Annotated in this window: 49 protein-coding genes, 1 tRNA gene and 2 pseudogenes (1 of these 52 cut by a window edge); 17 read left to right on the top strand and 35 right to left on the bottom strand. The window is 70.3% G+C overall.

Annotation, left to right across the window (positions count from 1 at the left end; genetic code table 11):
• The first annotated feature begins 277 nt into the window (after positions 1-277).
• Entirely contained in the window at positions 278-1,192 is a 915-nt protein-coding gene (locus tag GA0070619_RS34210; RefSeq protein WP_462686454.1) for a competence protein CoiA family protein, read from the top strand.
• A 186-nt stretch (positions 1,193-1,378) separates the two neighbouring features.
• On the opposite strand, the gene GA0070619_RS08475 is transcribed toward GA0070619_RS34210, so the two are convergent.
• The 4 genes from GA0070619_RS08475 to GA0070619_RS08460 form a co-directional block, all read right to left on the bottom strand.
• Complete coding sequence (locus GA0070619_RS08475) at positions 1,379-5,059, bottom strand: NB-ARC domain-containing protein (RefSeq protein ID WP_088947553.1); 3,681 nt, start codon at positions 5,057-5,059, stop codon at positions 1,379-1,381.
• Positions 5,056-5,358, bottom strand: a complete 303-nt coding sequence (locus GA0070619_RS08470; RefSeq protein ID WP_088947552.1) for a hypothetical protein — start codon at positions 5,356-5,358, stop codon at positions 5,056-5,058. The genes GA0070619_RS08475 and GA0070619_RS08470 overlap by 4 nt, the downstream gene beginning before the upstream one ends.
• A gap of 594 nt (positions 5,359-5,952) precedes the next feature.
• Positions 5,953-7,092, bottom strand: a complete 1,140-nt coding sequence (locus GA0070619_RS08465; RefSeq protein WP_088947551.1) for a 5-methylcytosine restriction system specificity protein McrC — start codon at positions 7,090-7,092, stop codon at positions 5,953-5,955.
• Position 7,093: 1 nt separating this feature from the next.
• Positions 7,094-8,644 carry an McrB family protein gene (locus GA0070619_RS08460; RefSeq protein ID WP_088947550.1) on the bottom strand — a complete coding sequence of 517 codons (1,551 nt, stop codon included), beginning with the start codon at positions 8,642-8,644 and terminating at the stop codon, positions 7,094-7,096.
• 128 nt (positions 8,645-8,772) lie between these two features.
• On the opposite strand from GA0070619_RS08460, the gene GA0070619_RS32995 reads away from it, so the two are divergent.
• On the top strand, positions 8,773-9,105 hold the full coding sequence (locus GA0070619_RS32995) for a transposase (RefSeq protein ID WP_197699610.1): 333 nt from the start codon (positions 8,773-8,775) through the stop codon (positions 9,103-9,105).
• Positions 9,102-9,221 (top strand): annotated as a pseudogene (locus tag GA0070619_RS33930) (IS5-like element ISFal3A family transposase); the annotation flags it as partial. The gene GA0070619_RS32995 and the pseudogene GA0070619_RS33930, both read left to right, overlap by 4 nt.
• A 116-nt stretch (positions 9,222-9,337) precedes the next feature.
• Here GA0070619_RS33930 and GA0070619_RS33325 read toward each other — a convergent pair.
• Entirely contained in the window at positions 9,338-10,195 is an 858-nt protein-coding gene (locus tag GA0070619_RS33325; RefSeq protein WP_231927327.1) for a hypothetical protein, read from the bottom strand.
• Between the two features lie 462 nt (positions 10,196-10,657).
• On the opposite strand from GA0070619_RS33325, the gene GA0070619_RS32195 reads away from it, so the two are divergent.
• On the top strand, positions 10,658-11,515 hold the full coding sequence (locus GA0070619_RS32195) for a hypothetical protein (protein ID WP_157743938.1): 858 nt from the start codon (positions 10,658-10,660) through the stop codon (positions 11,513-11,515).
• 1,388 nt (positions 11,516-12,903) lie between these two features.
• Here the strand turns inward: GA0070619_RS32195 and GA0070619_RS08445 are convergent.
• Positions 12,904-13,320, bottom strand: coding sequence for a DUF1778 domain-containing protein (locus GA0070619_RS08445; protein WP_157743937.1), 417 nt, complete (start codon positions 13,318-13,320; stop codon positions 12,904-12,906).
• Between the two features lie 454 nt (positions 13,321-13,774).
• Between GA0070619_RS08445 and GA0070619_RS08440 the strand changes: the two genes are divergently transcribed.
• The 7 genes from GA0070619_RS08440 to GA0070619_RS08410 all read left to right on the top strand — a co-directional run bounded on the left by GA0070619_RS08440 (position 13,775) and on the right by GA0070619_RS08410 (position 21,396).
• Positions 13,775-14,809, top strand: a complete 1,035-nt coding sequence (locus GA0070619_RS08440) for a tyrosine-type recombinase/integrase (protein ID WP_406085352.1) — start codon at positions 13,775-13,777, stop codon at positions 14,807-14,809.
• On the top strand, positions 14,806-15,138 hold the full coding sequence (locus tag GA0070619_RS08435; RefSeq protein WP_088947546.1) for a helix-turn-helix domain-containing protein: 333 nt from the start codon (positions 14,806-14,808) through the stop codon (positions 15,136-15,138). The genes GA0070619_RS08440 and GA0070619_RS08435 overlap by 4 nt, the downstream gene beginning before the upstream one ends.
• Entirely contained in the window at positions 15,135-16,376 is a 1,242-nt protein-coding gene (locus tag GA0070619_RS33320; protein WP_088947545.1) for a hypothetical protein, read from the top strand. The genes GA0070619_RS08435 and GA0070619_RS33320 overlap by 4 nt, the downstream gene beginning before the upstream one ends.
• Before the next feature lie 302 nt (positions 16,377-16,678).
• A complete protein-coding gene (locus GA0070619_RS08425) occupies positions 16,679-17,200 on the top strand; it encodes a GNAT family N-acetyltransferase (RefSeq protein WP_088951644.1) in 522 nt (173 codons plus the stop codon).
• Between the two features lie 97 nt (positions 17,201-17,297).
• Positions 17,298-18,605, top strand: a complete 1,308-nt coding sequence (locus GA0070619_RS08420) for an MFS transporter (RefSeq protein ID WP_167493757.1) — start codon at positions 17,298-17,300, stop codon at positions 18,603-18,605.
• Positions 18,606-18,772: 167 nt separating this feature from the next.
• Positions 18,773-19,138, top strand: a complete 366-nt coding sequence (locus GA0070619_RS08415; RefSeq protein ID WP_088947544.1) for a hypothetical protein — start codon at positions 18,773-18,775, stop codon at positions 19,136-19,138.
• On the top strand, positions 19,135-21,396 hold the full coding sequence (locus GA0070619_RS08410; RefSeq protein ID WP_157743936.1) for an NACHT domain-containing protein: 2,262 nt from the start codon (positions 19,135-19,137) through the stop codon (positions 21,394-21,396). The genes GA0070619_RS08415 and GA0070619_RS08410 overlap by 4 nt, the downstream gene beginning before the upstream one ends.
• Here the strand turns inward: GA0070619_RS08410 and GA0070619_RS08405 are convergent.
• The gene (locus GA0070619_RS08405; RefSeq protein ID WP_157743935.1) at positions 21,360-21,605 is read right to left on the bottom strand and encodes a hypothetical protein; all 246 of its coding nucleotides are present in this window, start codon (positions 21,603-21,605) and stop codon (positions 21,360-21,362) included. The genes GA0070619_RS08410 and GA0070619_RS08405 overlap by 37 nt on opposite strands.
• A 142-nt stretch (positions 21,606-21,747) precedes the next feature.
• Positions 21,748-22,527, bottom strand: coding sequence for a transposase family protein (locus tag GA0070619_RS08400; RefSeq protein WP_088947541.1), 780 nt, complete (start codon positions 22,525-22,527; stop codon positions 21,748-21,750).
• 127 nt (positions 22,528-22,654) lie between these two features.
• On the opposite strand from GA0070619_RS08400, the pseudogene GA0070619_RS34050 reads away from it, so the two are divergent.
• Together GA0070619_RS34050 and GA0070619_RS34045 are read left to right on the top strand one after the other, a co-directional pair.
• A pseudogene (locus GA0070619_RS34050) lies at positions 22,655-22,813 on the top strand (hypothetical protein); the annotation flags it as partial.
• Positions 22,814-22,829: 16 nt separating this feature from the next.
• A complete protein-coding gene (locus GA0070619_RS34045) occupies positions 22,830-23,204 on the top strand; it encodes an AAA family ATPase (RefSeq protein WP_462686455.1) in 375 nt (124 codons plus the stop codon).
• Here GA0070619_RS34045 and GA0070619_RS08390 read toward each other — a convergent pair.
• The 3 genes from GA0070619_RS08390 to GA0070619_RS08380 form a co-directional block, all read right to left on the bottom strand.
• Positions 23,187-23,492, bottom strand: coding sequence for a hypothetical protein (locus GA0070619_RS08390; RefSeq protein WP_088947540.1), 306 nt, complete (start codon positions 23,490-23,492; stop codon positions 23,187-23,189). The two genes, GA0070619_RS34045 and GA0070619_RS08390, sit on opposite strands and share 18 nt — an antisense overlap.
• Positions 23,489-24,862, bottom strand: coding sequence for a glycosyltransferase family 39 protein (locus tag GA0070619_RS08385; protein ID WP_157743934.1), 1,374 nt, complete (start codon positions 24,860-24,862; stop codon positions 23,489-23,491). Before GA0070619_RS08385 ends, GA0070619_RS08390 begins: the two co-directional genes overlap by 4 nt.
• Before the next feature lie 503 nt (positions 24,863-25,365).
• Positions 25,366-25,779, bottom strand: a complete 414-nt coding sequence (locus tag GA0070619_RS08380; RefSeq protein WP_197699608.1) for a DUF6924 domain-containing protein — start codon at positions 25,777-25,779, stop codon at positions 25,366-25,368.
• Positions 25,780-25,981: 202 nt separating this feature from the next.
• On the opposite strand from GA0070619_RS08380, the gene GA0070619_RS08375 reads away from it, so the two are divergent.
• The gene (locus GA0070619_RS08375) at positions 25,982-26,233 is read left to right on the top strand and encodes a helix-turn-helix domain-containing protein (RefSeq protein WP_088947537.1); all 252 of its coding nucleotides are present in this window, start codon (positions 25,982-25,984) and stop codon (positions 26,231-26,233) included.
• A gap of 9 nt (positions 26,234-26,242) precedes the next feature.
• Here GA0070619_RS08375 and GA0070619_RS08370 read toward each other — a convergent pair whose 3' ends face one another.
• Complete coding sequence (locus GA0070619_RS08370) at positions 26,243-26,467, bottom strand: hypothetical protein (protein ID WP_088947536.1); 225 nt, start codon at positions 26,465-26,467, stop codon at positions 26,243-26,245.
• A gap of 207 nt (positions 26,468-26,674) precedes the next feature.
• Here GA0070619_RS08370 and GA0070619_RS08365 point away from each other — a divergent pair, with 207 nt between their 5' ends.
• Positions 26,675-27,856, top strand: a complete 1,182-nt coding sequence (locus tag GA0070619_RS08365) for a tyrosine-type recombinase/integrase (protein WP_088947535.1) — start codon at positions 26,675-26,677, stop codon at positions 27,854-27,856.
• 112 nt (positions 27,857-27,968) lie between these two features.
• On the opposite strand, the gene GA0070619_RS08360 is transcribed toward GA0070619_RS08365, so the two are convergent.
• From GA0070619_RS08360 to recN, 18 genes are all read right to left on the bottom strand, one after another.
• A tRNA-Pro gene (locus GA0070619_RS08360) sits at positions 27,969-28,042 on the bottom strand.
• A gap of 193 nt (positions 28,043-28,235) precedes the next feature.
• Positions 28,236-29,642 (bottom strand): ribosome biogenesis GTPase Der, encoded by a 1,407-nt coding sequence (der, locus tag GA0070619_RS08355; protein WP_088947534.1) that lies wholly within the window; start codon positions 29,640-29,642, stop codon positions 28,236-28,238.
• Complete coding sequence (gene cmk / locus GA0070619_RS08350; RefSeq protein ID WP_088951642.1) at positions 29,639-30,319, bottom strand: (d)CMP kinase; 681 nt, start codon at positions 30,317-30,319, stop codon at positions 29,639-29,641. Before cmk ends, der begins: the two co-directional genes overlap by 4 nt.
• 195 nt (positions 30,320-30,514) lie before the next feature.
• On the bottom strand, positions 30,515-31,285 hold the full coding sequence (locus tag GA0070619_RS08345; RefSeq protein ID WP_088947533.1) for a pseudouridine synthase: 771 nt from the start codon (positions 31,283-31,285) through the stop codon (positions 30,515-30,517).
• Positions 31,272-32,222, bottom strand: a complete 951-nt coding sequence (gene scpB, locus GA0070619_RS08340) for an SMC-Scp complex subunit ScpB (protein WP_088951641.1) — start codon at positions 32,220-32,222, stop codon at positions 31,272-31,274. Before scpB ends, GA0070619_RS08345 begins: the two co-directional genes overlap by 14 nt.
• Positions 32,215-33,207 carry a segregation and condensation protein A gene (locus GA0070619_RS08335; RefSeq protein ID WP_407667286.1) on the bottom strand — a complete coding sequence of 331 codons (993 nt, stop codon included), beginning with the start codon at positions 33,205-33,207 and terminating at the stop codon, positions 32,215-32,217. The genes scpB and GA0070619_RS08335 overlap by 8 nt, the downstream gene beginning before the upstream one ends.
• A 41-nt stretch (positions 33,208-33,248) precedes the next feature.
• The gene (locus tag GA0070619_RS08330) at positions 33,249-34,172 is read right to left on the bottom strand and encodes a ParA family protein (RefSeq protein WP_030487987.1); all 924 of its coding nucleotides are present in this window, start codon (positions 34,170-34,172) and stop codon (positions 33,249-33,251) included.
• A gap of 180 nt (positions 34,173-34,352) precedes the next feature.
• Positions 34,353-35,318, bottom strand: a complete 966-nt coding sequence (locus GA0070619_RS08325) for a site-specific tyrosine recombinase XerD (RefSeq protein WP_088947531.1) — start codon at positions 35,316-35,318, stop codon at positions 34,353-34,355.
• 67 nt (positions 35,319-35,385) lie between these two features.
• Complete coding sequence (gene ald, locus GA0070619_RS08320) at positions 35,386-36,501, bottom strand: alanine dehydrogenase (protein WP_088947530.1); 1,116 nt, start codon at positions 36,499-36,501, stop codon at positions 35,386-35,388.
• A 339-nt stretch (positions 36,502-36,840) separates the two neighbouring features.
• Entirely contained in the window at positions 36,841-37,446 is a 606-nt protein-coding gene (locus GA0070619_RS08315) for an NUDIX domain-containing protein (protein ID WP_088947529.1), read from the bottom strand.
• Positions 37,443-39,194 (bottom strand): CTP synthase, encoded by a 1,752-nt coding sequence (locus tag GA0070619_RS08310; protein ID WP_088947528.1) that lies wholly within the window; start codon positions 39,192-39,194, stop codon positions 37,443-37,445. Before GA0070619_RS08310 ends, GA0070619_RS08315 begins: the two co-directional genes overlap by 4 nt.
• A 163-nt stretch (positions 39,195-39,357) precedes the next feature.
• Positions 39,358-41,868 carry a hypothetical protein gene (locus GA0070619_RS08305; protein WP_231927324.1) on the bottom strand — a complete coding sequence of 837 codons (2,511 nt, stop codon included), beginning with the start codon at positions 41,866-41,868 and terminating at the stop codon, positions 39,358-39,360.
• Positions 41,868-43,037 (bottom strand): glycosyltransferase family 4 protein, encoded by a 1,170-nt coding sequence (locus tag GA0070619_RS08300; RefSeq protein ID WP_088947527.1) that lies wholly within the window; start codon positions 43,035-43,037, stop codon positions 41,868-41,870. Before GA0070619_RS08300 ends, GA0070619_RS08305 begins: the two co-directional genes overlap by 1 nt.
• The gene (murJ, locus tag GA0070619_RS08295) at positions 43,034-44,725 is read right to left on the bottom strand and encodes a murein biosynthesis integral membrane protein MurJ (RefSeq protein WP_088947526.1); all 1,692 of its coding nucleotides are present in this window, start codon (positions 44,723-44,725) and stop codon (positions 43,034-43,036) included. The genes GA0070619_RS08300 and murJ overlap by 4 nt, the downstream gene beginning before the upstream one ends.
• A 1-nt stretch (position 44,726) precedes the next feature.
• Complete coding sequence (locus GA0070619_RS08290) at positions 44,727-45,593, bottom strand: hypothetical protein (protein WP_088947525.1); 867 nt, start codon at positions 45,591-45,593, stop codon at positions 44,727-44,729.
• A gap of 61 nt (positions 45,594-45,654) precedes the next feature.
• Positions 45,655-46,596: a copper transporter gene (locus GA0070619_RS08285; RefSeq protein WP_088947524.1), complete on the bottom strand. Its 942-nt coding sequence runs from the start codon at positions 46,594-46,596 to the stop codon at positions 45,655-45,657.
• A 27-nt stretch (positions 46,597-46,623) separates the two neighbouring features.
• Positions 46,624-47,802, bottom strand: a complete 1,179-nt coding sequence (gene steA, locus GA0070619_RS08280) for a putative cytokinetic ring protein SteA (RefSeq protein ID WP_088951640.1) — start codon at positions 47,800-47,802, stop codon at positions 46,624-46,626.
• 119 nt (positions 47,803-47,921) lie between these two features.
• Entirely contained in the window at positions 47,922-49,679 is a 1,758-nt protein-coding gene (gene recN / locus GA0070619_RS08275) for a DNA repair protein RecN (protein ID WP_088947523.1), read from the bottom strand.
• Between the two features lie 89 nt (positions 49,680-49,768).
• Between recN and GA0070619_RS08270 the strand changes: the two genes are divergently transcribed.
• On the top strand, positions 49,769-50,788 hold the full coding sequence (locus GA0070619_RS08270) for a helix-turn-helix domain-containing protein (RefSeq protein ID WP_088947522.1): 1,020 nt from the start codon (positions 49,769-49,771) through the stop codon (positions 50,786-50,788).
• An 80-nt stretch (positions 50,789-50,868) separates the two neighbouring features.
• On the opposite strand, the gene GA0070619_RS08265 is transcribed toward GA0070619_RS08270, so the two are convergent.
• The 5 genes from GA0070619_RS08265 to GA0070619_RS08250 all read right to left on the bottom strand — a co-directional run bounded on the left by GA0070619_RS08265 (position 50,869) and on the right by GA0070619_RS08250 (position 57,526).
• Entirely contained in the window at positions 50,869-54,585 is a 3,717-nt protein-coding gene (locus tag GA0070619_RS08265; RefSeq protein ID WP_088947521.1) for a S8 family serine peptidase, read from the bottom strand.
• A gap of 158 nt (positions 54,586-54,743) precedes the next feature.
• Positions 54,744-55,628, bottom strand: coding sequence for an NAD kinase (locus tag GA0070619_RS08260; RefSeq protein ID WP_088947520.1), 885 nt, complete (start codon positions 55,626-55,628; stop codon positions 54,744-54,746).
• Between the two features lie 85 nt (positions 55,629-55,713).
• Complete coding sequence (locus GA0070619_RS08255) at positions 55,714-56,577, bottom strand: TlyA family RNA methyltransferase (protein WP_088947519.1); 864 nt, start codon at positions 56,575-56,577, stop codon at positions 55,714-55,716.
• Positions 56,578-56,615: 38 nt separating this feature from the next.
• Positions 56,616-56,915 carry a hypothetical protein gene (locus GA0070619_RS32190; RefSeq protein WP_157743933.1) on the bottom strand — a complete coding sequence of 100 codons (300 nt, stop codon included), beginning with the start codon at positions 56,913-56,915 and terminating at the stop codon, positions 56,616-56,618.
• The gene (locus GA0070619_RS08250) at positions 56,912-57,526 is read right to left on the bottom strand and encodes a phasin family protein (protein ID WP_088947518.1); all 615 of its coding nucleotides are present in this window, start codon (positions 57,524-57,526) and stop codon (positions 56,912-56,914) included. The genes GA0070619_RS32190 and GA0070619_RS08250 overlap by 4 nt, the downstream gene beginning before the upstream one ends.
• Before the next feature lie 111 nt (positions 57,527-57,637).
• Between GA0070619_RS08250 and GA0070619_RS08245 the strand changes: the two genes are divergently transcribed.
• On the top strand, positions 57,638-57,671 hold the 5' end (the start) of the coding sequence (locus tag GA0070619_RS08245) for an SCP2 sterol-binding domain-containing protein (protein WP_088947517.1). 305 nt of this gene lie beyond the right edge of the window; the window shows 34 of its 339 coding nt (coding positions 1-34); its start codon is at positions 57,638-57,640; its stop codon lies beyond the right edge, outside the window.

Genomic DNA, 57,671 nt, shown 5'->3' with positions numbered 1-57,671 from the left:
TTGCGATGACCGATACCCTGAGTAGGCGGCACATAACTCGTCGAGTCCGCCGGCTACACGCCAGGACCACCGCCAGGGGGACCCGTGAACCGACCAGTCTGGGAGCACCTCGACCCGCTCGCCTTTAACGGCGGCGTGTTCTACGTGCCGGCCGCGATCGAGTTGCAGCCGCGAATCGCGCTCTGGGGCCATCCTGACCAACCCGATCTGCGCGAGCGGATCGCCAACGACCGCCCCCACGGCATCGGCGGGCAAAAAACTGCTCTGCCTGCACTGCATGCGCTACCAGGCCCGAAGAGGACTCCCCCGCGCACCGGTCTGGCTGACCTTCGTCGAAGGGCGGCACGGTCCACTGTTCCGACACGAAGATGGCCGCTCCCCGCACCCGGAACACCAGCCCGAGACCGACACCCACGAGGCGCTCAAAGAGCGCAAGGCCCGCACGTGGGAATCTGTCGGCGGCACCGTAGAGGTCGAGGTGTGGCGGCCACGCGCCCGCCGCCGACCGGACGTCCTGGCCATCGGTCCGGTTCTGACGGTGGCCGGGGAGGTCCAGCATTCTAGGGAGACCCCTCGGACCATCCGGGCCCGGCAACGAGCGCTCCGCAAAGCCGGGGACCGGGTGGTGTGGACCACCGACCGCGGCGCCGACGACATCGCGTTCCTTCACTCGGTGCCACATCTGTCCGTGCCGGCCCTTGACGATCACCGCATATACCTATCCGAGGCCCGGCTGGAAATCGGCGCGGGTGCCATTACGTTTGAGACGCAACGGTGCGGTTGGGCGGACCTCTGGACCGGCACCACCCGGTGCCCGGTCACCCGCAAGACCATGCCGTGCGGCCGCCTACACCTGTACCCGACGTTGAATCCGCACAGCTACAGCCGGCAGAAGGCCGCCACAACCGCCATGTTCCCCTGCGGTCCACGCCCTCACCTGGACCACCTATTGGAAGGCATTCTGCATGGGACGGGCTGCCCTTCCGGCACCGCGACCGTGTTAGCTGGATCCCCGCCGAGGCGCACACCACGGTCACCGCCGAACGGGGCGGGACCATCGAGCTGGCCGAGACCGCAAGCGACTCCCGCCGCGAAGAGACGGCCGAACGTGCCTGCGAGCGGCGATACGGTCCGGGCGTCGCGCAGGCTGAAGCGCCCGAGGTGGAAAGCCTGCCCTTGTGCTGCGGTATGAAGCCGCCTGGACGGGCCGGTCAGCCGCTGGTTCTTGCCTGCCAGCTCTGCAGTAGCTCCCCTACCTACTGGCACCGAGACGAGATCGACGGGACGCGGTCCAGCGCTCACCTGTGAGTGGGGCCGCCCGGACCCGGAAGGGCCGGGAAGAGTGGCCTGAGCTGCGAGCCCGCACCCATGCAGACCTTCAATCGCTGGCTTGATTAGCGCCATGTCCTTGAGTGAGAAGTAAGTCAAACCCGTACACGGCGTGCGCGCCGGCGCAGTAGACGACACGGCTGTCTGTCGTTAGGGGGAAGACCGGAGGCGTTCCCCCTATTCGGGTTGTCGCGAGATGTCCGCCATCTCGTGGGTCGCAGATCCGGATCGTTCCGTCGCGTGCGGCGCTGGCGAGCCAGGATCCGTCCGGTGCCTTTATCAGGGCCGTCACGGGGGACCTGTGGCCTTTGAGGGTCTGCCGGAGGGTACCGGTGATCGGATCCCAGATCCGCACGGTCGTGTCGTATGAGCTGCTGGCCAGCCAGGAACCGTCCGGTGCCGTCGCCAAGGCCGAGACGCCGTCGGTGTGTTCGGTGAGGACGTGGCGAACAGTGCCGGTGCTCGGGTCCCAGATCCGCAACGTGCCGTCGTCAGCGCCGCTGGCCAGCCACGACCCGTCCGGCGCTGCCACCAACGCCCCTACCTGGCTGGGACCGTCCGTGAGAGTTCGTCGAAGGGTCCCGGTGACGGGATCCCAGATCCGCACCGTGTCGTCAAATCCGTCGCTGGCCAGCCAAGATCCGTCCGGTGCTGTCACCAGCGCCAACACGGCGTTGGTGTGACCGGCGAGGGTGTGGCGGAGGGCGCCCGTGATGGGGTCCCAGATCCGCACCGTGCCATCGTGTGCGCCGCTGGCCAGCCACGACCCGTCCGGCGCTGCCACCAACGCCCCTACCTGGCTGGGACCGTCCGTGAGAGTTCGTCGAAGGACCCCGCTAACTGGATCCCAGATCCGCACCGTGCCATCGTGTGCGCCGCTGGCCAGCCACGACCCGTCCGCCGCCGCCGCCAACGCCCCCACCCAGCCGGTGTGGTCGGTGAAGGTGTGCCGTACAGCGCCGACGATGGGGTCCCAGATCCGCACGGTCCGGTCGTACGAGCTGCTCGCCAGCCAGGAGCAGTCCGGCGCCAACACCAACGCCATCACCGATCTGGTATGGCCGTCCGGGAGTCGTCCGAGGGCACCAGTAATCCTTGGGTTCCATACGCGCACCGTCGCATCGAAACCGTTGCTGGCCAGCCAGGATCCGTCTGGTGCCGCGGTCAGCGCTGATACGCGTCCGGTGTGACCGGTGAGGTTATGCCTGAGGCCACCGGTGACCAGGTCCCAGATCCGCACCGAGTGACCGCGCCCCGCGCTGGCCAACCAAGAGCCATCCGGTGCCACCGCCAATACCAGCACTGCGCTGCTGTGGCCGGCAAGGGCATGGCGCAGAGTGCCGGTAGGCAGATCCCAGACCCGTACCGAGCCATCCTGGCCGCCACTCGCGAGCCATGAGCCGTCTCGCGCAACTGCCAACGCCAACACCGGACTGTCTTGGCCGGCGAAAGTATGGAGGAGAGTGCCGCTGGTGGGGTCCCAGACCCGTACCGAGCCATCGAGTCCGCCGCTGGCCAGCCAGGACCCGTCCGGCGCCACCGCCAATGCCAGCAGCCAGCCGGCGTGGCCGGTGAGAATGTTTCGACGGGTGCCGGTCGTCGGGTCCCAGATCTGCACCGTGCCATCGGGTCCGCCACTGGCCAGCCAGGACCCATCCGGCGCCGTTGCAAGCGCCAGCACCGAGCCGCTATGACCGACGAGGTTGTACCGGAGGGCGCCGGTGGTCAGGTCCCAGACCTTCACCGAGCCATCGGGGCCGCCGCTGGCCACCCAGGACGCATCTGGCGCTGCCACCAAAGCCTCGACCCGACCAGTGTGGTCGGTGAAGATACTGCGCAGGGCGCCGGTGGTGGGATCCCAGACCCGGACAGCGCCGTCGTGGCCGCCGCTGGCCACCCAGGCCCCGTCCGGCACGGACACCAGCGACGACACCGGACCGTGGTGGTCGGGGAAGGTATGGCGCAAGGCGCCCGTGGTGGGACCCCAAACCCGGACAGTGCCGTCGTAGCCGCCGCTGGCCACCCAGGCCCCGTCCGGCGCGGATACCAGCGACGACAGTGAACCGGTGTGACCGGTGAGAGTGCGTAGTAGGGCAGGGTGAGCACCGTCTGGGGGTGGCCACCGGTTTGCTAGTCGCGGCAGCGGAAGGACAGACGTGTAGGCGGCCACCAGTGGTGCCAGGTCGGGTTCGTTGTCGAGGCGGCTGACCAGCACGTCACCGAGAGCGTCGGGCGGGTCGGTAGGGGTAAGCAGGTGGCTGTTCTGCCTGATGGTCCTGGCCAGCGTGGTGGCGGTGGAAGTGGTCACGTGGGCGAGGTCTGCCTCGACCGCGGCGGGCCCGTGGCGCTGCAGGCGTCTGGTGATCCATCGCAAGTCGGTGACGGTGACGGCGAGTTCGTCGTGTCGGTCGGCACCGTGTAGGTGTTCGGCGAGGTGTGCTGCGAGGTACTCCTCGGCGGCGGGAAGCGTCCACCAGGCCACAGTCGGCGAGGCTGCGGATGTCGCCGCTGAGGCTGCCGGCATGGTCAGTGCGACAGCAGCGTCCAGGAGCAGAGCGTGCAGTCGGGTGCGTTGACTGCTGTCGGTGGCGTTGCGGATTAGATAGGAGCGGATGATGTCGTGGAGCCGGATGGTGCCTGCTTCGGATTGGTACTGCAGCAGCAGCGACATCCCGGCCAGGATCGCGCAAACTCGCCGGGTGCCGCGTGGTGTCAGACCGCCGGTCTTTGCCCACAGAAGCGTGAGTACTGAAAGCGGTATGTCAACGTCCTCGCCGAAGATCGCTAGTTCGGTGAACCGGTCGCTGATCGCCGGGTCGAGGAGGTCCAGGCCGGCGCGGACGGTGGCGTCAATCGCACGGCCACTTCGGGCGGGGTCTTCGAAGTCGAAGCTGGTGGGGCCTTCTTCGGCGAGTCGGTCCGCGATGTCCCGCAACGCCCACGCCGCGGTGGCGCCGTAGTTCTCGACGTGGCGGACCACGGTCCGGTTCGCGATGCTGAGCAGCACCGGCCAACGTCCGGTCGCCGACAGGATCCGGGCGACCAGGTCGGTCGGCGGATCGGCTAGGTCGCGGGTCAACAGCGCCGCCGCCTGCCTTGTGGACATCTGGTCGACCCACACGCTGGAACTCGCCGGCACCAAGCCGCGGTGACGGGTCGTGACCAGCCGCCGGCACCGTGCCCCGCCTTGGCAAAACGGGTCCAACTGGTCGGCCCGCCAGACATCGTCGACCACCAGCAATACCGGTTCAGGTTGGCTGTCCAGTAACGCGCCCAGGCGATGTCCCGCCTGAATCGGGTCAGTGAACCCGCTGCGGGCGCCGGTGAGATGCTCGATCAGGTTGTTGATCCGTCCAGCCAGCTCCGCGCCGGCGGCGTGCTCACCGACGGTCACCCACAGAAGACCACCCGAAAATCTGTCGCGCACCTGCGGCTGATGACATATCCAGGCAGCCAAGGTGGTCTTACCGAATCCGCCGGTGCCGTGGACACCGCTCACCGCTACCTGCTCGCCGGCCTCCGCAGTCACCAGCTCCAACAGCGGTTCCGCCAGCTCTGGCCGCGCCACCATGCCCGCCGCGTGCGGCGGCGCCATCCACAGCCGCTGTATCGGTCGGGGACCGTGGCCGTCCTGGTAGACGTTGATCGTCCCGTCCGGCGCATTGAACATGGTCGAGCGGTCGCGTGCCTCGAACCGATCGCCACCGGCACGCCCCACAGTCGTGCTCATGACCCGAATCGCTCGCCCAGATGATTTGTCACGGTTATCGAGCCGCCGGGCGCGTTGTACTGCGTCGCGTTACCGCCCGCGATGAACGTGTTCACCCAGTCCTTTTCTGTCGCCGGCAGCTGCTGCCGGAGATCGGCGGCCCACATCCGCACCTCATCACCGAGTTCCGGGTGCTCCTCCACCAAATCAGCCAACCGCTGCTGCCACAACAGCGCCAACCGCCGCCGAACCTCAATCTGCTGCTCCGTGGGTGCGCCAGTGATCTCCGCAGCGGTCTGATCCGCCCACCCCTGCGCCACGTCACCCCGCCGCTGTCCCGCTCGGCCAAACAAGCGGCATACCCCAGCTCGCGCTGACTGCCACACATCTGTGGCGACAGCACCGATCAGTGCCGACCCGCCCACTGTCGCCGCCGACAGCAACCAGCCCTCAATCACAGCCTGACCTCCAACGCACACGGCAGATCCTTGACACACCGTAGTCTCCCCGGACACGCACCGAAATTACCGAACGCGTTGCCAGAGGTGCGGTGGCGTAGCAGGCCCCAACTGATGACCGACTCTGACTTGGTGCGTCTGGCCGTGGCACCCGGGCTCGTGCAATGCCCGATCGTGGATGTAGAAGTCGGCGAGAGCACACCTCGACCACGTGAGTGCGGGCGGCTCATGAGCCATGGACGCATCGAGTCTCATTGACCTAATCGCTATGGATTCCGCTTGTGCCCGTCGACCCGGGTCGTCGACGACCGGGACAGCTTTGTACGCGAAGGGTGGCCCTATGGCCGACTTCCTGAGCGGAACGAACGAGGCGAGGTACACCCTGGCGAACACCGGTTGCCCGAACCCCAGAGAGAAGGCCGATGGATGTCCGTTGGTATCGGCTGCTTCAGATGGTCATGTCTCCCTGGAGGTGACCGGAATGGCGATCGATTCGAGCGTGATATCGCCGACGGTGACCCTGGTGGTCGCCGACCTGGATCCTGGATACACGAGACCGGCATGCCGGAGCCGCAACCGGTGCGCGTACGTCACGAGTTGGTAGAGTTCGTCGGTGCTGGGCCGGTCTTTCCACTTTCGGTACTTCGCGTCATAAACACTAACCGGCCTATTTCCCTCTAATAGGACGAAGTCGGCGACACCCATTATCTCGGCTCCACTGTCGGTCAGTGGGATCGGATACCGAGGAGCCACTGCCTGCCCCGCCGGCAACTGCCGGGTAAGCCAATTGCCCACGTACAACTCCCAAATCCTCGTCATGTTGAACAGGACGCTGACGCCTGCGACCGCGCCATCGACGGGTAGGGCAGTCCTGTCGTCGAGGACGAGATAGCTCAGCTCGGAGACGTTCCGATACTGGGACGGGACGGTCGTGGCCGGTAGACGTGGCCTGCCCTCGGTCCAACCACTGATCTGAGCGAAGATGGGAGCCAGGGAGCGCAGGCGGGCAGATAGCTGCGGGTTCTGGTAGGTCATCCGGCTCAGCTTGGTGTGCGCTGCGGCGACGAGACGGTTGATCGGGATGTCCATTGTCAGTCGGTTGGCCCTTGTCACCAGTCGGGTGGGCAGACCCGCTCCGGCACCCAGGTGTGCGGCGACGTCAGGGGCTCCCGCATAGGGCGGTCGGACGAAGGTGCGCGAGGCGTAGCCCTTCGCGAGTCCTGCCCCGACGAGACGCTCAGCCTCCCGGACGAACGCCAGTCCGATGAGATCGACCAGGCCGTGCCCGCCGACCGCATCCACGCCAGCCTCCTCCAGCAGGGTGGTCCTCTCGGCGAGCCCGAGTAGCTGTGCCACATTCTCGAAGGGGAACCGGCTGGTGATATCGATGACGCGGCCCGACCGGAGAGCGAAACGACCGACGTACGGTCCCGGTTGGATTCGATACCAGCCCTGGGTTTCGCCGACGGTCACCCGCTCGATGACCCGTGGCCTGCCAGCAGTGCCCCCCGAACCCTTGGCGAGTGCGGTCAGCTCGGATGCCTCGTCGTGCGTCAGCTCGACGAGGTCGGGTTGATAGTCACGGAGCTGGATCACCTTATGCCCGTTCCGCGATCAGGGTCCGGACGTCAGCGTCCAGCTGCCGCAGTTCGCTCGGCCGTTCGAACCAGTATTCGGCGAGGTACGGATGCAGTTGGTACGCCCAGATGTGTTCGGCCACAGTGGCGTCGAGATTCTCGACCATCCAGTAGGAGTGTCCTGGACTTACCACGGCGTCGCGCCCGACCCGATCCCTGATCAGGCGGAAGACGTCGAGCGCCAGGTCGGCGTTCACGGCCGGACGCGCTGCGGCCCAACTCGCGAGCACGAGGTCATTGGGTTCCAGCGCGAACGCGTTGAACCGCCGCCGCAACGCGAAATCCAGTAGTGCCAGGCTGCGGTCTGCTGTGTTCATCGTGCCCAGCAGCACGACGTTGCTCGGCACTGAGAAGCGCCGCTGCGAGTAGGGCAACGTCACCTCTGCGGTGTCACGGTATTCGAGCAGGAACAGTAACTCCCCGAAGACCGCCGCCAGGTCGGCACGATTCATCTCGTCGATCACGAGTACGAAGCTCTCGTCGGTTGCCTTTCTCGCCCGTTCACAGAGCCTCGAGAGAATCCCCTCTCGGACTGTGTACCGGAACCCGCCCTTGTCATCGTCCGTCGCCGGTCGCAGGCCCTCGACGAAGTCTTCGTAGGAGTATGCGGGGTGGAATTGTAGTAGTTCGATGTTGGCCGGTGCTGTCGCTAGGTGCCGGGCAAGTAGGAGCGCGAGATGTGTCTTGCCTGTGCCGGGCGGACCGTGGAACACCCCTTGCCTCATGGGGCCTCGCAGCGCCTCGACCCACGCCTCGACTCGTTCCACCGGTAGGTGACTTCCTGCCGCCACCTGCTCGATCGTCAGGCGGAGTGGCGCGTGAGCGGACTCTGCCGGCGTCACGTCACCGACCAGTTCACCGACTGTTGGGGCGCTGTCGTCGGACGTCTTCGGCAGGTTCCGCATGACGGCGGTCAGGATCGCATCCGCCTCCTGTGCCGCCACCCCGTGCCGCTCACGCCAACGGAGCAGGGCGGCACAGAAACGTTCGTAGCTCGCCTTGCTGTCGGAGCGGAACACGTCACCGACCTCGGCACCCAGGCCCTTCCTTGTGGCGTTGATGAACACACCGAAACGGTCGGGCTCGCGCAGGTACAGCAGGTAGCTGGGAAGAGACGTACCGGCGCCCGGAAGGATCGACCGGTCCGCGTACATCTGGCCCAGGAGGTCCACGGCAGCCTCCAGAGGCTGCGTCCAGAGTCGCGAGACGACCCTGTTGAATCGCACAACGTCCTGGCCCAGCTTGGCCATGATGGCGCCAGCGAAACCTGGCGAGAAGCGGTCGTACCGCACTCGGCCCGCCGCTTCGTGCTGGTTGAACAACCGACCGAGTTTGACGATTTCCTCGACGTCCATCTCGCCATGGCGCTCGTCGAGCATCTGACGCGCCTTCTCCTCGGCATCCACGCGCGCCAGCGCGAACCTTGGCCCGAACCTCGCCCGCGTCTCTTCGATGACCTCCGCGATCGGTCGTGGCCCCTCCCCCATCGGCTCCTCCAGCCTCGGCTTCATGCGCCCCTTATCTGAGCTCTACGAACCATACGGGCCAATCGATGTTTCGTGGGTGCGTTGCTGCCTGTCGGGTTTGGCTCTGCGAAAGCTCCATCACGATTCGGCCTGCAGGACGCCGAGTAATTCGGATGGAGCGCCTCACGCGGTACCCCTCTAATTTGACCGACGCCGAGTGGGAGATCATCGAGCCGATGCTGCCGTCTCCACAGTGGATGGGCAGACCAGAGAAGCATCCCCGGCGGGCCGTCATCGACGCCGTCTTGTACGTGGTGCGCACCGGTTGCGCGCGGTGGTACCTGCCGGTCGACTTCCCGCCGTGGCAGACCGTGTACGCGCACTTCACTCGGCTGAACAGTCGGGGCGTGACCGAGCGGATCCTGACCGAGCTACGTGAGCAAATCCCGGTGGCTCACGGTCGCGAGCCGAGCCGACGGCGGGGATCATCGCCTCGCAGAGCGTGAAGGGCGCTGACACCGTGCCGCGGCACTCCCGCGGTTACGACGCCGGGAAGAAGATCAACGGCCGGAAACGATTCATCGTCACCGACACCCTTGGCCTGCTGGTCACCGTCTGGGTCCTCGCCGCGTCCTGGCAGGACCGCGACGGCGCCAAAGGCGCCCTGCTCGCCACCTACGCAGCCACTCCCACCGGCACGTCTTCGCCGGGCGCCTCGTCGACTGGGCCCGCGACCTGCTACGCACCACCGTCGAGATCGTCCGCAAACCCGCCGACCAACGAGGGTTCGTCGTGCACCCGCGCCGCTGGGTCGTGGAGCGGACCCTGTCCTGGATCACCGCCCACCGCCGCCTGGCACGCGACTACGAAACCCACCGCGCAACGTCGGAGGCCATGACCCGATGGGCCGCCCTCGGTGGCATGCTCCGCCGCCTTGCCCGAGGCGAAGCCGCCACCCACCAACAACGCCTCACCTTCAACACACCCGACTGACAGCAATGTGAAACACGCTCTCAGGGAGGCGGTGACGGGTCCGTAGCCACGCAGCGCACTGTGGAAGCCGCTCATGTAGCTGGCCCAAAAAGCGGCAAAGGCAGGACGGGCAGCGCTCGCGGCGGTCGCGTAGGCGGTGATGGCCCGCCGGTCGCGCAGCATTGCCTGGATCGCCTCCCGCACCTCGTCCGGGTTCGCCGAACGGAGCTCGTGCGCTGCCCTGTCAAGGTAGGGCAGCAGGCTGCCCACCGTGAACAGTCGAGCGCCGGGGATATGGTTGCTGGTCTTGCCCCACGGCCCGTCGGCGGTGTCGGCGATCGGCGCGTATCCGGCGGTGGTGAGCAGACGCCGCATCCCGGCCGCCGGCAGCTGTTTGATCAGCTGCAGGTATGGCGGTGTGTCGCACAGGTCAAGGGCGAGTGTCCGTTCCATCGCCTGGCCGAATCGGTCCGGCTCAGGTGCGCAGGCGCGGATGGCTGCAGGGGCGCGACTGATACGACCCTGCAGGTCGGCGATGAGCCGGGCCCGGTGCGGAAACTGCTGGGCGAGCCAGCGCATTGACGCTGGCGGTTCACTGCAGCTGCGGATTGCGTACGAGGTCATGAGGGCACTCCTTCGCAGGTCAGGGCACACCGGCACGTCGTGGCACCTAACCGGTGTGGGGCGGCAGCGGCATGTCAGGCGACGCCCGATGGGGAGGGACACGCAGCGGGTTGTCGACGACTGCAACCGGAGGGATCCAAAGGCGCGCCGCAGGCGGGGTCTTAGCCCCTCGGCATCGATGGCCGACTCATCGGGCTCCGCATAACTGGGCGGCACAGCAGCAGGTTCAACAGCTGGACGACGCCAGCTCTACGATCGACCGTACGCGCCGATGTGACCACGGACAAGCCATCCGGCGAGACCGGTCCGATGGCGACCGGTGATGTTCTGCCCGCAATCCGACAGGCTCGACCGACCGGCATTGGCATAGATCAGTCGGTGACGTAGGGTATCGACAGGATTCCATTTAGTCAGCTATCGCTACCACAACCGGGTCAACCGGATGAGCGAGGTGGCCGCGACATGGACACCGGCAGACACAATCCTAGTTGCGAGACAGCCCGAGGACACCGCTGCCTCTGCACCCAGTGCGGCGGCAGCCAGCATGGCGTACAGGGCTGGCTCGACCTCGTCGACCAGGACTATCTGATCCGTCACGGGGGACGGGAGCGCTTCGAGAGCAAACTGGCCTGGACAGAGCATCGTCCGCGGCGCCTGGAGCAGACGCGCGGCAACCAGGAAATTACCACCGACCTCGCCCGCGTCGACATCGCGGACTGGCTTGCCGCCCCGTCGCCGCCTGCGGGGCCCGAAGACGGCGAGCCCTACCCGACGCCAGCCGAGCAGGTGACAGCGCTTGCCGAGGAAATGACGCGCGGGGCCTGGCGGGAGATCGTCACGGAACTCGACCGTGCCACGCAGGACACCACCAGCGTGAAGCGCGACCTCACCAACCACTTCTGGTGCGACCTCTTCATCGGTCTGGTCCAGGCGATCGAGATGACCCGACGAGGCTTCGACAGCATCCCCAACAAGGCCAAAGCCCTGATCCTGGGTTCGGCACTGCAGACCGACCGGCCGCACGTCACCGAAGCCGTCATCAGCTTGATCGTCGACAAGGCGTGGCATGGCATCCAGGCCGCAGCGTTCGCGGGCGCACCGCTGCTCGACCTCATCTCAAACGAAGAAGCCCTGCGCGCACTACGGATCCTCGCCGTATTCATCTGCCCCGCACCAGCACAACACCCCGCAATACGCCGACACGCCCTGAAGCCACTCGGAGACGACATCACCAAGATCCTCACCGACCAGACCAAGAGCAGACTTGCCGAGCTGTTCACCGACTGGCGATCCGACAGCGGCATACCGCCAGGCGGATAGCTGCGCAAGGCTGTGCTCCCCGTTCCCGATGGCGCACTCGTTGAAGGCAGGTGCCCCACTCCCTCACGACCATCGGCAGACGCCGGGGCAGCATCAGAGTGAGCGGGCCGATCTGAATATGAGGTGGAGCCTGTAGTCGCAACTCGGGCACGGTGCCCGGATGATGCTGCTTGTACCCGCGAACTCCTACGGCCCCGGCGGCCCGATGACCACTTCGTGCCCGAAGCCGACGCGGCCGCCCGCCGCCGGGATCGACGTCGCGGTGGTCGACCACGACACGCTGACCCTCGGCGACCCGCAGCGCGGCCATGGCCACACCGCTGCACAGCCCGCCGATCCTCGCCCAAGCCGACACCGCGCTCATCGACCTGCTCAGCAGGTAATCGCCCGAGCCAGCCCGACGTCGACCTCTCCGCCGATTGTCGACGCGATGACAGTCGCTCCACTGTCGACCGGTCAATTCGGGAAGACCAGGACCAGGGAGCGCCGACGATCCTGCCTGGCCTCCGGGCTGGTCGAAACACCTGATCGAGCGACAGCTGGCATCATCTGGAGCGCTTGACGCGGAATCAAGAGACCAAATGCCGCTTCATCCAGAACGTAGATGAAGCGGCAGGTCATAGCGGTTGACAGCGAACAGATCAGCAGCCAACCGTCCACGCGGTTACCGCCAACAAAGATCATCCGTTACCGGATGTTACCGCCGTTACCGGAGAAGATCTTCATCTCCCCAGGCCAATCGGTCGGGACGGCCGGATTCGAACCGACGACCCCTTGACCCCCAGTAGTCCGGTGGCCCAGCGGCATGCTCACGCACGTTTGTCCAGGTCGCCTCAAGTATAAACCAGCCGAGTAAAGGAGTTGTCGCACCACTGCCCACCAACATCGCCGACGACCCCCGCCGGTTGCGGCACCCGCTGGGTGACCGGCCCCCGCTAGGTATTCGTTACCGTGAGCATGTGCCTGAGCCACCTCTGGGCTGACCCGGCTAAATCGCCACTGAACAGAGGCGGACGATATGCCGATGCGCCATGTCGGAACTACGCCCTACGTTGCTCGTGTGAACGTTTCGCACGTACCGCTGAGTACCTCCCGGATCCTCGTTGGTGACACGTGCGCGCTGGTCAATGAGGTCTTCGAAGGCACCCGCCGCGCAAGCCTGACGAGCTTGCTCGCGACGCTGCATCACGGCGCGGTGCGCCTTTACGTACCACGGCATGTTCTTGACGAGGTCGGCCGTCACATCGCCGCCGACGCGCAGGCTCGCGTCCGTCCGGTCGACCCGCTTACGGCACAACGCCGCTGGGACACGCTCTACGCTCCGCATATCCGGGTTGTGGACGTGCCGGATGACTGGGCACGCGAGCCCCGTCGGTGCACCCGCGTGATCACCGTAGCTTCCTGTCGATCCTGGAGATCACCTCATCGAGACGGGCCACCGCCGCCGCGCAGAGCCTGACGGCTTCGTCGGCCCAGTCGGGAAGTTGGCCGGTGGCGTTGAACGCGGCGGCGGCCTGGTTGACGTTGTGGCCGAACATCACCACCGCACGGCGAGCGGCGAACAACTCATGCTGCAGATCGCGCAGATCGCCGGTCGTAGCACCGGGTGCCTGAGCGGCGGACGCGGCGGCGACAGCGGCCTTGGCCGCGTAGCCGGTCGTGGTCAACTGCGTGATCGCCGCCGCTGCGTCGATCGCGGCCTTCTCCTCATCGGACAACCTGAGCAGCACGGCGTGGGGGCGACCCGGCCGATTGTGGGCACGATGGCGGGCCGTCCGGGGCGGGGCGGGCTGCTCATTGTCCATTGACGCCACTCTGCGCCCACGGCGTTGCCGGCGACGTCAGCGCCAGCGGTACCGGGTTCAGCGGGGCCGACGCGACGGGCGCCGCCCGCTACCCATTGCCGATCTGCGACCGCGCCCGGTCGCAGATTGATAAGCAATGGCCATATCTTGCTCCATCCGCCGCCTGTTCGATCAGATGCGAATAGGCGACTGTTGGCGCGCGCTTCAAGCGGGGGCCCTACTGAGCGGACAACGTTTACGCTGATCGGTTGGTTGCGCAAGTTCGGCATCGAAGGGCATGGGTCCTCGCCTAGCGAGTCAGGCCGATGACCTGGAGGTTTCCGAGGCGACCGCATCTGGTGCGGGAAAGTCGCATCCAATGCGACCCCCGTCCGTTACACCGAGCGTGACGATCAAGGGCGCGGCCGGCATCCACGTGGTCTCCGGGGTGGCGCTGCTACGGCCAGAAGAGCAGGTGTTCGAGGCGATGCTCGACGGCTGGCAGGCCCAGCAGACGGCGCGGAACCTGTCGTTGGCCACGATCGCGGCGCGGCTGCGGGTGATCCGGGCGTTCGCCGAGCACGTCAACAGCTACCCGTGGCAGTGGCTGCCGCAAATGATCGACGAGTGGAGCACCGACCTGCGGGCGGTGCGCGGGCTGGCCCGCTCAACGCTGCGCGGCTACCAGGAGGCCGTGCGGCTGTTCTGCGAGTACCTCACCGACCCGGCCTATGGCTGGGCGGGCGAGTGCCAGCGACGGTTCGGCTCACACCCGGTGCAGGTCTGCCACGAGTGGAACACCGCGGTGCACGTGCAGAGCAACGAGTCCGATCCCCGCAAACGCGCGTTCACCGTCGACGAACTCCAGGCGCTGTTCGACCATGCCGACGAGCAGGTCATGCGGATCCGCGGCGCCGGCCGCAAGGGTTGGCTACCGGCGTTCCGGGACGCGACGCTGCTGAAGACCGCATACGCCTACGGGCTACGCCGCAACGAGGCCCGGATGCTCGACGTCGTCGACTTCAGCACCAACCCGCACGCCCCCGAGTTCGGTGATCTCGGCGTCTGCCACGTGCGGCACGGCAAGGCCATGGCCGGCTCCGCGCCGAAACGGCGCAGCGTCCTGACCATCTGGCCGTGGGGCGAGGACATCCTGCGGCAGTGGATCACCGAGGTGCGCCCGCTGCTGGCCCACGATGGCAACCCGGCCTTGTGGCCGTCCGAGCGCCGCGACCGCATCGGCCTGCAACGGATCAACAGCCAACTCACCACCTACCGCAACGCGCTCGGCCTCGGTCCAGGTCTGGACTTCCACTCGCTGCGCCGCTCCTACGTCACCCATCTGATCGAGGCCGGCTGGGATCCGCTGTTCGTGCAGCAACAGGCCGGCCACGAACACGCCTCCACCACCTCGATCTACACCTGCGTCTCCTCCGACTTCCGCACCCGCACGCTGCGAGCCGCGTTGGACCAGACCATGGGCCAAGCCCTCCCTGGAGCGACCGGATGAAACGCCAAGTCACCTACCAGTGGCGACTGCGACAGGTCATGGCCGAGCACCACATGTTCGCCACCACCGAACTGGTGCCGCTGCTCTCCGAGCGCGGGATCACCCTGTCCGCGTCCCAGGTGCACCGCTTGGTATCCGGCACACCCGAGCGGCTGTCGCTGGCGGTTCTCGCCGCGCTGTGCGACATCTTCGACACCACCCCTGCGTGCCTGATCACCACCAGCGCCGAGAACCTCGCACCCCGGCGCATCGCCGCGGTTGGCGAGCCCGCCACCGGGAACCCGCAGGCGATCCGCCCCAAGCGGGCGACACTGCGCTCCAGACCATGACCGGCACGGAGATCGTGTGCGGTGACTGCGGTACCGTGCCGCCGGGCCGCCCCGGCCGGCGACCGCTCTGTCCGGCCTGCAAGCTCAACCGGCGCATCACCCTGCTACTCGACGACGGCACCGGCCACATCCGTCCCGCACTGCGACCGCTGGCGACCGCGCTACGCAACGCCCCGAACCTGTCCACGTCAAGGCTGTGGCTCTACAAACCCCAGGCCGCCGAACTGCTGACCGCACTCGCAACGGGCCGCGTCCCGCTCAGCCACGACGGGCTCTCCACCTGGCCACGCCCGGGCGCCGCCCGCCACCTGCGCCACCGGCTGATCGCCTACGGCATCCTGCCCCCGGTCGACCCGAGCCGGGCCGACATCGAGTCCTGGCTGCGCCACCGTCTTGCCCAACTCAGCGAGCACCCTCACGAGCAGGTACTTCGCCAATACGCGCTCTGGCATCAACTCCCCCGGCTGCGGGCCACGGCAGCCAGCCGGCCGCTGCGCTCTACCGCGAAGCCCTACGCCACCCAGCAGTTCACCCAGGCCCAACTCTTCCTGACCTGGCTACACGACAACGGCATCGAACCGGCCGCGCTCACCCAGTCCCAACTCGACACCTGGTACGCCGCCCACCGCGTCCACCAGCGCTACCGGGTACGCGGCTTCCTCACCTGGGCCACCTCGCATGGGCACCTCCCCTGCGGCTTGGTCGTCCACCAGGTCACGTTCAAACCCGGCACCACGATCACCCAGCAGCGCCGGCTCGAACTACTCCGCCACTACCTCACCGACGACGCCGTGGCGCTACCAGCGCGGGTCGCAGCCGTGCTGATACTGCTCTACGCCCAACCACTCAGCCGAATACACCGGCTCACCCGCGACGACCTGCTCACCATTGACGGCACCCCACACCTGCGCCTGGGCGACCCGCCGAGCCCTCTACCAAACCCGGCCGCGCACCTGCTTCACCGCCTGGTCGACGAAGGCGGCAGCGGGAGTCAGTGGCTGTTCCCCGGCCGCCTGCCCGACCAACCCGTCGCCTACGCCACCCTGCACCGCCGACTGCGCGGGTCGGGATTCCCGCTCGGTGAGGCCCGAATCTCAGCGCTCCGCCAACTCGTGCTGCAGGCGCCCGCACCGGTCATCGCCGACGCGCTCGGGTTCCACCAGACCACCACGACCCGCCAACACGCCAACGCCGGCGCGACCTGGAGCCGCTACCCCGCCAACCGCAACACTCAGTGACGGGGAAGATCAGCCACCTGCCCGTCACTACGCACGCGAGCGGCGAGTCGGACGATTCGTTGCGGCCAGCTCAAATATGACCCAAGTCACAAAATCGCCGCTCGTGGGGCTTACTGAGTTCCTAGCGTTCCTCGTCTGGGTTGCGTCCTTGACCGGGCTGACATCGCCCAGTAGGCCGGCACGGCGCCTCCTGGTAGCTGTCGAAGCACGTGGACTTTATGGAGCTGACTCGCCTCCTGGGGATGATCAATGCTGGTAAGACGCGGCTCGTTCAGCGGTCCGGCTTTGAATACCGTGACCGCATGCCCGAGTTGATTCTGCCGACTATCCGCCTGCACGCCGCGTTCTTGGATTGCCGCGACGACTGGGGCCCTGGCCTCCACGAGGACGGCTTCGGCCTGGGGGCCGACGACGATGTGGACTCGCCCGCAGGCTTCGCTGCTTGGGTGCGCGAGCGGGTCCGAATGGCCCATCCGGCCGGCGATCCGTGCCCGGACGAACAGCACGGCTCACCCCGGTGGATCGTCGAGAACGGCCACGTCCTCGGGGGAATCGCCCTCCGGCACAAGTTCGACGACGAAATCGGCCAGATCGGCTACGGCGTGCGGCCGTCCGCGCGCCGCCGAGGATTGGCGAGTTGGGCACTCGGCGAGATGCTCGCGGAGGCTCGCGTCGTCCTGGGCCTAGATCGCGTCCTCATCCCTTGTCTGGCCGACAACATCGCGTCGGCCCGGACGATCGAACACAACGGCGGCGTCCTCGAGGGCATCCGCGACACCGAGCACGGTCCAGTGAGGCGCTACTGGATCGCCTTAGATCGGTGATAGGTCACGCGTACCCCACGGCAACCCGGCCGAAGCCGAATCTAGGAACTACTCGTCTTAGGCCAGGGCGGTCCGGGAGGTGCGGACCGTGTTGGATGTGAAGCCGTACCGGGACGCGCTCGCGCTGCCGGGGTTGCGGCCTCTGCTGCTGGTCGCGATCCTGGCCCGGGTGCCGGTGGCGGCCACCGCCGTGGTGATGACGCTGCACGTCCTCGATCTAGGCCGCGGCTTTTTCGCCGCCGGGCTGGTGGGGGCTGCGATGACGGTCGGTTCGGCGCTCGGCGCGCCACTGCTCGGCCGGCTGGTCGACCGGCGTGGCCTGCGGCCGATGCTGCTGCTGACCACAGCGGTCTCGGCGCTGTTCTGGGCGACGGCGCCGGTCCTGCCGTACCCGGTGCTGCTCAGCGCCGCGTTCGTCGGCGGGTTGCTCACCCTCCCGGTCTTCTCCGTGGTCCGGCAGTCGATCGCCGCGCTGGTCCCGCCGACTGAGCGCCGTCAGGCGTACGCGCTGGACTCGATGTCGGTCGAACTCAGCTTCATGATCGGGCCTGCGGGGGCGGTGGCCCTGGCCACCAGTGTCTCGCCCACCCTGACCATGTACGGCGTCGGCGGCGGCATCGTGCTGGCCGGACTCACCCTGCTGGTGCTCAACCCGCCGACCCGGGCCCGGGACGAGGAGACGACGCCGGCACGGGCACTGCCCCGCCGGCAGTGGCTGACCCCACGGCTGATCGGGCTGCTCGCCGGTGGCGCGGCCAGCACACTGGTGATCGCCGGCATCGATGTGTCAGTGGTTGCGATGCTGCGTGACGCTGGCCAGGTCGACTGGACCGGCGTGGTGCTAGCGCTCTGGGCCTCGTGCTCCTTGATCGGCGGCTTCACCTACGGCGCGCTGTCCCGCTCGCTGCCGTCGCTGATCCTCACCCTGATCCTCGGTCTGGTCACCATTCCGATCGGCCTGGGCAGCGGCCAGTGGTGGCTGCTGGCCCTGATGCTGCTGCCGTCCGGAGCCTTCACCGCGCCAACCGTGGCGGCCACCGCCGACGCGGTGAGCCGGCTGGTGCCAGCGAGCGTGCGGGGTGAGGCGATGGGCCTGCACGGCTCGGCGATGGTGGTGGGAGTGGCGCTCGGCGCCCCGCTGGCCGGGGCAGTGATCGATGCCACCGCGCCAGCCTGGGGCTTCACCGCGACGGGCCTACTCGGCGCACTGATCGCGCTGGCGGTACTGCCGACCCAGTCGAGTCACCGACACTCCGAAGCCACGGCCGAACCCACCACAAACTCAACCGTCGCTCCCCGCTCGATTCCGCCCCCGCTCGATCATCGATCTAGGCGAGCCGAAGAACCGCCACCCGCAAACACACCTAAGCGAGCACCAGACCAGCCGTTCAATCACATGCTGTGACGGATCTTCCTTCGCAATCGGGCACTCGAACCAAACGAATACGCGATCTTGCCAGTTCATCACTACCTGTTCGGTCAGATGCGATGACGTGCTGGTTGGCAGGCGCTGCATCGACGGGTGCACTTGATCCAAACTTGCGTCGATGCCGGTTAGTGTGACCTCGTGCCATGATGGAAATCATGGGACGCATGCGGCTGGGCTGGGCCTCTGTGATGTTCTTCGTAGCGGGTGTGGCGTCTGCCCTTTGGGTTGTGTTCCTGATCAGTCAAGGCCTCGAGAAAGCCGACCAGTGGTCAAGTGTGGCCGCCTTCGGCGGCACGGTCGTGTTCGGCATCCTCGGCCTGGTGATGGCGCGGAGATCGGGGGATCCGGCCCAGGGGGCGTCCTTGCCCAACACGCCGGACACGCCAGACAGTGAAACGCTGCCGCCTCCCGGCGGCCAGAACATCAACGTCCACGGTGGCATCGCGCCGATCGTCGGTCCCGGCGGGACCCAGACCAACACCTTCAACACAACCCCCCCGGGTACGTGACAACGGAGCCCGAGCCCCCGCCAGAGACCAGCCAGCAGACCATCAACGTCTACGGTGGCATAGCACCGATCGCCGGCCCAGGCGCGAAACAGATCAATATTTTTCGCCACTACGGCCAGGTGGGCGCCTGGGGGCTGGCGGTGCTGTGCGCCGCTGGTGCCCTTACCGCGCCGCTCTACGCGCAGTCACTCGTGCGGTACAGCATCATGGTGGTCGGTGGCGGCCTGGCGGTTCTCTTCCTCGGGACCGGATTCCGCTCGGGAGCGTCGAAGGCGGCGAACATGGACGACAAATCAAGTGCCGCTGACGCCGCGAGGCTGCGCGAGCCCGCGCGGCAGCTGGCGATGGCAGTGCGCACCAAGGAACTCGACGGCCGTTCGGTCCTGCTACACAAGGGACCCTCCGAGCTCCCGGCGGACCTGACCTTCACCCCGGTCGAGACTGAGAACCTGCTCACCGGCCGGCCCGTCCGCGGCGAACTGCCGCCCGGTTCCCTGCGCGAGGTGGCGTCCTACTACCAGGCACTTCCGACGAAGCGCCTGGTAATTCTCGGCGAGCCGGGTGCCGGCAAGACAGTGCTCGCCACCGAGCTGATCATCCAGATCCTGGGGGCGGGGCTCGCACGCCAGGACTGGCCGGCCGGGCCCAACGCGGTGCCGATCCGGTTCAACCTGGCCAACTGGACCGACGGCGACCTGTCCGGCTTCCTTGCCCAGCAGCTTCACGTGCAGTACCAGGTGCCCCGCGACGACGCCGAGGAACTCGTCATCTCCGGGACGATCCTGCCGGTGCTCGACGGTCTCGACGAGATGGAGCCCGAACCGGGCAACCCGCTGGTCCGTGCCCAATGGGCGGTGGATCGGATCAACGACTACCACCGGTCGCATCCGGACACCGCCAGGGTGGTGCTGACCTGCCGGGACATGGTTCACCAGGCCTTGGACCGGCCGGTCATGGACGCCGCCGTCGTGCGGGTGCGTGCGCTGACCGTCGATCAGATCACCGAGTTCGTCAGCCAGCGACTCGCCGGCGACCGCGACGAGCAACAGCGGTGGCTTCCCGTGCTGAAATCGCTGCGGGCGGAACCGGCCGGAGCTGCCTACGACCTGCTGCGGACCCCGTGGCGGCTCACGCTCGCGCTGACCGCCGCAGCGGACGCCGATGCGCCGGATCCGGCCTCGCTGCTCGGCGAGACGGCGGGACGCTTTGAGGCGAAGCTGCTGGATGCCTTCCCGGCGGCAATGCTGAACCGCCGTCGCGAGGAACAGAAGATCGTCCGGCCGGGACAGCCGGACGGCTCCGGATCGAGTTTCACAGTGCCGGACGAGCACGCGCTGCGGCACTGGCTGCGGGTGCTAGCTCGCTACTCCAACTCCACCCTGGCCCTGCATACGATGTGGGCCATCGCCGGCCAGTACCTGGTTCGTCTCGTCCACCTGGTCATCCATCTGGCGTGTGCGCTGGCCTTCCTCGTCCCGTGCCTGCTCGCGATCATCGGCGGGGCGGGGCACGGCGGGCAGGCAGTCCGCGCTCTGTGGAACGGCTCCGCGCGGTTCACCGAGCAGCAGAAGGCCGCCCTGGTCTGGCTCGCCGGTGCCGGCGTCGTGCTGATCGTCTGGGCCGTGTGGCTCGCCATCACCCCCGCGCCCCGCCGGTCGAAGACGAGATCCGCGAACCACCGCAGCCGGGCGATGCGGCAGATGACCGGCAAGCAGCGCATCGCCGCGGCCGCCGAGATCAGCCTAGCGATCGGGGCGGCGCTGGGCCTGCTGGCCTGGCTGGTCGGCGGCTGGATGGCCGGCGCCATCGTGGGAGTCCTGGCCGCCCTCTTCTTCGGCCTAGTCATGGACAAGGTCCGCCTGGACAAGGGCCTGTCCGGCGGCACCGACCTGCGGCTCGCCTGGCAGAACGACCTGCTCCTTGCGCTGTTCTGCGCAGTGCTCGTCGGCACGGTCTTCCCGCTCTTGCTCAGCTATCCGCTGTGGGCCGGCGTGGTCATGGGCGCGATCATGGGCTTCGCTGGCGCTTTCGTGCTCAGTTTGCAAGCGTGGCTGCGCTACGTCATCGCCATGACGATCATGAAGTTTCGGGGTGACCTGCCGTGGCGGCTGGGCGCGTTCCTGGACTGGGCGTACCTGGCCGGGCTGATGCGGATCTCCGGGATCGGCTACCAGTTCCGTCACCGCCAGCTACGCGAGTGGTTCGCCCACGACGGCCTCGATCAGGACGGCCAGTCGAGCGTCGCCGCCGCCCGCTGAGCGTGGAAAGCGGTGATGGCGAGTAGTCCGGCGCCGGTCGCCGCGATCCAGGGCAGCGCCGCCTCGAACCACCCGGTGCCGAGGCGGGCCATCGCGAGGTCGGACACCACGAGCATCACCCGAATCTCGGTAGGGCCGACCCCGCCGCGCTTCAACCGGGTCGCCCCAGTCGCGACCGACTCCAGATGCGCGTTGACCAGGAACAACATGCACACCACCAGTAGCGCGGCAGCGGCGGGCCGCGCGCCGGGCAGCGCCACCAGGTAGCCGCCGAAGATCGCGGCGACGAAAACCGCGTCTAAGGGCTGTCTCGTAACTGGGTGCAGGCGTTGGCTGGTGCGGCGTCTGTGGTCACCAGGTCAGGGCAATGTTGTGGAGGTTGGCGATGCCGGAAGCGGCAGTGGTCAATGTGCGGGCGGCGCGGCGGTAGTCGCGAAGGATCTTCCAGTTCTTCATCCTGGCCAGGGTGTGTTCGACCTGCGCTCGGACGGTGCGGTGCTGGGCGTTCAGGTCCTGCTTCCAGACCGGTAGCGGGCTGCCGTCGCGGTTCTTGCGGTACGGGATAATCACCTCGGGGTTGCCGCGGTAGCCGCCGTCGGCCATGACGGGCCGTCCGGCCAACTTCTGGTCGATGCCGGAGGTCCGGTAGACGATCGTGTCGTTGCGGTTGCCCGGCTGGGGGTCGCCGACGCCGATGACCAGGCGCGTGCTGGCGTCGATGGCCACTTGCAGGTTCGTCGAGTACCGGTAGTTCTTGCTCGGCGCCGCGAGGCGGTGGTCCCGCGTCGGGATGAGGGTGCCGTCGACGATGGCGATCTGGTCGACCGGCCGGCGGCGCACAGGTGCGAGAACCAGCAGCGGGCCGAGGGTGTCGATGACTCGGTGCGCGGCGGAATGCGACACTCCGAACAGCGGGCCGATCTGCCGCATGGTCAGGTTCGTGCGCCAGTAGACGGCCACCAGCAGCACCCGGTCGGCCAGGTCGAGGGCCCACTGCCGGCCCGGCCGACCGTCAGCGATCCCGTCCCCGCCACGCTCGGCGACCAGGCGGACCAGCCTGCGGAACTGAGCGGGGGTCAGCCCTGTGAACGGGAGGATCCACTCCTGGTGGGCTGCCGAGATCACCTGCACCCACGCATCTTCGGCGATCGTCCTCAGCGGACATTTCCGGGGTGACGAGGAGTAAGCGCCTATCAGAGAGGACGACGTGAGCAGCCAGTACATCGTCATTACCGGGGGACCCGGAGCTGGCAAGACCATGCTGATCGACAGCTTGCGGCGTGCCGGTCACGCCTGCGTCGACGAAGCGGGGCGCCAGATCATCCAGGACCAGCTGTCGATCGGCGGCCTGGCGCTGCACACCGGGGACTCACGACTGTTCGCCGAGGTCATGCTCAGCTGGGAGATCCGCTCCTACCGCCAAGCCAGCCGGCATCCCGGACCCGTCTTCTTCGACCGGGGGATCCCGGACCTCGTCGGGCTACTACCTCCTACTCGGCCAGCCCGTTCCCGCGCACGTGACAGCCGCAGCACAGCTGTTCCGCTACCACCAGCGTGTGTTCATCGCCCCGCCCTGGCCGCGGATCTACACCACCGACAGCGAACGACACCAAGACTTCGCCGAAGCCGTGCGTACCCACGACGCGATGGTCGCCGCCTATACCCAACACGGCTACGAGCTCAGCACCCTGCCCCGCAGCGACGTCGCCTCGCGCGTCAAGTTCATCCAGCAACACACAGCAAGCATCGATCCCGAATCTCCTGGATCACCCCGCCTGAGCTGCCCCGAGTTACGAGACGTCCCTTAGGAAGTGGTCCATGTGATAGCCCCAGCGCACGTGGCCGGACTTCCGGATGCGGCCGACCTCGCCGTCCACCAGGTCGGTCAGGTACTGGGCTGCCACGAGCGTGGCTGTGACGGTCCACCAGTGGGCCGCGCTGGACGCGAAAGCCGCGACGGCGAGCGGCAGGGTGGCCATGGTGAGCGTGCGGGTGCCCACAAACCGGGGAACCCTGGCCGCCAGCCGGCGTTTCAGCGGCCGTTCGGCGAAGGACAGCAGAGAGGTCTCGGTGTTGCGGGTATGGGCGAACTTCATAAGGCGCAGTCCAGCGGGGTGGAGACGGCCAGGAGGTAGCCGTCGGCCGCATAGGTGACGGGGAAGGTCTGCCGCGCCCACGCCGCGATGGCCGGGTCGACGAATTTCGTCCGGTCCGGCGGGGCGAACAGGACACCCACGGCGCCGTCCGCGCCAGCGATAATCTCGGCGGTGGTGAGGTGGCCGCTGCTGATCCGGACCCGTGAGGTGTCGGCCAGCCAGGGCGGTGTGCGCAGGCCGGCACGGGCGGCGACCTCCTGATCGTCGGTGACCAGCACCGACCCGGAGGGCAGGGCGCGCAGGCAGCGCAGCATGGCGCTGGTCTCCAGGCGCGAACTGACCGGCAGTGTCAGAGCCTGCACTACGCAGATCAGCGCCAGCGCCGCTGTCGTCACCACCTGCGCTCTTGGACGCAGGAGCGCGAAGAAGCCAGCGGCGATGATCACGGCACCCGGAGCGACGAACAGCAGCAAATGGTGCTCGAAGATCGGCCGGTGCACGCCCGCGAAGACCACCCCCGTGGTTCCCCACATCACGAGCACGATCACTGGGAGACGCCGCGCCCGGGGCAGACGACGCAAGCATAGGAAAGTCCCGACTCCGGACAGCAGCCCGAACGGCACGATCCACAGAGCGAGCATGGTGATCGCAGCGCCGGGGACTGGCTGTCCCTGGGCGTCCGCCGCGGTCAGGTGCAGCGCGACAACTTGATCCCATGCCTGCTTCGGCGGACTGGTCACGATCAGTACCAGAGCGCTCACCGCCACGGCCGCAGCTGACACCGACGCGAGAGCAGCCAGCCGCCGGCACGCCAACGCCGCCATCACGAGCAGGGCGGGTATCACAACCACCGCGATAAGCTTCATGGCCAGGGCCACGCCCAGCAGCGTCCCGGAGGCAATCCACCAGCGCGGCCGTCCCCGCAGGGCGCAGACCACCGACCAGGTGACCAGAGCTGCGGTGGGCAGGTCGGCCCCGAACTGGAAGCAGTAGCGCTGCACGGGCGGCAGCAGCGCTACCAGCAGGGCTGCGGCCATCCCGGCGTACCGGCCGGCGAGTGCGCCGCCTAGCAAACCGGCTCCGGCGGAGAGCAGCACCGCCCAGCCGCCGGTGAGCACCCGAGCCGCCCCTTCCCCGCCGTCCAACGCGAACGGCAGCGCGGACAGCCACGCATAAAGCGGAGGCTGCGCGAAGAACACCTCCGAGTACGGCTGGTACCCGTCGGCTACTGCCAGCGCGGTCTGCCAGTACACCCCGTCGTCGTAGTCGAGCCGTACGGCCTGCCGCTGGCTCGCCCGCATCAGAATGGTCGCGAGGACAGCGACGCTGGTAGTGGCCAGCATGCTGCGTGCCGTGGCGGAGATATTCACGGGCAGGACTCTAGTAATCCCCTTAACCCAGGCCTTAGCTAGAGGTATTAGGCATCGCTCGGCTGCCTACGAAGGCGGCCCGTCCAGTCAGACCGTAGCCGCCTCGAACGTCGCAGGGAACAGAGCTTCCATACGCAGCTCGTGCGCGCACTCGCCGGCAGGTGGATCTCCTCTGTCCCGGTCTTCGCTGTGCCTCCCCTCCGAAAAACCAGCGGGTCGCCTAACGACCGGGGCACCAGAAGAGCCCGGATCTCGGGTAGAGGGCATCAGGCGTCGTCGCGGCCGGACACGCTACAGTGCCAGCCATCAGGGCGCGAGAGGATGGTCAGGGCCCTCGCGGAACTGGGCGTCGCGGTTGACTCCCAGGAGGCTAATGCGGCGCTGTTCAACTGGATGGGGAGCCGCAGCCTGAAGTGGCCGCGGTAGCCGCCGTTCAAATCCTCTCGGCAACGCCGTGGATATCGTCTCGGAAGCCGCCGTTCACTAGCCCGGCTCCTGGCTCCTCACGTCGAAAATCCGCGGAACACTCCGGCCGGATCCACCGCTTCGGCAAACTCGAAAATGTCCATGTTTGCAATCGAGAGGTTGTTCTCGATGCTCCACATCTGCGCCGGTACGACCCGGAACCAGCGACCTGGCTCGTGAAGTAGATCCAGCGCGACAAGCGACGTTTCCGAGTCGGTGACCGTGACGTTGTCGACGAGGAACAGGAAGCTGCGGTAGGTCAGCCTCGGGAGCGCCGCCACCTGCTCAGGGGACAGATCAGCGAACGCTGAGTCGCTGACAAAGGACAGGCTCGCCGCGAATCCATCGACCGAGGGCGCGACACTCGCCGCACGCACTGCGTCCCAGGCTCCCTCGTCGGTGAAATCGGTACGGAGCACCAGCGCGCATGGCGTGTCCGGCAGGGTCAACATCGATGCAGTCTTGCAGAGCAGCGGGATGGGTTCTCCGAGCCGCGCCCCAGCGCTACCGGTGCTGCTGGTTGGCCGCTACCACGTCGGCGGTAGCGCGCCCGGAAATGGTCGGCGGGGATCGTCGTCTCAGGGCATGCCAATTGGTGCCTCGACAGCCGGTCGCCTCGGCGTCCACTCCCCTCACCCCGGAGGATTGGGCAAGATGATCACCAGCTCGCTGACCCACGAGGAACTGCTGCGACTCCCCGCGATTGTCGACCTGTCCACCGCTGCTCGCGCCCTGGGCGTCGGGCGAACGAAGGCCTACGAGCTCGCGAAGCAGGACGTGTTTCCGTGTCCGGTGCTTCGGATCGGGACGTCCTACCGCGTACGCACCGCAGACCTGCTGAGGCTGGTCGGCATCGACCGGCACGGCGCCGATCAGGAGGACTCATCGGACCGGACGCGCGGTTAATCAGTCGGTTTACCCTGGTTCCTGCGGCACAGCCCATCCCGGTCGATACCGCCCGGCAAGCACGTCGTCGACGAGCAGCGCGACAATCCCGGACGGCGTGAGATCGGGCCGCATCACCGCCAGCCTCTCCATCTCCGAGGGCGTAAGCCGGATCTTGACTTGCTGATCCCGCTTCTCGCGCAGCGGCAACGGCAATGGCGGCAGGTTCTCGGCGACAGGACGCTGTCGCGGCATGCCTCAACTCCTCGGCGAGCTCTCGAACGGCTGGATGACGAGTTGAGGTTCCCACATTCCAGATCGCCTATCACCAACTGCCAATGCACGCGCCATCTCGGGCACACTGCTAGGTACCGCTTTTAGGTACCATTAGCGTCAAGCTCGCCGCCGCTTCCGGCACTGAATCTCGGGCGTTGACCATCCCTCCACGAAAGGCGCAGCAGCATGAGCACCTCGGACCCGATCAAGAAGATCACGCTTCGCAGCGGCAAGACCCGTTACCGGTTCGTCCTCGACGTCGGACGCAAGCCGGACGGGCGTCGGGACCAGCGGACGTACACCTTCGACACTAGGAAGGAAGCCAAGGCGGAGTACGCCCGGATCAAGCACGAGACCGACCGCGGCACATACGTCAAACCCGGCAAGATCACGGTCAACGACTTCCTCGACGAGTGGTTGGCGTCCGCCACCCGCGATGTAGAGAAGGCCACCGCCGCCAACTACCGCGATGCGCTGCTGCCGGTCCGCGCCCGCCTTGGCAGCAAGCCACTCCAGGACGTCACCGAGGCCGACATCGAGGCTCTGATCGACTGGATGCTGACGGAGGGCCGGAAGCGTGGCGGCAAGCCGGGAACGGGGCTCGGTGTCCGGTCAGTGCGCCTGACGCTCGGCCGCCTTCGAACCGCGCTGAACGTGGCGGTTCGGCGTCAGCTCGTGGTCCGCAACGTCGCCGCGTTCGTCGCCATCCCCAGAGCGGCCGCGAAGGCCGCAGCCGAGGCACAGGCTGAGCGCAAGCCCTGGACCCAAGAGGAGGTGAAGGCGTTCCTGACCGGCATCACGGGCGAACGCCTCTACGCCGCCTGCCTGCTGTCACTGATGGGTCTCCGACCGGCCGAGGTGTGCGGGCTGCGGTGGTCCGATGTCAACCTCGAGGCCGGAACGATCGCGGCCGGGGACAACACCCGGACGCTCGTGGACGGTGAGATCGAAGAGAAGGAGGCCAAATCGGCGGCTGGCAAACGCGGCCTGCCGATGCCCGCGACGGTAACGAAGGCGCTCAAAGCGTTTCACACCCTGCAGAAGAAGGAACGCCTGAAGGCCGGTAACACCTACGTCGACAGCGGCTACGTCCTGGTCAACGAACTCGGCCAGCCGCAGCGCACCGACTGGCTCCGCCGCCGGGTCTACGAACTGATGGCCAAGGTCGGGGTCCGCAAGGTTCGGCCGTACGACGCGCGGCACGCCTGCCTGACCTACCTCGCCGGCGCCGGAGTGCCCGACGTCGTCCTCGCGGCCTGGGCCGGCCACGCCGACGGCGGCACGCTCGCCAAACGGGTCTACGTCCACCCCGACAGCAGCCACCTCAAGGTGGCGGCCGAGCACCTCGAATCAGGCCTGTTCGGGTGACTCGAGCGCCCGAAATTCAGCAGTACGCGCGTACGTGAGAAATTGTGAGACGAAACGGCAAAGGCCCCGACTCACCGAAGTGAATCAAGGCCTCTGACCTGCTGAAACTCTGTCGGGACGGCCGGATTCGAACCGACGACCCCTTGACCCCCAGTCAAGTGCGCTACCAAGCTGCGCCACGTCCCGCCCTCGCGTGGTTTCCCAACGCGACAGCCGGTACAGCTTAGCGCAGCAGCCCCGGCTCGTTCGCACAGGCCCCACCCGCGCCGCGAGCCAACCGAACCACCGCACACCCCCTAAAGCGTCCTAGGAGGGTGGGGTTGAAGAAATGCCGGACGGGCGAGGACCGCCCATCCGGCATTTCGAGAGAACAGGCAGGTCAGCCGTGCGCCTTGCCCCGGCCGCCGGGGCCTAGCTTCTTGCGCGGGCGGACGGAGATCTCAATGGGGCTGCCTTCGTACCCGAATTCCTCGCGGAGCTTGCGCTCGACGAAGCGCTGGTATCCGGCGTCCAGCGGGCCGGTGGTGAAGAGCACGAACCGCGGCGGTGCCACGCCGGCCTGCGTGGCGAACAGGATCCGCGGCGCCCGTCCACCACGTACCGGGTGGGGGGTGGCCTGCACCAGCGCCGTCAGCCACTGGTTGAGGTACGCGGTCGGCACCCGGGTTTCCCAGCTGGCCAGGGCCTTGTTCAGGGCCGGGGCCAGCTTGTCCACCGCTCGGCCGGTCATCGCGGACAGGTTCAGGCGGATCGCCCAGGGGATGCGGCGCAGCTCCCGGTCGATCTCCTTGTCCAGGTAGTACCGACGGTCGGCATCGACCAGGTCCCACTTGTTGAACGCGATGACGAGCGCCCGGCCCGACTCGGTCACCATCGACAGGATCCGCTGGTCCTGCTCGCTGATCGGCTCGCTGGAGTCCAGCAGCACCACGGCAACCTCGGCGGCCTCGATGGCGCCGGCGGTGCGCAGGCTGGCGTAGTACTCGGTGCCGCTGGCCTTGCCGACCCGCTTACGCAGTCCGGCCGTGTCGACCAGTTGCCAGGTCTGACCGCCGATCTCGACCAGGCTGTCCACCGGGTCCACAGTGGTGCCCGCCACCGAGTCGACAACCGCCCGCTCTTCGCCGGAGAACCGGTTGAGCAGGCTGGACTTGCCCACGTTCGGTCGCCCGACCAGCGCCACCCGGCGCGGTCCACGCGGTCGGTTCTCCACGATCGCCGGGGCTTCCGGCAGCGCGGCGAGGATGGCGTCCAGCAGGTCGCCGGAGCCTCGCCCGTGCAGCGCGGAAACCGGGAACGGCTCGCCGAGGCCGAGCGACCACAGCGACACGGCCTCCATCTCGATGGAGGTGTTGTCAGCCTTGTTGGCCACCAGGATCACCGGCTTGGCGCTGCGCCGCAGCATCTTCACCGCGGCCTCGTCAACGTCGGTGGAGCCCACCATCGCGTCGACCACGAAGAGGACCACGTCGGCGGTGACGACCGCCGTCTCGGCCTGCGCCGCGATGGCCGCGGCGCGGTCCTTCGCGTCCGGCTCCCAACCGCCGGTGTCCACCACGGTGAACGCCCGGCCGTTCCACTGCGCGTCGTACGGCACCCGGTCCCGGGTCACACCGGGAACGTCCTCGACGACCGCCTGGCGGCGGCCGATGATCCGGTTGACCAGAGTGGACTTACCCACGTTGGGGCGGCCGACCACGGCCACCACCGGCTGCGGGCCGCTCGGTTCCTCGACGGCAACCTCGGGCTCCCGCAGCTCGACCCAACCACCACCATCGCTACTCATGCCACACCCCGCTCGGTGAGCAGCTCGCGCAGTCGCGACACGACCTCGTCGATGCCCAGCTCGGTGGTGTCCAGCACCACGGCGTCGGGCGCCTGCGCCAGTGGGTTGACCTTGCGGGTCGAGTCGAGCCGGTCCCGTCGCGCCAGGTCGGCGGCGGTGGCCGCCACGTCAGCGGCGTCCTCCGCGCTGCGCCGGGCGGCACGGGCCTCCTCGGAGGCGGTCAGGAAGACCTTCAGGTCCGCGTCCGGCGCGACGACCGAGCCGATGTCCCGACCCTCGACGACGATCCGACCGACGTTGGCGATCATCTCGCGCTGCCGGGTGACGAGCAGCTCACGAACAGCCGGCACGGCGGCGACGGCGGAAACCGCGCCGGTTACCTCCGGGCCGCGGATGTCCGCGTCCACGCCCACACCGTCGACGGTCACCGCGTACCCCTGCGGGTGGGTGCCGATGTGCAGCTTGACCTCGCCAGCGACCTTGGCCACCGACGCGGCGTCGGTGAGATCCACGCCGGAGCGCAGCACGGCAAACGTGATCGCCCGGTACATCGCTCCGGTGTCCAGGTAGCGCGCACCGATCGCGACGGCGAGCCGCCGCGACACGGTGGACTTACCCGAACCGGACGGCCCGTCCACAGCGACCACACATCGCCTGGCCCGTACGTTTTCCTCCACCGTGTCCTCCTCAGCCCGTACCTCACGGATCGCCCGGTGATCTGGCGCCGCAAGCGGTTTGTCAATCGTCATCAATCATGCCCGCGGTCCGTGGCGGACCTGCGCGCGACGCCGCCGGAGGCGACCCACGCCACCCCGGCGGCCGCGTCTCGGCCGCTGCAAAGCCTACCGGCAGCCGTACCCCGAACTCGGGGGTCAGTCACCCACCGCGTTGAACAGGGCGGCGACCTCGGCGTTGGTCAACCGCCGGATCCGCCCGGTGCGCAGGTCACCCAGCCGGATCGGACCGATCGAGGTACGCACCAGCCGAGTGACCGGGTGGCCGACCTCCTCCATCAGCCGCCGGACGATGTGCTTGCGGCCCTCGTGCAGGCTCAGCTCCACCTGGGCGGATTTGCCCAGAGTGTCCACCACCTTGAACGAGTCGACAGTCACCGGCCCGTCCTCCAGCTCGACCCCGGCCAACAGCCGCTTGCTCAGGTTGCGCGGGATCGGCCCGACCACCTCGGCGAGGTAGGTCTTCAGCACCTGGTACGAGGGGTGCATGAGCTTGTGCGCGAGGGTGCCGTCGTTGGTGAGCAGCAGCAGGCCCTCGCTGTCCGCGTCGAGCCGCCCGACGTGGTAGACCCGCTGCTCCAGCCGGGCGCCGATGAAGTCGGACAGCTCGTTGCGTCCCTTTTCGTCCGCCATGGTGGTGACCACCCCGCGCGGCTTGTTCATCGCCACGTAGACCAGGCGGACGTCGACCTGGAGGCGCTCGCCGTCCACGTGGATCACGGCGGTGGCCGGGTCGACCTTGTCGCCGAGCTTGGCGACCCGCCCGTCCACGGTGACCCGGCGGCGGAAGATCAGGTCCTCGCAGGCACGCCGGGAACCCACGCCGGCGGCGGCGAGCACCTTCTGCAGGCGCTCAGCCCCCTCGAAGACAGGGGCGTCGGGTTTGGGGGAACGGTTATCGGGTCGCATCAGCAAGCTCTTCTACGTCGTCGGGCAGGAAGGGTGCGAGGGGCGGCAGCTCGTCAACGGTGTTCAGCCCGAGCTTCTCCAGGAACAGCGTGGTGGTCCTGTACAGGAACGCCCCGCTGTCCGTTTCGGTGCCGCACTCCTCGACGAGGCCGCGGGTGACCAGCGTACGGATGACCCCGTCGCAGTTCACACCCCGGATGGCTGAGATTCGCGAACGGGTCACCGGCTGCTTGTAGGCGACCACGGCGAGCGTCTCCAACGCCGCCTGGGTCAGCCGTACGGACTGCCCGTCCAACACGAACCGCTCAACGTACGTAGCGTATTCCGGCCGGGTGTACAGCCGCCACCCGCCGGCCGCCCGGCGCAGCTCGAACCCGTGCCCGGCGGCGGTGTAGCCGGCGGCGATCTCGTCCAGCACAGGCCCGACCCGTTCCGCCGGCTGCTCCAGCACCTGGGCCAGGACCAGCTCACTGACCGGCTCGTCGACGACCAGCAGGATCGCCTCCAGGGCGCCGCGCAACTCGGTGTCGGACAGCTCCGGCGCGGGCTCCGGCGCGGCCGTCACCCACCGCCGCCCCGCAGCCTGCCGCCGGGGTAAGCCCGCAGCCTCGGACGACTCCCCCACGACCGGCTCGCCGGGCTCCGGCTCGCCGCGGTCCGATTCGGCGCGGCCCGATTCGGCGCGGCCCGGCTCGGTGCGGTCCAGATCGGTGCGGCCCGGCTCGGTGGGGTCCAGATCGCCGGGGAGCGCGGCGGATTCCGGCTCCTGCACGGGCGGCTGCGCCGCCAGATCGTCCGTGGCCGGCGAAGGCGCGGTGATGTCCGACCTGACGTCTGCGGTGTCCGGTTCGGCGGCGGGCGGACGGGGGCGTTCCCACGGGGGGACCCAGGCGGCCGCCTGGTCGGCCAGGGAGTCCCGGCGATCCTCGTCACTCATCGCGCTCATCCTCCGTCGTTTCCGTCCCGTCCACCCCAGAGGGCTCCCCCGGCAACTCCGGTGCCTCCGGTCCCCCGGTCTGCGCCACCGGCTCCGGGTCGGCCGGGCTGCCCGCGTACTCGTCGACGTGCACCTCGGTGTCACCGTCGGCCGGGCCGGTCCAGCGAACGGTCAGCTCCTCCAGGGCCTGCTCCTGCACGAAGGACACCAGGCCCTCCCGGTAGAGCTCCAGCAGCGCGAGGAACCGCGCCACCACCTCCAGGGTCGCCTCACAGTCCGCGCAGAGCAGCGAGAACGTGGCCGTGCCGGCCCGGCGCAGCCGGGTAGCGAGGATCGCCGCGTGTTCCCGGACACTGACCCGGACCATGTGCACGTGGGCGATGGAGACCTCCGGCACCGGCTTCGGGGTCATCGCCTTCACGGCCAGCTTCAGCAGCCGCTGCGGGCCGATGCCGAGCACCAGGTCGGGCAGCGCGTCGGCGTAGCGGGCCTCCAGGCTGACCGCCCGCGGGTAGCGCCGGCCGCCGACGGCCTCCAACTCGGCGATGTACGCCGCCGCTTCCTTGTACGCCTTGTACTGCAACAGTCGGGCGAAGAGCAGGTCCCGGGCCTCCAGCAGGGCCAGGTCGGCCTCGTCCTCCACCTCGGCGGAGGGCAGCAGCCGGGCCGCCTTCAGGTCGAGCAGCGTCGCGGCGATCAGCAGGAACTCGCTGGCCTCGTCCAGGTCCCAGTTGTCGCCCATGGCCCGGATGTAGGCGATGAACTCGTCGGTGACCGTGTGCAGGGCCACCTCGGTCACGTCGAGCTTGTGCTTGCCGATCAGTTGCAGCAGCAGATCGAACGGGCCGGTGAAGTTGGCCAGCCGCACCGTGAAACCGGTGGAAGCCGGCTCGGCGGGCAGGTCGGCAGCCACGTCGGCGGGCGGCACACCATCGACCACCGCCGTGGCAGCGGCCTCGGGCGGGTCAAGGGGTGGCGCGGTCACCGCACGACCGTAGTCCACGAGGCGGGCACCGGGCGTTCCGGCTACCGCTCCGACTGGGCGGCGATCACCTCGCGGGCCAGCTGACGGTAGTTACGTGCCCCGGAGGACGCCGGGTCCATCGTCGTGATCGGCGCACCGGCCACGGTGGACTCGGGGAACTTCACCGTCTTGGTGATGACTGTCTGGTAGACCTTGTCGCCGAACGCCTCCACGACCCGCTGCAACACCTGACGGCAGTGCGTGGTGCGGCTGTCGTACATGGTGGCGAGGATGCCTTCCAGCTCCAGGTCGAAGTTGAGTCGCTCGCGCACCTTGTCGATGGTGTCCAGCAGCAGCGCCACACCGCGCAGGCTGAAGAACTCGCACTCCAGCGGGATGAGCACGCCGTGCGCGACGGTCAGCGCGTTGATCGCCAGCAGGCCGAGCGACGGCTGGCAGTCGATCAGGATGTAGTCGTATTCCTTGCGGACCGTGCGCAGCACCCGCGCCAGGGCCATCTCCCGGGCCACCTCGTTGACGAGCTGGATCTCGGCGGCGGAGAGGTCGATGTTGGCCGGCAGCAGGTGCAGCCCCGCGACGTCGGTCTTGATGACGACGTCCTCGGCGATGATGTCGTCCTGCATGAGCAGGTTGTAGATGGACAGGTCGAGGTTGTGCGGATTGACGCCCAACCCCACCGAGAGCGCGCCCTGCGGGTCGAAGTCGACCAGCAGCACCTTGCGGCCATATTCCGCGAGCGCCGCGCCCAGGTTGATGGTGGTCGTGGTCTTACCGACGCCACCCTTCTGGTTGGCCATCGCGATGATGCGCGCGGGGCCGTGCCGATCGGTGGGCATCGGCTCCGGAATGGGCTTGCGCATCGTGTAGGCAGCCGGGTCCGCAGGACCGAGGTCCGCGCCGAGCGTGGCCTGCTGCTCGCGGAGCTCCGACGTCCAGGTCTCGGCACGGTCACCGTTGCCAGCCATGTGCTCGTTGCCCCCTCCCGACGACCCCACCCGGCGTCGGAGCCGTCCGACGTCCTTCGCGGCGCCGCTGCGCACCCCGGTCGTGTCGCCCCAGGAGGTCCGCGCCGATGCCGACTGTACGCCACCGACCAGCAGGGGGTTCGGCACCGGCCCGGCGTGTCGGAGCCGACCGCGACCTGTTCAGCCCCGGGCGCGCGGATGCGCGGTGGCGTACACCTCGCGCAGCCGCTCCACGGTGACCAACGTGTAGACCTGGGTGGTGGTCACCGATGCGTGCCCGAGCAGCTCCTGGACCACCCGGACGTCGGCGCCGCCGTCGAGCAGATGCGTGGCGTACGAGTGGCGCAGGGTGTGCGGGGAGACGGCGGCGGGCCCGTCGACGGGCAGCCCGGCCCGCTCGGCGGCGCGGCGCAGGATTCCCCAGGCGCCCTGGCGGGACAGCGCGCCACCGCGGGCGTTCAGGAACACCGCCGGTGTTCCCCGGCCGGAGGCGGCCAGCGATGGGCGGGCCCGGACCAGGTACGCGCGGACGGCGTCGACGGCGTACCCGCCGATCGGCACCAGCCGGACCCGGCCGCCCTTGCCACGCAGCAGAACGGTGCCCTCGTCGGTGTCGAGGTCGTCCACGGCGGCGCCGACCGCCTCGGAGATCCGCGCCCCGGTGCCGTACAGGAACTCCAGCAGCGCCCGGTCGCGCAGCGCGAGGGGCGCGTCCTCGCCGGTGGCGGTGATCGGGCCGGCCATGTCCAACAGCCGGACCACGTCGTCGACCGGCAGGGCCCGGGGCAGCCGACGCGGCGGGGTGGGCGGGCGGACGTCGCGGCTGGGGTCGACGCCGGCCAGCCCCTCACGCAGCGCGAAGCGGTGCAGGCCGCGGACAGCGCTGGCCGCCCGGGCGGCGGAGGAGACCGCCAACGGCGGGTGGGCGTCGTCGCCCGCGCGCAGCCGCGCCAGGTGCGCCTCGACCAGGCCGGCGCCGACCGACGCGAGGTCGGTGACGCCGGCGCCGACCAGGGTGTCGAGATAGCGGTCCAGATCCCGACGGTACGAGGTGAGCGTGTTCGCCGACAGGCCACGTTCGACGGTCAGGTGGTCGAGGTAGCCGCGCACGGCACGGCGCAGGGCCGGCGCGGGCTGTTCGCCCACGCCGGCGCCGGCTACACCGTCGGTCAGTGCCCTGCCCCTCGGCTCGCTACCGCTCGGCCGCCACCGCTCAGGCCAGCGCGTCGGCCAGCGGGAGCACGTCCATGCCGTGCGCCTCGGCGACCGGGCCGTAGGTGACCTGCCCGTCGTGGGTGTTCAGGCCCAGCGCCAGCGCCGGGTCGTTGCGCAGCGCCTCGCGCCAGCCCTGGTTGGCCAGCTCCAGGGCGTACGGCAGGGTGACGTTGGTCAGCGCGTAGGTGCTGGTGTTCGGCACCGCGCCGGGCATGTTCGCCACGCAGTAGAAGATCGACTCGTGCACCTTGTAGACCGGGTCGGCGTGCGTGGTGGGGCGCGAGTCCTCGAAGCAGCCGCCCTGGTCGATGGCGATGTCGACGAGCACACTGCCCGGCTTCATCCGGGAGACCAGCTCGTTGGAGATCAGCGTCGGCGCCTTCGTGCCGGGCACCAGCACCGCGCCGATGACCAGGTCGGCGTCGAGCACGGCCCGCTCGACCTCGTAGGCGTTGGACGCGACGGTCTGCAGGTGGCCCCGGTAGATGGCGTCGGCCGAGCGCAGCCGGGCGACGTTCTTGTCCAGCAGCAGCACCTCGGACTGCAGGCCCAACGCGATCGCGGCGGCGTTCATGCCGGAGACGCCGGCGCCGATGACCACGGTCTTGGCCGCGTACACCCCGGAGACACCGCCGGGCAGCACACCGCGACCCCCGCCGGTGCGCATCATGTAGAAGGCGCCCATCTGCGGGGCGAGCCGGCCGGCCACCTCGGACATCGGGGCGAGCAGCGGCAGCGACCGGTCGGGCAGCTCGACCGTCTCGTACGCGATGCCGGTGACCTTGCGGTCGACCAGCGCGTCGGTGCACTCCTTGGAGGCGGCCAGGTGCAGGTAGGTGAAGAGAACCTGCCCCTCGCGCATCCGGTGGTACTCCTCGGCGATCGGCTCCTTGACCTTGAGCACCAGCTCGGCGGTCTCCCACACCTCGTCGGCGGTGCCGAGGATCTTCGCGCCCGCGGCGGCGAACTCCTCGTCGGTGATGCTGGAGCCGACGCCGGCGCCGGACTCGACGAAGACCTGGTGACCGCTGCGGGTGAACTCGTTGACGCCCGCTGGCGTGATCGCCACGCGGTACTCGTGGTTCTTGACCTCGCGTGGGATTCCGACCTTCACGATGCAGACACCTCTCTTCGGGGCTGCTCTCCCCCGACTGCTCGGTGCCGCGACGGCCCCATTGCCACCGCGGTCCACCGGTCCCGCCGGCGGCAGTCTAGGCGCGCCCGGTGCCGCCGCGAGCCAGCACAGTGGCATCCGGTGCCCGGATGGCCTGACGGAGTGTCAGGGCGCCGCCCGGACTCACCGGTGCGCCATCGCCCCCGCCGTCGGGACAGTGTTCGACCATTATCGCCTGATCTGCCGGATGCCGCTGAGGACAGCCGGCAAGGGCCCCGCGGCTGACCGCGGGGCCCTTTTCACGCGTACCCCCCTCGCGGGGGTGACCGGCGACGACGTTCAGCGTGGCAGTGGCGCGTCCGACCGGCGCAGCGTCGACCAACCGGTGTCCCGGGCGCGGGCGGCGGCGAGCAGCCCGGCCACCGCGGACGCGTTGGTGATCTCACCGGCCAGGACCATGGTGACCGCCTCGTCCAGGTCGATCCGGACGACCTGGAGGTCGGCCTCCTCGTCGCGGCGCTCGTGACGCTCGTCGGCCGGCACCTCGGCGAGATCCCGGGCGAGGAAGACCCGCACCAGCTCGTTGGTGAACCCGGGCGAGCTGTGCAGGTCGACAAGCACATCGACCTGCCCGGCGGTGAGGTCGGCCTCCTCGGCCAGCTCCCGCAGCGCGGCAGCCGGCAGCTCCTCGCCGGAGACGTCCATCAGCCCGGCGGGCAGCTCCCACAGGTGCCGCCCGACCGGGTGCCGGTACTGCCGGATCAGCACCACCTGGCCGGCGTCGTCGAGCGCCACCACGGCCACCGCCCCGACGTGCCGGACCAGGTCACGCACCCCGGTGCCGCCGCCCGGCATGGTCACCTCCTCGGTGACCACGTCGAAGATCCGCCCCCGGTACCGCTCCTCGCGGGAGCGCACCTCGTAGCGGTGTTCGAGATCGCTCACGAGGAGGACGCGGCCTTGGTCGCGGCGCCGTTGCGGGCGGCCTTGCGCGTCGTCGGGGCCTCCGACGCCGCGTCCAGGTCGACCGGCAGCTGGTCGGCCTGCGAGTACGCCACAGCGGCCTTGACGAACGACGCGAACAGCGGGTGCGGTCGGGTGGGGCGGCTCTTCAGCTCCGGGTGCGCCTGCGTGGCCACGAAAAACGGGTGCAGGCTGCGGTCCAGCTCGACGAACTCGACCAGCCGGCCGTCCGGCGAGGTGCCGGAGATGTGCAGACCCGCCTTGGTCAGCGCGTCCCGGTAGGCGTTGTTCACCTCGTAACGGTGCCGGTGCCGCTCGCTGATCTCGGTGCTGCCGTACGCCTCGGCGACGATCGAGCCCTCGGTCAGCGTCGCCGGGTACGCCCCGAGCCGCATCGTGCCGCCCAGGTCGCCCTTGCCGGCGACGATGTCCTCCTGGTCGGCCATGGTGGCGATGACCGGGTGCGCGGCCTGCTCGTCGAACTCCAACGAGTTGGCGCCGTCCAGGCTGGCCAGGTGCCGGGCCACCTCGATCGTCATGCACTGCAGACCGAGGCAGAGGCCGAGCAGCGGGATGCCGTTCTCGCGGGCGTACCGGGCGGTGCCGATCTTGCCCTCGATGCCGCGCACGCCGAAGCCGCCGGGAATGAGGATGCCGTCCACGCCGGCCAACGCCGCCGCGGCACCGGCCGGGGTGACGCACTCGTCGCTGGGCACCCACCGCAGCTGCACCCGGGCCCGGTGGCCGAACCCGGCCGCCCGGATCGCCTCGCTGACCGACAGGTACGCGTCGGGCAGGTCGACGTACTTGCCGACCACCGCGACGGTGACCGTGTGCCGGGGCCGGTGCACCCGCTCCAGCAGGTCGTCCCAGCTGGTCCAGTCCACGTCCCGGAAGGAGAGGCCGAGCCGGCGCACGACGTACGCGTCGAGGCCTTCCCGGTGCAGCACCTTCGGGATGTCGTAGATGCTCGGGGCGTCCGGGGCGGCGACGACCGCCTCGGTGTCCACGTCGCAGTAGAGCGACAGCTTCTCCTTGAGCTTCACCGGGATCTCCCGGTCGCAGCGCAGCACGATCGCGTCCGGCTGGATGCCGATGTTGCGCAGCTGCGCCACCGAGTGCTGGGTCGGCTTGGTCTTCAGCTCACCCGACGGCGCCAGGTACGGCACGAGGGAGACGTGCAGGTAGAAGCAGTTGTCCCGGCCCAGGTCGTGGCGGACCTGGCGGATCGCCTCCAGAAACGGCAGCGACTCGATGTCGCCGACGGTGCCGCCGACCTCGGTGATCACCACGTCGGGGAGGTGGCCGTCCTCGTCCGGGTCGGCCATCGCCAGGATCCGGGACTTGATCTCGTTGGTGATGTGCGGGATGACCTGGACGGTGTCGCCCAGGTATTCCCCGCGCCGCTCCTTGGCGATCACGTCGGAGTAGATCTGGCCGGTGGTGACGTTCGCCTTGCCGGACAGCGCCCGGTCGAGGAAGCGCTCGTAGTGCCCGACGTCGAGGTCGGTCTCGGCGCCGTCCTCGGTGACGAAGACCTCACCGTGCTGGAACGGGTTCATCGTCCCCGGGTCGACGTTCAGGTAGGGGTCGAGCTTCTGCATCACCACCCGCAACCCGCGCGCGGTCAGCAGGTTGCCGAGGCTGGAGGCGGTGAGGCCCTTACCCAGCGAGGAGGCGACGCCCCCGGTGACGAAAATGTGCCTGGTCGTCCGTGCTGATGGGGCCAAGGCCTGCTCCCGTGTCGTCTGTCGCGGTCATGCAGACCGCCGTGCTTGATCAGCAAAGTGATCACGCGATCCACGGGATTCGACGGTAACACCTCCCGGGCGGGTACCCGCAGGCCGCACCCCGGCTGCGACACCTGCGGGTCATCCGGAGGCGGCCCGGCGCTCAGGAAGCGGCAACCTCGGTCGATGACCGGGTGACCTGCCGGGGCGGCACGGCGGCCCCACCACCGGTCGGCTCGGCCGGGGCGTCGCTGGGCTCGGCCGGGGCGTCGGTCGGCTCCGCCGGGGCGTCGACGCCGGCGCTGGGCTCGGCCGGGGCGTCGGTCGGCTCCGCCGGGGCGTCGACGCCGGCGCTGGGCTCGGCCGGGGCGTCCGGGGTCGGGGTGTCCGCTGTGGGGGCGTCCGGGGTCGGGGTCACCGGCGGTGGTGCGCTCGCGGGCGGGCCGCTGATCGGACGGGGGTGGACCGCGCCGAGCGGCCCGCCGCCACCGGTCGGACCGTCGCCGCCACCGGTCGGGCCGACCCCGCCGGAGCCCGAGTCGTCGTCGGCGCCGTCGGCGAAGGAGCGCGCCGGGACCGGGCGGGTCCGGTCGGCGGCGTGCCCGAGCACCCGCAGCGACGCCAACGCGGCCATCGGCACCACCATCGCGGCGGCGGCGCCCATCACGTCCAGCGCCGCGCCGTCGAGCACGCCACCGAGCACCGCGGCGACGACGGTGCCGGCCAACGCGGCCCGGACCGCCGGGTAGATGCCGAACAGCCGCATCAGCCCACCCCACGGCTGCAACAGGGCGAACCACACCAGCAACCCGCCGGTCAGCGCCAGCACGGTCAGCGGGCTGTTGACCAACGTCTCGAAGTTCTCCGTGCTGGAGCGGTGCACGGCGAACCCGCCGGTGCCGTCGCCGAGCGCGGACAGGAACCGGCCCAGGCTGCCCCGCTCCGCCGACGGGCGACGCAGGTCCACCACGGCGAAGCCGATGCCGACCGCCAAAGCGGCCATGGTGGCCCACGCCAACCGGCTGATCGTCAACCACCCGCCGGCGCTGATCACGGCGGCGACGCTCACCCCGGCGGTGAGCGCGATCGCGCCGACCGGGTCGGCACCCAGGAAGGGGCTGCCGACCACCACCACGGCGAGGCCACCCACGGCCACCATCACCGCCGGCCTCCAGCCGCGGTGCACCCGTTGGGCCAGCCAGCCGCCGGCCAGCAACGCGCCGGCGAGGAACACTCCCAGCCCCACAGTGCTCAGCCCGGAGTATCGGCCACCCTGCAGAGCGGAGTAGCCGACCACGCCGTTGAGCTGAAGGCGGGCGCCGGTGAGGACGTCCAAGCCGACGACGAGGGTGGTGAGGCCGGCCACCGCGCCGACCGGGCCGAGGGTGCCCGCGTACCCGGGGGTGAACCGCACCGCGGCGGTGCCCGCGGCCACCAGGAACGCGGTGACCCCCGCGAAGATCCACCCGGGGTGCTCGCCCTGCCACCACGGCACCGCGTCGGCCAGCAACGCCGCCGGCACCGTCAGCGCCGCGGCGACGAGCAGCAGCTCCACCACCGCCACGACCCGCCCCGAGACGGGCGTCGGGCCACTCGGCCCGGCGTGCGGGCGGGCCCGGCGCAGCAGCGGCAGGATGCCGATGGCCAGCAGCACCTGCACACCGGCCAGCAGCGTGAAGAACACGGCGGAGACGTCGCGCTGGGCGGCCGCCTCCCGATCGGCGTCCGCCGGGGCGTTGATCGCGTCGGCCAGGTCGGCCGGACGGCCGCCGGTGCTGACCGCCGGACGACCGAGGAAGAGCCGCTCCGGCATCGGCCGGCCCAGCGCGGCGAGCGCCGTCGGCGCGAGGTCGACGAGTTGCAGGTAGCCGTCCCGGCCGGTGCTCGCCGAGGTGAGCCACCCCCGCTCCCAGCCCGGACCGTCGGCGACCGCCACGTGCAGCCGCGACGGCTGTGCGGTGTCGGAGATCCCCGCTACCAGCACCAACGACCGCGGTGGACGGGCGGCCAGCACCCGGGCCAGCTGGGCGTCCGCCTCCCGGGCCTCCTCGGCGCGGGTCGCCGGGTCGGTCCCCTCGACAGTGCCGAGGTCGACGATGCTCAGCACGCAGGAGCCCAGCAGCGTCCGCGGATCAGTGGGCAACGCCGAGGCGTACCGGTCGACGCGGCCGAACGGTCGCGCGGCGGCCACTGCCGCACCGGGGCCCACGGCGACGGAGCAGCGCACCGACTCCGACAGCGATCCGGGCGTCGCGTTCCACGGCAGGCGCTGCTGGTTGTACTGGACCACGCTCTCCTGGTCCGGCAGGTTCGCGCCGATGCCGTCGGGTTGTTCGACAGCCACCCCGGCCGCCGGGCAACCGCCGGGCAACCGGCTGCCGTTCCACCCGGCGAAGCTGCCCGCGCCGAGCGTCAGCCAGCCGTCCACCGGGCAGGTGGGTTGGTGTGCCGAACGCACCGACAGCGAGCCGATCGACCCCTCCTGGGCCATCCGCCACAGCGTCGGGGTGCTCTGCGGATCGACGTCCTCCCAGCGCAGCCCCGCGACCCCGGCGAGCACCACGAAGTCGGCGGTGCGTCGCGGGCTGTCCTGCGTCGGGCGCGCGGCGAGGGCGGTGACACCCAGCGCCACCACGAGCACGGTCAGCAGGGCGGGGGCGATTCGGCGCAACATCACCGGTGTCCCGTTCTGGGGGCGTCGGAGCCCGGGGTGGCTGCCGGGCCGGTGTGGTCGGCGGCCAGCTCGGCGTAGAGGGCGGCCAGCGTGGCGACGGTGTCCGTCTCGGTCGGCCACGTCGCCGCCTGTTCGGCGCCCCGCCGGCCCAGCTCGGCCCGGGCCGCCGGGTCGTCCAGCAGCGCGCGTACCGCCGCGTCGACCGCGTCGACGTCCCCGGCGGGGATCAGGGTGGCGGCGTCGCCGACCAGCTCCGGCAAGCCGCCGACAGCGGTGGCGACGAGCGGTACGCCGGCGCGCAGCGCCTCCTGGGCGAAGAGTTGCCGGGCCTCCCAGTCGCTGGTCACCACCGCCAGGTCGGCACCGGCGAGCAGGTCCGCCACGTCGGTGCGGTGCCCCAGCAGGGTGACCGGGGCGCGGGCCGCGGACGTCCGGGCCGCCAGCGGCAGGTACGCGGGCCCGCTGCCGGCGATCACCACGACCGGCGGTGGGGTACGCGTACGCCAGCGGGCGGCGGCGTCGATCAGCACGTCGTAGCGCTTCTGCGGGTGCAACCGACCCACCGACAGGATCAGCGGCTGGTCCGGGCGAACCCCGAACTCGGCGCGTACGGCGGCCGGGCGTCGACGGGGCGCGGGCAGCGTGGGTGCGGCGACCGGGGCGAGTCGGGCGTCGGTGGCGCCCAGCGCGGTGACGCGTCGCACCAGGTCCGTGGAGGCGCCCAGGGCCACCCGGGCACCACGGACCACCACGCGCTCCGCGAGTCGGGACATGCCACCGCGCAGTCCACCGGCGAGTACCGCGTTGTGCCAGGTGACGATCAGCGGCGCGGCGGGACGGGCCAGCACCGCGACCAACCCGGCCCGCAGGCCGTGCGCGTGCACCACGTCGACCCGGGAGCCGGCGAGCGCCCGACGCAGGGCCAGCACGGCCCGCGCGTCGGCCGGCGTCGGGCTGGCCGGGATCTCCACCGGCGCGAACCGCGCACCGACCCCGGTGAAGTCGAACTGTTCCTGGGTCGCGGCCGGCCCGCAGACCACGACGGTGGCGCCGCCGGCGACGAGGCCACGTGCCACCGAACGGACGTGTTGGCCGACGCCACCGGTGCTGGACGCGAGCACCAACGCGACGCTGCCCGAAAAGCCGGCAGGCAGAGCTTGCTCACTCATCGCGCGGCCGTCTCCTTCCCGTCGCCCCGTTCCGGGGAGACAGCGCCCGACGTCGGCCCGCCGCCCCGGCCCCGTGGCCCCCGCCGAGGCAGACGGCGCAACACCCGGCTGAGCATTGGTTGCACGTCCTGCCGGTCGACGAACCAGACCACGGCGAAGAACACCACCCCGACCAGAACCCCGGACAGCATGCCCTGACCGAACGCCGCCGCCATCGTCGGGGTGCCGCCTCCGGGCGTGTCGAGCCATCGGGTCAGGCCCAGCCCGGCGAGCGCCGCGAGCACACCGGCGAGGCCACCGGCCGCCCCGGCCCGTGCCGCGCCGGCGAGGGCGGGACGGCCGGCGCTGCGCAGCACCGCCGCGAGCAGCAGCGCCCCGAGCACGAGCATCCCCACCGAGTTGGCGGACGTCACCGCGAGCACCCGGTCGGCGGTGGGCAGCAGCACCGTCAACGGCAACGCCGCGGCCGGAACGACCAGCCAGCCAAGGGTGATCGCCGCGGTCGCCGGCCGGGTGTCGCCCCGCGCGTACAGCGCGCGGGACAGAATCGCGAACAGCCCGTAGCCGAGCAGACCCGGTGCGAACCCGGTGATCGCCGCAGCGGTCGACGCCGGATTGTCCGGGTAGAAGAGGGCAGCGATCGGCTGCGCGGTGCCGATCAGCGCCGCGACGCCCAGGCAGCTGAAGAGCAGCACGCCCCGCACCGTGCCGGAGAGGGTCCGCCGGTAACCATCCTCGTCGCCGGCGGCGCTGGCAGCGGCGAGCGTGGGATAGGACGCCACCGCCAGCGGTACGGCCAGGACCGCCCACGGCAGCAGGAAGATGGCCTGGGCCAGGTTGAACACCTGCGGGGAGCCGGTGGGGCCGCCGGAGACACGGTTCAGGATCACCAGGAGCGCGACCTGCTGTGCCGCCACCGTCACCGCGCCGGCCGTGGCGAGCCCGCCGACACGCGCCCGCACGTCAGCGGTGAAGGCGTACCCGAATCGGGGCCTCAGCCGCAGTCGGCGCAACGGGATCACCAGCGACAGAGACAGCACGACCACACCCAGGGTGGTGCCGCCTGAGAGGAGCAACTCGCCGCTGCGGCCGACCTGGGCCACGGACACACCCCGTCCCTGCGCCGCGCCGAACGCCACGTAGACGACGACCACGGTGAGGCTGGACAGCAGCGGCGCGATGACGGGCCAGGCGAAGCGCCGGTGCGCCTGGAGCACGCCGGTGAGCACGATGCCGATCCCGTAGAGCGGCAGCTGCGGGGCGAACACGCGCAGCATCCGGGCCCCGGCGGCGAGCTCCGCCTCCGAGCGTCCCTCGCTGATCAGCGAGATGATCGGGTCGGCGAACAGCATGACGAGCACGGCGAGGGGAACCAGCAGGCTCACCGTCCAGGTCAGCAGGGCGCCTGTGGTGGCCGCCACCGCCCGCCGGTCGTCCGCCGCCACGGCCCCGGCCAGCAGGGGCACAACCAGGCTGGCCAGCGCCCCGCCCGCGACGATCTCGAAGACGATGTTGGGCACTGTGTTGGCGATGACGTACATGCCGCCGAGGTCGCTCTGCTGGACCACCCAGGTGAACACGGCGGTGCGACCGAAGCCGGCGAGGCGGCTGGCCACGGTGAGGACGGCGATGAGCGCGGCTGCCCCGGCCAGCCGGCCGGCGCCGGCGAGGGGGGCCGGTCGGGTCACGTCAGTCGGCGCGCCGGCCCAGTGCGTCGAGCTCGCGCAGCCCCGGCGTCCGCTGGATCACCGACGTGAAGCTGACCTTCTCGCTCGCGGCGGTCAGGCTGGCGAGCACGGCGAGCAGCCCGGCCCGGCCGAGCGGGCCGGTGCGGGCGGCGAGCGCGACGCCGAGCAGCGCCCCGAGCGCGTTCGCCCCGCTGTCGCCGAGCATCACGTCCTCGCCCAGGTCGTCGCGGAGCAGGCCGGCGGCGGCTCCGGCCGCACCCGCGGCGATCCCGCCGTGCGGACCACCGGTCAGGGGCGCGGCGAGCAGCAGCCCGGACTTGATCGCCCGGCCCGGTCGCAGGTCGAGCAGGTTGAGCAGGTTGGCGGTGCCGGCGATCACTCCGGCGCCGAGCAGCACGTCGACGCCCCGCCCGAACGCGCCGTGGCGCTGCCGGCGCGGGTGCGCGGCGACCCGGGGGTCGGCGGCCAGCAGCGCGGCCGCGCCCAGCCCGGCGGCGCCCACCCCGACGACCTTCACGAGGCCCGCGGTGACCCGCCCCTCGCGCAGCGCGGCGAGGTGACCGGCGAAACCCTTGGCCGCCTTCTGCTCCGGCCGCGCGCCGACCACGTCGTCGTAGAGCCCGACGCCACCGGCACCGAGGCCGGCGACCAGGGCCGCCCCACCGGAGGCGCCGCTGGTGGCACCGAACGCGCCTGCGGCGGCGGCACCCGCGGCGAGCGCCGGCCCGGCGGCCAGGCTCACCGTGCGACCACGAAAGTTGGTGCGGTCCAATGCGGGCCCGGCCGGTGAGGTCCGCACCTCACGCAGCGCGTACCGGGCCGCCGCGGCGCCAGCGCCGGCGATCAACAGCCGTCCCAGCGCCCTCACGCCACCCTCCGGTGCGCTCGCGCCGCCTCGTCGATTACGGACACGGGGGTACGTCGTTCGCTCACTGGGGCAGTCTAGGCAGCAGGGATGCGGCGTTGTCGCCGACGCCGTACTGACCGGCCTTCTTCTCGGTGAGTTGCTGCACCAGGGCGAGGCTGGTGACCAGCTGACCCTGCCCGGTGTTGGCGTTGTCGACAGTCGAGATGGTCTGGGCGAGCACCGGGTCACCGCGGACCACCGACACCAGATTGCCGCCGACGGAGCCGTTGCCGGCGACCACGATCGACCCGGTGCGGTCGAACTGCTCGGCGATCTTGACGACCGACTCGTCCCGCTTCTCGGAGTCCTTGTCGACGTACGGCTGGCCGCTGACCACGACGACCGCCTCCGCCGACCCGGTGACCTTGTTGCTGTCGGTGGTCAGGTAGCCGGCGTTGTTGTACGCGGCGAGCACCGCCCGCCGGTCGGCGTCGCTGACCGGCGCGGTGCCCTGGGTCCGGTCCAGCAGGACGCTGGCCAGCAGCGCGCTGGAGGTCTCCACACCGTGCCCGTTGCCCGGCAGGCCGGTGGTCTGCGCGGTCGGGCGGGCGGCGGTGACGGCCAACTCCAGCAGGTTGGAGTTGTTGTCCGGGTTGATGAACTTGTCCTGGAGGTCGACGCGACCGGTGATGGTGGCCCCGCCGAGCTGGAGCTTCTTGAGCACACCCTCGGTGTGGTCGCGCCCGTTGGGCAGGCTGAGCACCACCACCCGGCGGCCGGTGAGGGTGCCGGGCAGGACGACCTGCGACATCTCCTCGGCGAACTTCTCCTCCATGCCGAGCTGCTTCTCCATGTTGCTGACCGTCTGGCGCCAGTTCTGGTTGTCCTTGCGCAGACCGGTGACCTGCCCCTCGAGGGAGTCGGCGACGGGGCCGTTGAGGGCGGCTGTGCCGACCACCAGGCCGATCGCCAGAGCCAGGAAGACCGCGGTGAGGGACACCACGTGGTAGCGGAAGTTGATCACGCTTGCAGCCTCTTGATCGGTCGGGAACTAGAAAAGCCGGTACAGCTGGAACACGAAATTGTCCCACCATTCGGCGACGACGCCCAGGTACGCCTTTCCTACGGTCGAAACGGCCACCGCGGATGCCATCGCCGCGATCGCCGACAGCACCAGCAGGAGCAGCGACGAGCCGGAGATGCTCTGCCGGTAGAGCCGGCTCACACCCTTGGCGTCGACCAGCTTGCCACCGACCTTGAGTCGGGTCAGGAAGGTCGAGGCCATCCCGCCGCGCCCCTTGTCGAGAAACTCGACCAGGGTGGCGTGGGTGCCCACCGCGACCAGCAGCGACGCGCCCTTCTCGTCGGCGAGCAGCATGGCCAGATCCTCGCTGGTCGCCGCGGCCGGGAAGGTCACCGCCGGGACGCCGAGGCCGTTGACCCGCGGCAGGCCGGGGGCGCGCCCGTCCGGGTACGCGTGCACGATCACCTCGGCGCCGCACCGCAGCACGTCGTCGGTGACGGAATCCATGTCCCCGATGATCATGTCGGGGGTGTAGCCCGCCTCGACCAGGGCGTCCGCGCCGCCGTCGACGCCGATCAGCACCGGCTTGAACTCCCGGATGTACGGGCGCAGCACGTCCAGGTCGGCCTTGTAGTCGTAGCCACGCACCACGATCAGGCAGTGCCGGCCCTGGATCTGGGTGTCGATGTCCGGCACGCCCACACCGTCGAGCAGCAGGTCGCGCTCCTGGCGCAGGTAGTCCATCGTGTTGGCGGCGAACGCCTCCAACTGCACCGACAGACCCTCCCGGGCGTCGGCCATGGCCTTGGCGACCGTCTCGGCGTCCTGCAGGCTGCCGTGGGCGACCGGCTCGTCACCGGCGAAGACCGTGTTGCCCTCGATGCGCACCTGGTCGCCTTCGCGGATCCGTTCGAAGACGCCCTCGCCGAGGTCGTCGAGGAGCGGGATGCCGGCGGCGACCAGGACCTCCGGGCCGAGGTTCGGGTAGCGGCCGGAGACCGACGGCTTGGCGTTGAGCACCGCCGCGACACCGACAGCTACCAACGAATCCGCCGCCACCCGGTCCAGGTCGACGTGGTCGATGATCGCGATGTCACCAGGGCGCAGCCGACCGACCAGGCGTTTCGTCCGGCGATCAAGGCGCGCGGTGCCGAGGACCCTGCCCGGTTCGGAGCTTCTGTTTCGGCGCAACGTGGGTAGACGCATCGTGACCATCCTGGCATGTGAGGCAGGCTTTTCTGTCGCGACATGCCTGAGCAGGGCCGCCTACCCAGGGAAGCACACGTCGGCACAAGCCGGTGTGCTTGCGCTCACAATACGCGGCGTCACAACCGCCTTTCCTTGGCGGCCACGGCCAGAAGCTCCTCGGCGTGGGCGATACCCAGATCGGAGTCGGGCAAACCTGCCAGCATCCGGGCCAGCTCCCGGGCCCGCTCGGTGTCCTCCACGACCCGCACCCCGCTGGTCGTCACCGCGCCCCCGGTGTCCTTCGCCACCACGAGGTGCCGGTCGGCGAACGCGGCCACCTGCGGCAGGTGCGTGACGACCAGCACCTGGTGGCTGCGGGCCAGCCGAGCCAGCCGCCGGCCGATCTCCACCGCCGCCTGACCGCCGACACCGGCGTCGACCTCGTCGAAGACCAGCGTGGGCGGGCCACCCGAGCCCGCGAAGACCACCTCGATGGCGAGCATCACCCGGGACAGCTCACCGCCGGAGGCGCCGCGCTGCAACGGCAACGACGGCGCGCCCGGGTGGGCCAGCAACCGCAGCTCCACCTCGTCGCCGCCATCGGGGGTGACACCCACCTCAACGCCGTTGACCGACAGCGTCGGCTCGGCGCGCCCGGCCGGGCGAGGCAGCACCGCCACCTCGATGCGCGCGTGTGGCATGGCCAGCCCGGCCAGCTCCACCGTTACCTGGTCGGCGAACCGGACCGCCGCCTCCTGCCGGGAGGCCGACACCCGCCCGGCCAGGTCGGCCACCTCGACGGCGAGCCGCTGACCCTCCCGATCCAACTCGTCGAGCAGATCGTCGGAGGTGTCCAGATCGGACAGTCGGGTCCGCGCCCGATCGGCCCAGGCGATCACCCCGTCGACGTCGTCGGCGTACTTGCGGGTCAGGGCGCGCAGCGCCGCCCGCCGCTCGTAGACGTGCTGCAACCGGGCCGGGTCCGCGTCGAGCGTCGCCAGGTACGCCGACAGCTCCGCCGACACGTCGGTGACCAGCGTGGCCGCCTCCTCCAGGCGCGACGCCAACTCACCCAGCGCCGGGTCGGTGCCGGCCTGCGCCTCCAGGGTCCGTCGGGCGGTCCCGAGCAACACCGCCGCGTCGGGCGTCTCCTCGGCGGCCTCGGCGCCACCGGCCACACACTGTTGGGCAATCTGCGCTGCCGTGCGCAACCCCTCGGCGTGCTCCAGCCGCTGCGCCTCGGTCTTCAGCTCGTCGTCCTCACCGGGCTGCGGATCGACCCGGGTGATCTCGTCCAGGCCCAGCCGCAGCAGATCGGCCTCCTGGCTGCGCTCGCGGGCGTTGCGCCGCCGGTCGGCCAGGTCGTCGACCACCCGCCGCCACCCCGTGTACGCCTCGCGCAGCGCGTCGAGCAGCTTCTCGTGCGCCGGGCCGGCGAAGCGGTCCAGTGCGGCCCGCTGCTCGGCCGGGCGCAGCAGCCGCAGCTGGTCGGACTGCCCGTGCACGGCCACCGCCTGCTCGCCGACCTCACCGAGCATCGACACCGGCATGCTGCGGCCGCCGACATGGGCGCGTGAGCGCCCCTCCACCGTCACCGTGCGGCTCAGCAGCACCGAGCCGTCCTCGTCGGGCTCCCCACCGGCCTCGGTGATCCGCGCGTGCACAGCGTCGGCGACCCGCCCGGTCAGGCGCAACCGCCCCTCGACCACCGCCCGGCCGGGTTGGGCGCGAACCCGCCCGGCGTCGGCCCGGCCGCCGAAGAGCAGGCCGAGGCCGGTGACGACCATCGTCTTGCCCGCACCGGTCTCGCCGGTGATGACGTTCATCCCGCCGGTCAACGGCAGCGTGGTGTCGTCGATGACGCCCAGTCCGGTGATGCGCAGCTCTTCCAGCACAGCCACCGACAGTAGACGCGAGGCACGACAGTTGACCAGCCGACGGGCCCGGGAGGGGCCGGCACCCGGCCGACGTACAGTTCTGCCCCGTGTTGGACGTGATCGGCCTGACCTCGGCTGAAGAGGAGCTCTACCGCTGCCTTCTCCAGCTCACGGTGGCGCGCGTCGACGACCTGGTCGCTCGTCTGCAACGCCCGCGCGAGCAGGTCGTCGCCCAGGTCGAGGCCCTACGCGCCAAGGGTCTGGTGCAGCCCACCGACACCGACCCCGACGCGCCACTGCGCCCGACCGCACCGGACGTCGCCCTGGGCGGGGCGCTGCTGCGTCGCCAGGAGGACCTGGAGGCGGCCCGCCGCCGGGTCACCCAACTGGCCGAGGAGTACCGGTCCGGGCTACGCCGGCACCACGTCGACCACCTCGTCGAGGTGATCACCGGCGCCCGGGTCCTGCGGGACCGTTTGCGCGATCTGCAGAATTCGGCGCGTACCGAGGTGCTCTGGTTCTGCCGGGCCAACCCCCTGGCGATGGCCGGCCCGGAGAACGTCGAGGAGTTCGACGCGCTGGCCCGCGGGGTGACCTACCGGGCCATCTACGAGCGTGACCTGCTGCTGGAACCGGGCGCGTTGGCCGACCTGGCCAAGGGCGTCGCCGCCGGCGAGCAGGCCCGGGTGCTGGACCGGCTGCCGGTCCGACTGGCCATCGTGGACGCCAGCACCGCCATCTGCCCGTTGGTGCCCGACCGCGACGGTGGGGAGCCGAGCGCCGCCGTGATCGGTCGCAGTCAGCTGCTCGACGCCCTGCTCGCCCTCTTCGAGAGCCACTGGCGGGTGGCCACCCGACTGCGGCTCGACGACCCCCTCAACGTCGCGGCGGCCGAGAACCGGCGGCCGGACCCCGAGGACCATCCGAGCGACGGTTACCAGCCGGATGCCGACGAGGCACGGCTGTTGTCGCTGTTCGTGGCCGGCGTACCGGACAAGTCCATCGCCTCCCAGCTCGGCGTGAGCCGGCGGACCGTGCAGCGACGGATCGCCGACCTGATGGCCGCCGCCGGAGTGGACACCCGCCCCGGGCTGGCGTTCCAGGTCGCCCGACGCGGCTGGCTCTGACGCCGAAGGGGCCCACCGTCGGAAAACGGTGGACCCCTCGACGGGTGGGCGGGACGGCGTGACCGCCCCGCCCTCCCGGATCAGCGCAGCCCGTACGCCTGGAGCACCGTCTGGTCGACGGTGTTCCCGGCCCGGTCGGCGGCGTGCACCCGCAACGACACCGTTCCCCGCCCAGCGGGCACGGTCGCGGTGTACCGGGTGCCCGACCCCCTGGTCGGGGCGTTCCGCCAGGTGACGCCCCCGTCGAAGGAGACCTGCACCCGGACGCTGGTGCCGGTCGGCGCTGCCACCCCGGCCGGTTGGCGCAGGGTCACCCCCAGCTGGTGGGGGCGGTTGCCGCGTACCGTGCCGAGCAGGTCGGCCGGCACCCGGTAGTCCACCTGCAACAGCGACAACGGCGTGGCGTCGCCCGTCGGCCGGGCCGAGGTGAACTCCCAGGCCGTGTCGGTCCGGGTGCCGTAGCGCCACTCGGCCGAGGACCGCTTCGTGGTCAGGTCCAGCCGGTAGCGGGCCCGCTGCGCCGTGGTGGGCACCGGGGCCCACCCGCTGGACAGGTCGGCGATCTGCTTCCCGTCCCGGCTGACCCGGGCCTCGACGGTGTCCGACTCCTCACTGTTTCCGGCGACGCTGTAGTGGCCGTCCGCGTCGACGAACTCGGGCACCCGCAGGTCGAGGCTGTCACCGGTACGCGTGGGCACCGGTGCGCCGCTGGCCGGTACGGCCGGCCGGATCACCGGGGCGTGCCAGGTCTCGGTCTCCCGGTCGTCGGCGTCGTAGCGTCGGGGCTCCTCGGTCAGGCCGCCGGTCAACTGCCCCCACTGCAGGTACATGAGCTTGTGCTGGACCCGGTGCTGCCACCAGTTGTCCCCGGCACTGACGAACTCCTTGCGGGTGGTGCCGGTGCGGACCATGCGCTGGTCGTCGTTCCAGGAGTACTCCTGCCACGGACGCCAGCTGAACCGCTCCTCGCTGGCCCAGCCGGCACCCGTGTCGCCGTAGCTCGCGGTCACCTCGGCCGTGTTCTTCGCGGTCACGGTGTGCACGATGCGCTCCGGCACCCGGCCCTTCGACACCTGCCACACGTCATACAGGTACGGGCTGTCCACGGTCAGCGTCAGGTCGAGCGTCGCCCGGCCCTTGCGCACCGCCGCGATCAACCGCTGCCCGTCGTCGTACGCGACCACCATCGACGGGATCGGCAGTCGATCCCCGATCGGGCGCCACACCGTCCACGCCGAGAAGTCCGCCGGCCGAACGATCAGCACCATGGCGGCGCCAGCGGCCGCGGCGGCGGCAACCTGCTCCTCCTCGGATCGGTCCGGGTCGGTGGCGAGCAGCGCCGCGGCGCCCCGCACCCGGGTCAGGTCGGCGGGCGTCCCGGTGCCGGCCCAGACCAGCGGCAGCTTGCGCCGGCCGGTCGGTGCCGGTGACGTACCCAGCAGGTTGATGTCCAGTGGACCGGACACCCCGCTGATCTTCGCGTCCACCATCGGTGCGACGAGCTGCCAGCGCGAGGCGAACTCGAACTCACCCTGGCGCACCTGGCGGGTCGGCGTGACGTTGACCTGCCCGATGGTGCTGTAGGCCATCACGCCGTGGTCGATCTGCCGGCCGTTGGCCAACACCCGGTGCACGTAGTAGCTGAGTGTGGCCCGCTGCTCGCTGGGCTTCGGCGTCTCGATCCGGACCGGTGTGCCCTTGCGCGCGTCGAGCACCACCGTCAGGTCCCGGTCGACGACCAGCTCCGGTTCGACGGCCTGGGTCAACTGCTCATCCAGGGGAGCGCCGTGCTCGATCATCGCGGTCAGCAGGTACGTGCCCTCCTCGACCTGGAGGGTGCCCTCGCCCGGCCACCAGCCCCAGAAGTCGGACTCGGTCTGCTCACCGAACAGGGTCAACCCCGGCGAGAGGGTCAGCTGACCCTGCCGGTCCAACACCTTGATGGTGACCTGGTGCAACGGGCCGCTGACGGTGAGCCCGACCGGCGTGCGCACGGCGACGCCGTCCGTACCGGTCGCCACCAGCCAGCCACCGTGCGGGCCCCGGGCCAGCTTCGCCGGGTCGGCACGCAACGGCACGGCGACACTTCCGCCCGCCGGCACTGTCACCGCGTCGGAGGCCACTGAGACGCCGTCGGTCTCGGCCGCGCCGCTGTCCAGGTTGCGCAGCTCCAGGGCCGGCCGCAGGGTCTGCGCGACCTTCGTGCCGTTGGTGTACGTCACGGTCCGCTCGACCGGAGCGGTGCCGGTCTGGATCCGTCCGAAGTCAGCGGTGGCCGAGGCGTACACCTGCTGCTTGAGCGCCCGAGCCACGTCGACCCGGCCGCCGCCCTGCTCGAAGACGGTCAACGCCGGGTTGGCCTTCGTGGTGCTCACCAGCGCGTCCTTGAGCGTCCCGGCGGCCCAGTCCGGGTGTTCCTGGGCGAGGATCGCCGCAGCGCCGGCAACGTGCGGAGTGGCCATCGAGGTCCCGGACGCGGTCGTGTAGGCGTCGCCCACCGGCGTACCCATGGTGGTGCCGGCGGCCCGCGCGGCGACGATGCCGACGCCCGGGGCGGTGATCTCCGGCTTCAGGCCGTTGTCGCCGAGTCGTGGACCACGGCTGGAGAACTCCGCCAGGTTGTCGTCACGGTCGACCGCGCCGACGGTGAGCGCCGACGCGGCCGCGCCCGGCGAACCGACGGTACGCGCCTCGCCCGCGTTGCCGGCGGCGACCACGAAGAGCGCGCCGGTCTCGGCGGTCAGGTCGTTGACGGCCTGGCTCATCGGATCGGTGCCGTCGGTCGGGTCGCCGCCGAGGCTCATGCTGACGACCTTCGCGCCGGAGTGGGCGGCCCACTCCATGCCGGCGATGATGGACGAGTCATAGCCGGAGCCACCGTCGTCGAGCACCTTGCCGACCAGCAGCCGCGCGCCGGGCGCGACACCCTTGCGCAGCCCGGCAGACGCGTTGCCGGTGCCGGCGATGGTCGCCGCGACGTGCGTGCCGTGGCCATGACCGTCGCGGGCGCTGCCGCTGTCGGAGAAGTCCCGCGCCTCGGCGATCCGTCCGGCCAGGTCGGGGTGGGTGGCATCGACGCCGGTGTCCAGAACGGCCACCGTCACGCCACTGCCGTCCCGGCCGGCCGCCCAGGCCTGCGGGGCGCCGATCTGCGGCACGCTGTGCTCCAGCGTCGGGCGGACCTTCCCGTCCAGCCAGATCCGGGCGATGCCGCCGCCCAGCCGGGGCGCGGCGGCCGTGGCCCTGGTGGTCGGCGTGCCGGCGAGCGTGCTCCACAGGCCACCGAGGTCACCCTTGCCGACCCGCAGAGCCGCGCCGTTGATGCTCTCCAGGGGGCGGGCGTCCGCGGCCACGGTGAGCGGCCGGACCCGGCCGGCGGCCGGATCCTGGTAGCGCACGATCAGCGGCAGGTTGCCCTGCGCGGCGTCGCCGTAGCCGTCGGCGGCCAACTTCTGCACGTCGAACAGGTTGGCGTCGAGAACCCCACTGGAGACGTAGGGCAGGGCGTCGCTGGGAAGCACCCGCAGCGCGCCGTCGACCTCCATCGTCTGGAACACGATCCGCTCGCGCCCGGGGCCCGGGCGGACGGTGGCGGCGACCCGGCCCGGTGCGGCCTGCACCAGGTCGACCTGGTCGCCGGTGATCAGCGTGAGACGTACGGGTGCGGCGCCCGGGGCGGGTGTGCCCGCCGTCGGGCCGGTGGGCCGGGCGGGCGGGTCGGCGGACGCCGGTGCGGCGAGGCCGACCACCAACGCGCCGACCGCGCCGACGGCGAGCCAGCGTGGGGACCAGTGCATGCGATGTGCTCCTCTACTCCTCCAGGCCCGCCATCCGTAGATGAGGGCCGATCGGAGTGTGCGTCGGAGCCTGTCACCAGGTCACTAGTCATCGGCCGCCGCAGCGGCGACATGTCGTCAGGTGGACAACCGACGTCCACCGACCGTGTGCGCCACGGTCACCGGCGGCTGCCGCGCCAACCGTGCACGGGAAGAGCGAACTTGGCGACCAGCCGGTCGGTGAACGGGCGGGGCCGCAACCGCACGATGCGCACCGGCAGGGCGCCCCGACGCACCGTCACCCGGGCGCCGGGCGGCAGGTCGTAGACCCGACGCCCGTCGCAGGAGAGCACCGCGAGGGTGGTGAACGGGTCGACGGTGATCACGAAGGTGGACGTCGGCGCCGTGACCAGCGGGCGGCTGAACAACGCGTGCGCGCTGATCGGCACCAGCAGCAACGCCTCCACCTCCGGCCAGACCACCGGGCCGCCACCGGAGAACGCGTACGCGGTGGAGCCGGTGGGCGTGGCGCAGACGACACCGTCGCAGCCGTAGCGGGACAGCGGACGCCCGTCCACGTCGACGAGCAGTTCGAGCATCTGCGCCCGCTCGCCCTTCTCGATGCTGATCTCGTTGAGCGCCCAGGACTCGATGGTCGGCCCGCCGTCGAACTCGGCGGTGACGTCCAGGGTGAGCCGCTCGTCGACCGTGTAGTTGCGACTGACCACGTCCCGCACCGCGACGTCCAGGTCGTCGATCTCCGCCTCGGCCAGGAAACCGACCTTGCCGAGGTTGATGCCGAGCAGCGGCACCTTCGCCGGGCGGGCCAGCTCGGCAGCACGCAGGAAGGTGCCGTCACCCCCGAGCGCGAAGACGATCTCGGCGCCCTCGGCGGCCTGCTGACCGGCGACCGGCACCACGCCGGGCAGGTCCAGGTCGTCGGCCTCGTCGGCGACCACCCGTACCTCGAAACCCGCGGCGATCAGGTCGGCCGCGACCGACCGGGCGTGCTCGGTGCTGCGCCGACGGCCGGTGTGCGTCACCAGCAGTGCGGTCCGGCTCATCGGGCCACCTGCCTGACCGGGCGGCGGTGCGCCACCGTCGCACCAGCGCAACAGTGTGTCGTGCCAGTGCCCTCGCTGCGCGCGTTCACCCTGCGACCTCCTCCGCCGCCGCCACGTCCGGCACGTCGCCGGCCGTCGTCGGGCCGTCCGGCCCAGCCGCCACCACGGCCCGCACCCGTTGCGGGTCGGCCGGCGGTGCGCCCCGGCGCAACCATACGAAGAACTCCACGTTGCCGCTCGGCCCGGGCAGCGGGCTGGCCGCCACGTCCGCCAACCCGAGACCGAGCCGCTCGGCCGCCGCGGCCACGTCCAGCACCGCTTCGGCACGCAGCTCCGGATCGCGCACCACGCCACCGGCGCCGACCCGGTCCTTGCCGACCTCGAACTGCGGCTTCACCATCAACGCCAGGTCACCGTCGTCGCGGGTGCAGCCGGCCAGCGCCGGCAGCACCAGACGCAGCGAGATGAAGGACAGGTCGGCCACCGTGAGGTCGACAGGCCCGCCGATCGTCTCGGCTTCGAGGGTACGAACATTGGTGCGTTCCAGGACGCGGACCCGCTCGTTCGTGCGCAGCGGCCAGGCGAGCTGCCCGTAGCCGACGTCAACGGCCACCACCTCGGCGGCGTCGGCGCGCAGCAGCACGTCGGTGAAGCCACCGGTGGAGGCGCCGGCGTCCAGGCAGCGCCGCCCGGCGACCCGCAGCCCACCGGCGCCGAACGCGGCCAGCGCGCCGGCCAGCTTGTGCCCGCCCCGGGAGACGTACTCCTCGGTCGGGTCCGCACCGGTCACCAGGAGGGGATCGGCGGGGTCGACCATCGCGGCGGCCTTGCGCGCGACCACCCCGCGCAGCTGGACCCGGCCGGCCTCCACCAAAGCGGCGGCCTGCTCCCGGGAGCGGGCCAGACCGCGGCGGACGAGTTCGGCGTCCAGCCGGTTACGACGTGCCATGGGTGGTTCTCCGGTCTCCTCAGCCCTGGTCGTCCGGCTCAGGTCTGGTCGATGGTGGCGAGGGTTTCCCGCAGCGTCTCGTAGGCCGCTTCGTACTGCGCGATCTGGTCGGCCGGGGCGAGCGTCGCCGCGTTGGTCATGGCCTGCACGGCGGCGTCCACCGCCGGGTGCCGCGCCTCGTCGTCCCCGACGTCCAGCAGCGGCCCGGGACGGACCCCCGTGGGAGGGCCGGGGCGGGCGCCTGCGGGAGGGCCGGGGCGGGCGGCGAACGACCCGCCAGTGGGCGGACCGGGCCGGGCCGGGAACGACCCGCCCGTCGGCGGATGGGGCCGGCTCATTCGGCGGCGTCCGGCGGCTGCGGACGGGCCGCCTTCTTGGCCGGCATGACCGCCGGGGTCGGGGTGTCGTCGTCGGTCCGGCTGATCGTCGCCGGCGGCTTCTTCGCGATGGCCTTCTTGGCGATCGCCTTCTTCGCCACGGCCTTCTTTGCCACAGCCTTCTTCGCCACGGCCTTCTCGGCCGTCGGCGCGGAGACCGGGGCACCGGCCGGGCCGTCGGACGGCACGAGACGGTCGCCGGGCGGCGCGGCGAGGGTCGGATCGGGTTGCTCCCGGGGGCCGGCAGTCGGCGCGTGCGCCGGCTCGGCGGCACGCGCCTCGCGGAGTTGCCGCTCCAGGTCGTGCACCCGCCGGGTCAGCTCGGCCACCTCGTCGGCGGTGGCCAGCCCGACCGCGCCGAGAGCCCTGTCAACCTCGAAGCGGACCAGCTTGGTCAGCGCCTCCCGGTTGGCGGCGCCGGTCGTGACCAGTTCCTCGCCGAGCGCCTGGAGTTGGGCGGCGGTCGCGCCGCCGGAACCGACGAGGCGACGTGCCACGTCCTGGGCCTTCTTCCGGGGCGCCTCCGCGAGGCCCATGGCCAGTTCAAAGTAGGCGCGCCACGCGTCCTGCATGCCTGAGTCCTTCCACGGGGCGGGGTGTGCAGGTGTCACGCTACCGGGCACCCCGGACCGTGCCGTGCGGTACGGTGCCGAGGACGGCGTGGCGATCAGCGAGGGGGAGATGTGGCCAGCGTGGACGAGTGCCGGCAGGCATTGC

The sequence above is a fragment of the Micromonospora zamorensis genome (assembly GCF_900090275.1).
GTDB classification, from domain to species: domain Bacteria; phylum Actinomycetota; class Actinomycetes; order Mycobacteriales; family Micromonosporaceae; genus Micromonospora; species Micromonospora zamorensis.
The sequence above is the reverse complement of the archived record's forward strand: the minus strand, read 5'-3'. Positions and strand labels throughout refer to the sequence as shown.

Coding starts and splice junctions, on each gene's coding strand:
- GA0070619_RS08390 (WP_088947540.1), bottom strand. CDS start 23,492: ATGAAGTTCGCCCATACCCGCAACACCGAGACCTCTCTGCTGTCCTTC.
- GA0070619_RS08265 (WP_088947521.1), bottom strand. CDS start 54,585: ATGCACTGGTCCCCACGCTGGCTCGCCGTCGGCGCGGTCGGCGCGTTG.
- GA0070619_RS32190 (WP_157743933.1), bottom strand. CDS start 56,915: ATGAGCCGGCCCCATCCGCCGACGGGCGGGTCGTTCCCGGCCCGGCCC.
- GA0070619_RS08425 (WP_088951644.1), top strand. CDS start 16,679: ATGCCCGAGTTGATTCTGCCGACTATCCGCCTGCACGCCGCGTTCTTG.
- GA0070619_RS08445 (WP_157743937.1), bottom strand. CDS start 13,320: ATGGACAATGAGCAGCCCGCCCCGCCCCGGACGGCCCGCCATCGTGCC.
- GA0070619_RS33320 (WP_088947545.1), top strand. CDS start 15,135: ATGACCGGCACGGAGATCGTGTGCGGTGACTGCGGTACCGTGCCGCCG.
- GA0070619_RS08380 (WP_197699608.1), bottom strand. CDS start 25,779: ATGTTGACCCTGCCGGACACGCCATGCGCGCTGGTGCTCCGTACCGAT.
- der (WP_088947534.1), bottom strand. CDS start 29,642: ATGAGTAGCGATGGTGGTGGTTGGGTCGAGCTGCGGGAGCCCGAGGTT.
- GA0070619_RS08475 (WP_088947553.1), bottom strand. CDS start 5,059: ATGAGCACGACTGTGGGGCGTGCCGGTGGCGATCGGTTCGAGGCACGC.
- GA0070619_RS08300 (WP_088947527.1), bottom strand. CDS start 43,037: ATGAGTGAGCAAGCTCTGCCTGCCGGCTTTTCGGGCAGCGTCGCGTTG.
- GA0070619_RS33325 (WP_231927327.1), bottom strand. CDS start 10,195: ATGACCTCGTACGCAATCCGCAGCTGCAGTGAACCGCCAGCGTCAATG.
- GA0070619_RS08255 (WP_088947519.1), bottom strand. CDS start 56,577: ATGGCACGTCGTAACCGGCTGGACGCCGAACTCGTCCGCCGCGGTCTG.
- GA0070619_RS08460 (WP_088947550.1), bottom strand. CDS start 8,644: ATGAAGCCGAGGCTGGAGGAGCCGATGGGGGAGGGGCCACGACCGATC.
- GA0070619_RS08365 (WP_088947535.1), top strand. CDS start 26,675: ATGAGCACCTCGGACCCGATCAAGAAGATCACGCTTCGCAGCGGCAAG.
- GA0070619_RS08345 (WP_088947533.1), bottom strand. CDS start 31,285: ATGCGACCCGATAACCGTTCCCCCAAACCCGACGCCCCTGTCTTCGAG.
- GA0070619_RS08375 (WP_088947537.1), top strand. CDS start 25,982: ATGATCACCAGCTCGCTGACCCACGAGGAACTGCTGCGACTCCCCGCG.
- GA0070619_RS08415 (WP_088947544.1), top strand. CDS start 18,773: ATGATGGAAATCATGGGACGCATGCGGCTGGGCTGGGCCTCTGTGATG.
- GA0070619_RS08260 (WP_088947520.1), bottom strand. CDS start 55,628: ATGAGCCGGACCGCACTGCTGGTGACGCACACCGGCCGTCGGCGCAGC.
- GA0070619_RS32995 (WP_197699610.1), top strand. CDS start 8,773: ATGGAGCGCCTCACGCGGTACCCCTCTAATTTGACCGACGCCGAGTGG.
- GA0070619_RS08305 (WP_231927324.1), bottom strand. CDS start 41,868: ATGTTGCGCCGAATCGCCCCCGCCCTGCTGACCGTGCTCGTGGTGGCG.
- steA (WP_088951640.1), bottom strand. CDS start 47,802: ATGCGTCTACCCACGTTGCGCCGAAACAGAAGCTCCGAACCGGGCAGG.
- GA0070619_RS08435 (WP_088947546.1), top strand. CDS start 14,806: ATGAAACGCCAAGTCACCTACCAGTGGCGACTGCGACAGGTCATGGCC.
- scpB (WP_088951641.1), bottom strand. CDS start 32,222: ATGAGTGACGAGGATCGCCGGGACTCCCTGGCCGACCAGGCGGCCGCC.
- GA0070619_RS08250 (WP_088947518.1), bottom strand. CDS start 57,526: ATGCAGGACGCGTGGCGCGCCTACTTTGAACTGGCCATGGGCCTCGCG.
- GA0070619_RS08370 (WP_088947536.1), bottom strand. CDS start 26,467: ATGCCGCGACAGCGTCCTGTCGCCGAGAACCTGCCGCCATTGCCGTTG.
- GA0070619_RS32195 (WP_157743938.1), top strand. CDS start 10,658: ATGGACACCGGCAGACACAATCCTAGTTGCGAGACAGCCCGAGGACAC.
- GA0070619_RS08330 (WP_030487987.1), bottom strand. CDS start 34,172: ATGGCTGGCAACGGTGACCGTGCCGAGACCTGGACGTCGGAGCTCCGC.
- GA0070619_RS08405 (WP_157743935.1), bottom strand. CDS start 21,605: ATGTTGTTCCTGGTCAACGCGCATCTGGAGTCGGTCGCGACTGGGGCG.
- GA0070619_RS34210 (WP_462686454.1), top strand. CDS start 278: ATGCGCTACCAGGCCCGAAGAGGACTCCCCCGCGCACCGGTCTGGCTG.